Genomic DNA, 57,435 nt, shown 5'->3' on the forward strand with positions numbered 1-57,435 from the left:
ACTTTGTGCCCTAGTTCCAAGCTGGAGGAAATCAGAGATTTAGATCCTGACGATAGAAAGCGGGCGCATTTAATTGAAGCTGTTTGGGAGAATGGCATTCAGCGTCAATATGATAGTTCGGTCAAAGGTTTGGGGCGGCGGTTTAGTTGGCGAGAAATTAATACCTTGTCAAATCTTGAAGAGGTGGCGATCGCATCAGTTCAAGAATCGCGTAACTGTCATTGTATTGATTAACCACAGGCTAAAAAAATGACAAGGCTACTAATTTGTGTTTACAACTTTTTATCAAGTTTTAGGTTATTTCGCAGAATGAGAAGGGGTAACTGGTATTTAATTTACAAAAACAGCACGTTTTATGAGTCAGATTCACATAGCAAAATCTGGGTTGACCAAAATACTTATGATGTTGCGAGTGATTTTTTTCCTTTGGAAAAAGAAAGCTATTAATGCGCTACTGCACAGATTAGTGGGTTTCAGGAAGTCAGAAAACTTTCTAACCCATTACTCATTACTCATTACCCAAGACTTAATACTTAACCAAATGAAAATCAAAGAACGCCTTAATAAACTTGCAGGAAAATTTTATGAGGTCTTTGGGTACAAAGCCAAGGACGGGTTTGATTTTAGCCAATCACGGCACCCTATAGAAAAAGCTATGTACCAGATGGCTGAATTAGCTTATGAAGAATTTATGGGTGATACTCCTGACTATGCAGAAGATGAAGAGTGACTAGACATTGAGCTTAACTTCAACGACCTGACCATCACGAATAACAACAGCTTCTACCAATTCCCGGTAAACGCGCTTTTTATCCTCATCGCTGGCATTCTTCCAAAGTTCAGGATCGGAAAAAGCCCAGAGTAACACTTCATGAGAAACAGTATTTGCCTGCCGATTCTGGGATAACGAATAGCGTAACTGTGTTATTTGGTTTTCAATTTGGGCGATCGCTCCTTGAATTGCAGGATTTGGGCTGATTGAATTTGCCTGTTGAAGTTGAAGCATTTGCGATCGCAGCTTCTGAATTTCCGGTGTTTCCGGTTCGGCTAAAGATTCTGAAGTTTGGGCAATATTAGCAATTTGTGCTGCTTTTTTAACTAAGGTATCAATCACAGCAGCTTCCACAACTTCCATGCGAATTATGGTTTTTTGATTACAGGCTCTTGAACCCCAGTTTTTGCACTGAAAGTAGTAATTTCGCTCAATCGCAATATCTAATCTTTTTGCCTTGTGATAATTTTTTGCTCCGTTTAGCGAATAGCAAGCACCACGGCACTCAGCGCAAAACACCAAACCAGAGCAAGGGTATTTGAGCGCTGTGGAACCATACCCCCTAACTTTTTTATTGTGAGCTAAGATACTTTCGATTTCTTTAAATTCACCATCAGAGATTAGACGGTGTTTTGGATGGGTGTCAAGGTGGATTTGGGAGCGATCGCCATCTCTCCTTAAGTAAGGCAGATGTCCCTGAAGCACAGGATTTGTCAGCCAGTTACTCAAACCCCCAACGCTAAATCTAAAAATGCCTTGAGCAACACGTCCGCCCTTCTTCTCGCCGATTTTATTGCCATGAGCGAAAGTTTGAATTCCATAGCGTTCGTTAATTTCTCTGAGAGCTAGTCTCAAACTACGCTTTTTAAGAAATGCTTCAACGATTTCACGGGCTATTACTGCCTTGGACATTTCGTGCTGGCCAAGAATGAGGCAGAGAAATGGAGCATGGTCTAGCTCATGTTGGTTGTTAACTTTGCAGTAGCCGAAGGGTGAGTTCATTGCCACTTTGCGATCGCGAAGGTGTTCCCAGCCATGTCTAACCCGTTCGCTAAGTCGGTCAACCTCCATCTCGGCAAGTGCGCCCAACATATTTAGATGAAATTTCCCTGCTGCGGTCTTTAAGTCAATGCTGTCATCTAGGGCGCGGAGATTACAGTTATGTTTCTGTAAACCGTCAATAGTTTTTCTCAGGGTTGGAAGGCTACGGGTTAAACGGTCAAGTCTTGTAACAACAATTTCCTTGGCCTGACCTTTTTTCACCAAACCCATCAAGTTGTTGAATTGCTTGCGGTCATCTCGTGATCCCGATTCAACATCTACAAAAAGTTCTTCAGCACCAGCAGAACGGATGCGATCACACTGCTGCTCTAAAGCGTGGGTATTTTCTGCTTGTTCGCGACTGGAAACTCGGCAGTATCCATAAACTTTTGCCATTTTTAGCTATTATCACTCGGTAATGTTAGTGCATTTATGGATGAGTTGACAGAATTCAAAAGAGATGTATTGGAATTTCTGCGTCAACCTTTGGAAGATGGATATGTGACGATTTCCCGGACTAGACAATCGGTGATGTTTCCGGCTCAGTTTACATTGGTGGCGAGTACCAATCCCTGTCCTTGCGGTTATTATGGCGATACGATTCAACAGTGTACCTGTTCACCGCGCCAACGGGAGCAATATTGGGCAAAGTTATCTGGGCCGTTGATGGATCGGATTGATTTGCAAGTGGCGGTAAATCGCTTAAAACCAGAGGAAATTACCCAACAACCGACGGGGGAAACATCAACATCAGTCAGGGAAAGAGTGCAAAAAGCACGCGATCGCGCAATTACCCGTTTTCAAGCAGAAACAAATCTGCGTTGCAATGCCCAAATCCAGAGTCGTCATCTCCAGAAATGGTGCAAGCTAGATGATGCCAGCCGGAATTTATTAGAAACTGCAATTAGAAAATTAGGGTTATCAGCCAGAGCAAGCGATCGCATTCTTAAAGTAGCCCGAACTATTGCAGATTTGGCGGGAGATGATGATCTCAAACCCCAGCACGTAGCAGAAGCAATTCAGTATCGCACAATCGACAGAATGCAATAGGTAATAGGTAATAGGTAATGGGTAATGGGTAATGGGTAATAGGGTTTTAGCTATGTTCGGATATGTTGACATAGTGATCTTACTTTGCGTTTTTATACTTACAATTGCTGACTACTGCTGGTAAATCACCTCTAATAACTCACTAGCTTGTTCTAGGGATAGCAAAATTCGGTAAGCAAAATTTTTTATTTCCGGAGATGGCTGTTCTATATCTGGAACCATAATAGTACGCATTCCAGCTTTAAAAGCTGCTTCCACACCTACACATGAATCTTCAAAAACCACACATTGGGGAGGCATGACATTAATTCTGTGACTGACTTCCAGAAAAATATCTGGGGCGGGTTTGCCTACAGCAACATCTTCGCTGGTGACAATTGTCGTGAAATATTGGTCAATACCAGCATTAGTTAAACGGCGGATTGTTCTGACGCGAGATGTCCCAGTTGCCAATCCCATAACTACCCCCAAATCACTCAGTCGCTTGAGTAAATCTAAAACACCTGCTTTTATGGGTAGACCTGCTTGTATTTCTCGCTGATCACCAATTTTAATGCGTTGGGCTGTCACAGACTCAAAAGGAAAGTTGTCTCCATATATTTTTTTGAATATTTTTTCCCGCGAAGATAAGTCTCTACCAACGAACTGTTTGTATAAATCATCGCTAAACTCATAACCATGACTTTCTACGGCCTGTTTCCAAGCCCACCGAGCAATGCTTTCCGTATCAAAAAGCAGACCATCCATATCAAAAATTGCGGCTTGGTTAGCTGGCGACACATTAAGTCCTTCGATTAACGCTTGACAACATTTAAATATATCAGTAAAGACGAAAATTCCCGCCTAGAGAATTTAAGATTCTGTTAAAATCATGGCTCACAAATCTACGACTGGTAAACCCTTCTATCACATTGGCTTTGGGCTAGAGGATCTGGGTTCACCACCTCCCCGCATTGCTTTATTATCTGGTGATCCGCAACGGGCCTGTTTAATTGCCCAAACCTATTTGCAGAATGTGCGGTTGTTGTCGGAGAACCGGGGACTCAATAGCTATGTAGGCGATTTACCCAATGGTCGCCGGATTTTATCTGCTACTAGTGGCATGGGTGCGCCTTCTCTGAGTATTGTGGTGAATGAGTTGGTACAAGTGGGCATCCGACAAATTATTCGTATTGGGACTTGTGGCTCGATTCAACCTTATGTGCCAGTTGGCAGCATTGTGATTAGTAGTGGGGCATTGTGTCGCCAAGGTGCAGCCTTAGATATTGCCCCTGTTGAGTATCCAGCTGCTGCCGATCCGTTTCTCACCGTGGCTTTAGTGAAAGCAGCACGAGAATTAGCCGTTGAACATTATCTGGGGATTACGGCGTCCGTAGATACATTTTATGAAGGACAGGAACGCACTGATTCAGCGAATCCGAATTTAATGAGATCCCTTTGTGGCATCACCGAAGAATATCGGCGGTTGAATATTTTGAATTATGAAATGGAATGCGGAACGCTGTTTAAAATGGCGAGTGTATATAATTTTGCCGCTGCTGCTGTTTGCGGGGTGGTAGCTCAACGCACCCTTGCAGAAGATGTCATCTTACCTCAGAAGGATATTGCTATTAAAAATGCGATAATCACTGCTATAAATGCCACAAGAGATTTAGAATAGCTGCAAAATTGCCTGATTATTAATTTAATATTTCTTGGCAATGTTGATTTATTGGGAATAGTTTTATCCTGTCTTTACTTAATCTTTAAAATATCAATATTTTATTAGTGGTAATATGTCTTAGATTGGATTTGGTCTGATATTGTGAGGATAAGTCAAGACCAGACAACAAGTATAAAAAGTACCAAATAGTAATCCTGAATGCATTTGAAAGATGATTGTTAAGGTAGGCAATAATTAATCTTTACTTTGGCAAGCATTGAATACACGGATTGTGAATTTGGGATTTTCTATAGTTGAAACTGCTAGGGCTGTTGTACCATTTTTAGATTTTAGGTTTTTTCTTCTTAATGCAAAATATAAAATCTAAAATTCAGTTAGGGGCATCTAGTAATTAACTTATTTAGGACAATTTGGAGAAGTAGTTAACATGAAGGATGCCTTGAGGCGCTGGATGATGACCAGTAACTTAGTTTTGATGGCAGTGGTACCAACGCTGACCTTTTTATCATTGTCGCATCAAGTCAGGGCTAAAGATCCAGGAGTATGTTTCATGGTGACATCCTCTGGTAAAATGGTGAATCTGAATACGCTTTGCGGTGTAACTATCCCCAAGGATGAAATTGCTCAGATTCCTCAGAGTGCAACCATCCCCAAGGATGAAATTGCTCGGATTCCTCAGAGTGCAACCATCCCCAACGGTGAAATTGCTCGGATTCCCATCAAACGCCGCATTGGGAATACTCCCGTGATTGAAGTTACCTTTAATAATAAACAAAGCTTTGAGATGATTTTAGATACAGGCGCTAACGGCACTCTGATCACTCGCAAAATGGCGAATACTCTCAAAGTCAAGGCTACAGGTACGATGGAAGTCGAAATTGCTGATGGTAGTGAGGTCAAATTTCTCACTGGACAGGTTAAATCGATGGCCGTTGGTGGTGTTGTCGCCAAAAATTTGCAAGTGGCGATCGCCCCAAAAGCAGGTATTGGATTATTGGGACACGATTTTTTTGGTAACTACGATATCAAGCTTTTGGCAAAAGAAGTGCAATTTCAGCGCCGCTAGCCCAGAAATGTCTCTAAAGCAGGTACCTCTACCCAACTTGCTGTTTGATGGGATTGATGGGATAAATCCATCAACAACTGAGAATAAACCCCTTCACGCAGGGATGGTGTAATTTCCTGCTGAGTTTCAATTCCTTGCACCCATTGATCTACAACGCGAATAAATGCAGAAATTCGTCCGTCAGCATAACTTTGCGAAAATAGTAACTCTTGGGGGATTTCAATTTCCGTCAGGGGTTTACCAGGTTGGGAACCCCAAACCCGAAATCCATGTATGTAATCTTTTTGATTTTCACTGCCTAAAATTAACGTACCGAGATCGCCATACACTTCTACCCAATGAGTTCTAGATGCGTACACCGCTGCACTAATAGCAACTTGGCAAGGTGTCCCATCTAGCAATTCCAGCGATAATATACAGGTGTCGTCTGTCTCTACTGGCGTTAATTCCCCGGTAGCTGGGTTAATTCTCTCTGGAATGGCGGTACTCATCAGGGCGTTTAATCTGCGTACTGGGCCAAATAGCCAGTGAATATAATCGAAAGCGTGAGAACCCAAAGATCCCAATGCACCGCCCCCTTTCTCTTTAGAAGAATACCAATTCCAAGGGCGATTGGGATCAGCACGAGATGAACCAAACCAATCAATTTTAATTAAGCGTAATCGGCCTACATAACCTGTTGACAACAGTTGAGAAAACAACTGCCATCCTGGCACAAAGCGAAATTCAAAATCTACAGCAGCAACGACGCCTTGATTTTTGGCTAACTGATAAAGTTCTTTGGACTCAGTTGCATTTAAGGCTGTGGGTTTTTCGAGTAATAAATGTTTCCCAGCTTGCAGCAGTGTTTTTGCCATTTCATAGTGCAAAAATGGCGGTGTAGAGATGCTGACTGCCTGCACTGCTGGCAAAGCGACAATATCCTCAAGGCGATCGCAGGCGTGGGGGATATTATGGCTGGTGGCGATCGCTTTAGCTTGATTAATATCTCGGTGATAAACGGCAACTACCTCAGTGTGAGGATGTGCTTGAAATCCGGGAATGTGTACTTTTTGACCAAATCCAGTGCCGACAATTGCCACCCCAATCATAGTTATCCCCGTCTATCTACTTAATTTAACTTTTACCGCAAAACTCGAATTGTCAAAGGATAGCGATAATGCTCTCCATTGTATGCTTTGATGCCGGCAAAGGTGACTAAAAATAATTGTCCTGACAGAATGAATAACATAAAAGTCATGAACACAATTAGTAAACTATCCAATGTTATATGTACTTGATTTATCGCCCCATTTGTAGTAGCTGCCAGACCAAAGCTAGTTAGCATAAACAACAAGGATATTATGATGATAACCAAAGTATAAAATGTCAGAGATATTTGAAAATTTAAAGCTTCTTTACCTTGAAGATCAATCCAGGGATATTGTGTCTTTTTGAATTGCCAAATCGTCAATGGTGCTAAAAGATTCAGTGGCAAATACAACGGCAAACCAAAAAAAACTAAACAGCACAAAAGTATCCATGCCAAAAGCGCTGAAAAATGACATAACATCGCCCAGATACGCATTTGTAGTTTTGGTTTTTTTCCTGGCATGACTTTTTATTTTTCCGGGTATTTAGAGAGCAATTCTCTATTTTACTATCAAGAATCGCTCAGAGTAAGGGGAAGACTGGCATCCTCGTGATCATAACCGCCTTACCGGGGCAGAATTTACTCGTCTAACGAGTAGATTTTTTACAAGTTTTTCGGTAAGCGTAAAGCTCAGACACGAAGAGTGCTGAGATATAAGCGACTCGTGCGATTTTAATCGCCTAATTCATTGTGAATATGATAATGTTATAATTGAATCTAAAAATTAAGTATAACTAAGCAACGTAAAAACTTGACTAGATTGGTTGAGTGCGTAGTCACACCTAACAGAATTTTGTATCCCTTACGGGAGCCGTAGGCTCTATTTGGCATTTTGAATTCAAAAAAGGTCAAAATGCCAGGGAAATCTGTTATCTATAATCTTGACTTTGAATACTCCGCAGACGGGCAGCATCACGTATGCCATAGTCAGCACGGGTAAAGCGATTTAGCTGAGACTCAAAAAATTCTCGATTAGCTTGTAAATGTTTTGGATTTGGGTCATCTAAAGGATATAAAAGTGCAGTTCTCAAAGCTTGAATCACCGCAGAAGTCACATTGTACATTGACCGTTGGAAACTAACACCCAATTGAATCAACATATCTTCTTCACCACGGCAATGTTTGCTGTAGTAATCAACAAGATATGGGGGCAAAAAATGCAACATATCTTGCATTAATAATGTAGGCGGAATACCAGCAGTACCTACGGGGAATACATCCGCATAGAGAATGCCGTAGTGGAAGTCTTTTTGATCCGCAGGCACTTGATTTGCTTGAGCATTATAAGACTTTGTGCCTCGGAAGGGAGCAGTGCGGTAAAAAACCGCTTCTACATAGGGTAAAGCTGCTTCGTATAGCCAAGTGAAACCCTTAGATTTGGGGATAATTTCATAGCATTCGCCACGAATATAAACATGATGGTAAATCGGGCGACCTGCGATCGCAAATATCCCATTGACTAAGAAATTCATGGCATCGGGGACACCTTTAAATCCACCTTCATCATAAATATCCGACATTTCAAAGAACACCGGCGCCATGACTTCCCAGAATAAGCCCAAATTAGAGTAGTAAGACATCTGGCGGCACTGTTCTAAAAACATTTCTGGAAACAGCTTATGCAGCGCCAACATTGCGGGATTACCTCGGAAGTAAGCCTTGATTGCCCTATCAGCATTAGCTTTATATTCGTCAGAATCTAGGTAGGCATCAAATTGGTTGATTGGCGCGTACATATGACGATGCCAAAGCATTGCTTGCATACAAGCTTCAGCAAATTCCATATTAATGCGATCATGGAACAAATGATGCAACAACTTCGGCATTTTGAAGGTTTCACCTTTCTCCATAAATGCCAAAAGTTCTGGATGTGCTGTGGCTACGCCGCGCCAAATTCGTAAATCTGCATCATCACCAGCGTAATGATTATGCCTATCTAAATATTCTTGAGATAAGAAGTATTTAAAGAATGGAAGCGGGTTGAGAAATTCGCGTTCAGCAATATAAAGAAGGTCACGCCAGTAAAAATCCATTGGCACAGCATAAGCTTTATATAAGCCGATAATTTGCATCAAGTTTTCTGGGGTATCTGGCAACATTGATCCCCCTGCTTCTAGGCGATGAATTACTTCAGCAAATTCATGGTGGGAAGGAGGTAATTTAGTTGCAGGCTTTTCTGGAGTTTGTACCATTTTGATTCCTTGGTATGATTAATTACGGGTTTTTGTATGGGAATCTTATCTGAGTTGTGTAGGTATAAAATACTCTTTTAAACGTAGACGCAGAGAGGCGTGCCGTAGGCTACCGCAAAGGGCGCGGAGCGTGGCGTTAGCCATAGCGTCTCGAAGAGAAGGGCGCGAAGAAGGAGAAGAGGAGAAAGAATTTCATGAATGTTTAGGATTGCTATATGAGAATTTGAGCCGCTGAACTAGTACAGCAGGGTGTAAATAAAGGTGTCTTGGTGGTTAAAAAATCAACTTTTTTACCACCAAAGCACTAAGAAATACTACTTCACAGCTAGTTGAGAAATGACGGTTTTATCGATAGGTAGAATAGCAGAAACCATCTCTGTAGCTGTGGGTTCACTCCAACGGACTAACCAAGTTGGTTGTACTCCTAAAAAGATGATGAGGACTGCCAAAATTAGGGCGGGTGCTTTCTCAGACCATAGAACTTGAGGATAGTAGGCTAGGCTGTCGAGTCTGCCGAAACAGGTGCGGTTGAGGAGGATGACAAAATATACTGCGGTGAAGCCTGAGGTAACCACACACAACAGTGTTGGTATGGGAAAAGCTGAGTAACTGCCCTGAAATACGATAAATTCAGCGATGAATCCTGTTAAACCGGGAATACCGGCGCTAGCCATCCCGCTTAAAACTAGGAGGGCGCTAATTAAAGGTAAACCGCGGATGGGACTCATCAGACCATTGAGTTTATCTAACTCGCGAGTACCAACTTTTGCTTCTACGACTCCCACTAAATGGAAGAGAATAGCTAGGATAAGACCATGGCTAAACATTTGAGCCACTGCACCGACGAGTGCTAAGGAAGTGCTGGCGGCGGCGGCCAATAACACATAGCCCATGTGACCGATGGAACTGTATGCGACCATCCGTTTGATGTCTTTTTGCGCGATCGCAATTAATGCCCCGTAAATAGCACTAATTGCACCCCAAATTGCCAAAGTCGGGGCGATAATACTCCAAGCGTTGGGAAACATCCCTAAGCCAAATCGTAACAGTCCATAGGTTCCCAACTTGGCCAACACACCACCCAGAAGAATGGCAATTGGTGCTGAAGCCTCAACGTAAGCATCAGGTAGCCAGGTATGGAAGGGAACTAAAGGAATTTTGATGCCAAAACCTATGACTATCCCTACTAGTAAGAGGAGTTGCTTTGCTGTTGACAACTTTTCGGTAGAGACTGCATCAAAAGAAAAATTAGTAGAACCAGTCAACCACACCATACCCAAGAAGGTGGCTAAAATTAAGGCTCCCGAAACAGCAGTATAAATTAGAAACTTAATCCCTGCATAAGCTCTTTTTTCTCCGCCCCAAATGGAAATTAACAAATAGAAGGGGATTAATTCTAGTTCGTAAAACAGGAAGAATAACAGCAAATTCTCTGCTAAAAAAGCACCTGCTACTCCACCACTTATTAATAAAATCATGGAGTAGAAAAGCCGGGGGCGTTCAGTCTGTTTGCTACTACTATAAATAGCAATCCAGGTGAGGAGGCTGTTTAACACCAGCATCAAAATTGATAGCCCATCAGCCCCTAATTGATAATTTAAACCAAGGGTTTCATTCCAGGGAAGATATTCTTGAAACTGCATCCCTGGATTAGTGATATCAAATTTGAACAGGATGAAAAGATTCCAGAGAAGAACTAGCCCAGACAGAGTGAGGGCTGATAAACGAACGCGATTTGCTGTGATAGTGCCACTAGGCCAAAACCCGATAATTGCCGCGCCTAAAATTGGTATCCAGATTAAAACACTTAACATATAAATTGGGATCAGGATTAGAGGATTAGAAGATTAACAGGATTTATTTGAGAATGATTCATATTCATCCTCATCTTAATTGGGATCAGGATTAGAGGATTAGAGGATTAACAGGATTTATTTGAGAATGATTAATATTCATCTTCATCATCCTTTCATCCTTAAATCCTGCTCAGGATTAGAAGATTAACAGGATTTATTTGAGAATGATTAATATTCATCTTCATCATCCTTTAATCCTTAAATCCTGCTCAGGATTAGAGGATTAACAGGATTTATTTGAGAATGATTAATTTAATCCTCATCATCCTTTAATCCTTAAATCCTGATTGGTAATGGGGAATTTTTTATTGCCCCATTAACTATTAGTTGAATTCAGAAAATCAAGTTTAAAAACTGCACTCCCCAGAATGGCCAGGCTACCCACATTCCTAAGACACCTACTCCTACGAGTACGGTGAAGGCGTAAAATTGGGTTTGTCCTGAGGTGCTGTATTTTAAACCTTCTCCACCTAATAGGGAAAACAAACCAACCAGATTCACGATGCCATCGACTACGAAACGGTCGATCATATCAGCAAACTTAGAAATTTGGGCAACGCCAAGAATAATGGTCATCCGATAGATTTTCGGGGTGTAAAAGTCATAAGCTAGCAAGTCTTGCAGACCTTTCCAAGGCAGGCGAATCGGTTTGGGAATATTGCCTAGATAAATTATGCCGCTAATACTACACCCGAAAATACTTGACCAAATTAAAAGTAGTGCGACATCTTTATTCAGAGTTGCCCAATCTGGTAGCAGTGATAAACTTTGTAATACTAGGGGAAGATGTAGAACAAAGCCCAGTAAAATTACCATTGGTAGAATCATTGGCCAGTGAACTTCAGGCGATCGCTCACTCATTTGTTTGGGTTTACCGCCAAAAATCAAACCAAATTCTCTGGTTAAGCTAAATGCTGTCAAAGCGTTTACAGCTATGACTATTGCTACTAACCAAGGTTGAGCTTCCCACAGTGCATCTGCTAATTTGAACAAGGCCCAAAAGCTGCCTAGTGGTGGAAAACCAATTAAGCCTAAAATACCGACGATGAAGGCTATTCCAGAGATGGGACGGCGTGACCACAGTCCACCTAGTTGGGTTACGTCTTGGGTGACGCTGTTCCAGATAATTCCCCCGGTACTCATTACTAATAGGGCTGATGCTAAGGCGTGGGTGAGTACTAATAACAGTGCGGCTTCATCTTGTCGCACTCCCACGGCGATGAACACCAAACCCATGTAGGAACTGACGGAATAAGATAGACAGCGTTTGACATCAATTTGGGCGATCGCAATTAAGGAACCACCAATTGCTGTCACTGCACCAATGGCCACGATAAAAGAGGAAACTATGGGCGACAGAGTTAAAACAGGTTGCAGTTTAATTAGTATCCATGCACCACTGGCAACTACTACCGAGTTCCGCAAAATTGTGCTAGGAACTGGGCCTTCCATCGCTTCATCCAACCATAAATGCAGGGGGAATTGGGCACATTTACCCATTGGCCCAGCAACTAATGCTAAACCCACTAATGCAATTACTGTAGGATCGACTTTAGCAGTAGTCGCCCATTGGGCTAGTTCGGGAAAATTCCAAGTTCCAGCTAGGGGCCATAGTGCTAATACCCCCATCAGCAAAAATAAGTCTCCCACCCGCTTGGTTAAAAAAGCATCCCTTGCACCTGAGACTACCAACGGCTGACTAAACCATAAGCCAACTAATAGATAAGTTCCCAGAGTCAGGATTTCCAAAATCACATAGCTGAAAAACAAGTTATTACATAAAACCAAGGCACATAGTCCGGCTTCAAATAATCCCAACAGGGAATAAAAGCGCCCCCAGCCCCAATCCATTTCCATGTAGCCCACAGCAAAAATCTGGGCTAGGAAATTCAACCCGGTAATTACCAGCATTGCGCCGACACTCACCGAGGAAATTTCTATAGCAATAGTGAGGTTTAAACCAGCAGTAGATAACCAAGGGATAAATACTTCTTGGGGTGCTTGGTTCCAGGTTGCTTGCAATGCGATCGCATTATGAACAAACGCCAAAAATGTCATTACTAAGTTGACGTAACCTGCTGGTCTCGGCCCAGTTTTCCGAATGATCCCCGGCGACCAAGGTACAGCCAACAACCCACCTATTAAGGCATAGCACGGAACTAGCCAAACAGTCTCCAGTAGAAACTGAGCCATCAACTTACCTCTAAATTTGCAGCAAACATTAGGATTTTTGAGTCAACCGGCGTTGATACCGATTTACTCACATACTTCTGATTAGGCGGATTTATCGTTGCTTAATATTGTTAAATATAGCTTACCGTTATCTGTCACAAAAGGGAATTGATCAATTTAAATAAATTGACGATATTTACTCTAATTAATTCTTATATGTTAAACTATTGAATTAATAAATAATAATCATTGGGTTCTATCTATGAATCAACCCAACCAAAAAATTACCTTTGGTGCAACTCAGCTAAATTTGATTTATAATTGAGAAATTTTGTCAATTGGCAAATTTACTTTCAACAGCAAGAAGGCTCACATTGATGAAACGGCAAATTTGGTCTTTAGCTCAAAAGTTAATTATTAGTGGTCTAGTAACACTATATTGGATGACTCCTGTATTTGCTGTACAAGACGAGCAGCTAACCCGCGCTGAAGTTTACAAGCTGATTAAGATAGTTGAACTGTTGCTGCAAAATCAAACCCAGCGTCCAGCAAAACAAAAAGATGTAATAGTTCCGCGAGATGCAGTTAGGACGGGTGTCAGTTCTGAAGCTCAATTGTTTTTCAACGATAAATCTCTGATTCGAGTAGATCAAAGTAGCACATTCCGATTTGAACCGGGTGTACGTCGCTTTCAACTGCCAAATCGGATAGCCCTTCGGGAAATGATCTTTAAGTTGGAAAATGGCACTACCTTAATTTTGAGTCCACCGGGTAGTGTTGGCACGGAAGTTGAAACGCCAGAAAGTAAAATTAGTATTTTGGCAGTTCTTCCTACTTCTAATAGTAGTGAATTAAGGCAAAATAGCGGTGTTGCTGTGCCAGTATCATCAACTATAACCCCTCTATTTCTACCAGCAGATAAAGCTAGTGCAGTAATGGTGATTCACGATTCTGCACGCAACAGCACACAAGTTTTTGCTCTGACTGATGGAGATATTAAAATCTCTGACCAGCAAAACAAAAAAACTGTTGCTTTAAAAGGTGGTCAGACAGTAGCAGTTAGAAATGGAGTAGTGGGAAAAGTCCAGGAGTTTGATTTACAGGGATTTTATAAATTAATTACTTTGACTGGTGGTATCGGGCCAGGACAAGAAAATTTAGTTGCCCAAGAATCTCCCCAGGTTCAAGAAACACTCAAAGCTGTGAGAATTCAAACTTTGGCAGCATTGAGAAATCAGGCAAAAAGAATAGAGGGTTTTACTAAAACTTTCCTCGCAGATGCTTTAGATGGTACCGAGGGAGATTTGAATCCTCGTCCACGGGCTTCTGTGAGAATTATTAATCCGCAAGTTACTACTGGTACTTTTTTTAGAAGAGAAGGAAATGTTGCCACGTTTATTCCTGATAATAATCCCAACTCTCCAAAGCGAATTTCTGTAGATTTTGATAAAGGTACTGTGACTATTGACGGCAAAACAGGTGTAAGTAATAAAGCTGGTCTTAGTGGTAATAATGCCAGTGGTTCAGTGATCGATGCTAATGGTCAAATAACCCAAATTAATGTTTTTGGGGTCAATGGTGATCAACCCCAAGAGGGGATTCCTTATCGTGGGAGTTTGACAACTGGGGTGGCACGCGATCGCTAATTTGTCTAGATATTTATCTGTGATGGGTGATGATGATCTACAAAAACTTATTATTCCTATCTGGAACAGCAGTATTTTGTTTAGTTTCCCCAGTCCTGGCAATTAATCCAAATGAAGAAAATATTCACAATTTATCTTCAAGCCAGCCTAATAGTTTACAAGTAATTGAGCCAAAAGAATCGGGAAAGTTAGACAATATCTCTCAGAATCATGAAGATTCTAATAACAGCGATCAACGGTTGAACTCAGTATCACAATTATCTGATATTCAACCTACTGATTGGGCTTTTACGGCATTGCAATCTTTAGTTGAACGTTACGACGTAATTGCTGGTTATGCTGATGGCACATTTAAAGGCAAACGTCCCTTAACACGCTATGAATTTGCCGCAGGTTTGCAAGCAGTTTTGGATAAAATTAATCAATTAGTTGCCGCTGGTTTAACTGAGAAAATTAAAAAAGCAGACTTAGAAACATTACAAAAACTCCAAACGGAATTTGCAACTGAATTAACAAATTTAACGGGGAGAATTGACAATTTAGAAGCGCGTAATGCCAATTTAACAGCCCAACAGTTTTCGACTACTGTTGGTTTGGGTGGACAAGTAATCTTGGGTTTAGCAACTGGTTCTGGAGGTAAGCCCCCAGGTAAAGGAGAAGCTAACACAATTCTGACTCAACTCACACAGCTGCAACTGGTGTCTTCTTTCAATGGTAAAGACCGTTTTCGTATTGGGTTGGTGACAGGGAATAGTGCGGGGGATAGCTTTGGCAATCCTGAAGCTTTTAACACTAACATGGCTAGGCTAGCTTGGCAGGCAGATTACGACAATCAGGTAAGATTGGATTCTTTAGAATATCGAGTTGCTGGATTAGGCGATGGGCTACGCCCCGCTGGAAGCGATCGCATTGTTTTCACCTTCAAACCCGTAGGATTCAGTCTAGGCAGTGTTCTCAGCGTTAACTCACCCTACGCTGACGCTGGAAGGGGCGCTATTTCCCTTTTTGCTGGTTCAACTCCCATTTTTAAAATTGGCAGTCTTGACGCTGGTTTAGGCTTTGATTGGTTGCTTTCTGATAAAACCCGCTTACAATTTGCCTATGGTACTAGAAATACTAATGATAGTAACCAAGGTTTATTTAGTAAAGATCATAGTGCTTTGGGAGTGCAGTTATTATATAAGCCAACTGCTTCTTTAATTACTGGTTTGGCTTATATCAATGCCTATGCTAAAGATGGTCAGTTAGACACTGGTACAGGCAGCGGTAATGCTGATACCTCTGGGGGATTGAATGAACCTGCTCAGATTCATGCTGTTAACGCTAGTATGAAATGGCAATTAACTAATCAGGTGGTTTTTAGCCTTTGGGGGGGTGCAGTAATCACTGATTCTGTTAAATCAGATGCTGTTGCCCTGAGTACGACTTATCAAGCATCTTTAGGTTTATATGACCCTTTTGGCAGAAAGGGTGATTTATTTGGCTTGATAATAGGTCAACCGCTAAAGTTGAATAATGGATATTTAATTGCCAACATAGACCGAGGCAATTCTACACATTATGAGGTTTTTTATCGCTATTTAGTAAATGACAATATTGCGATTACTCCGGGATTTTTTATTGTCACTGACCCTGGACATATTTCGCGGAATAATGATATTTTTGTCGGGGCAATTCGGACTACTTTTAGTTTTTAGGCTTTTTAAACTTATTGACATTTTTTGAATTCAAAAAATGTCAAAAAATACAGCGCAGCCTCACAAAGAAATGGTATAAGTAAGCTATATAATATATAAATTATGCTGCAAATTTCTAACAAAATCATTATCGCCGATGGCGAAATCGAAATTAGTGCGATTCGCTCTCAAGGTGCAGGAGGCCAAAACGTTAATAAGGTTTCTACTGCCATCCACCTACGATTTGACATTCAGGCTTCATCATTACCCGCTTTCTATAAAGAACAGCTTTTGAAGTTAAATGACCGACGCATTACCCTTGAAGGGGTCGTTGTGATTAAAGCCCAAGAACATCGAAGCCAGGAAAAAAACCGGGAGGAAGCTTTGAAACGACTCAAAGACCTCGTTAAAAGCGCAGTCATAATGCCCGAAAGACGCAAACCCACTAAACCAACTCGCAGTTCTCACAAAAAACGTCTTGACAGTAAAACTAAGCGAGGACAGATTAAGTCTACCAGAAGGCAAGTAATTGATTAAAATGCAATGCATTCTAGTGTAGCTATACCTTGGATGAAAATATGGTATATACAAGGTTTCTTAAACATCAAGAAGGCTAATAATGATGATTGGAGTTTGGATATTAGGCGACCAGCTTTCAGTTAAACAAGCGGCTTTACAAAGTTGTGGTCATCAGGACAATGTGCCTGTAATTTTGATTGAGTCGCTGCGCCATATTCAAGTAAGACCCTACCATCAGCAAAAGCTAGTTTTGGTTTGGTCGGCTATGCGGCATTTTGCCCAGGAACTGCGACAACTGAAGTATTCGGTTACATACAAAATGGCTGATAGCTTGAGTGGTGTAGCTAGAGATTTTGAAACAGCACTTCAAGAATGGATTAAAGCCAATCGAATTACAGAGTTGCGGGTGATGATGCCAAATGACCGACCATTCACCCAGATGATTCAAAATTTAGAACTTCCTTGCCAAATTACTTTAATTCCTAACAATCATTTTTTATGGAGTACAGAAGAATTTAATAATTGGGCGTCATGTCGTAAGCGTCTGTTAATGGAAGACTTTTATCGAGAAGGAAGACGAAGGTTGCAAATTTTAATGGAGGAAAATAAACCAATCGGGGGACAATGGAATTTGGATCAAGAAAATCGGCAACCACCGAAAGGTAAGTTGAATACACCCCCTGCACAGTGGTTTGAACCAGATGAAATTACACTTGATGTTATTGCCAAAGTTAATTCTCTATCTTGCCAAACTTATGGGGAAGTAGCACCTTTTCGCTGGGGGGTAAATCGCCAGCAAGCACTTCAGGTATTAGACTGGTTTATTCAACATCGTCTAGCAGATTTTGGGCCATACCAAGATGCAATGGTAACGGGAGAAGAAACAATGTGGCACGCATTACTTTCTCCTTACCTAAATATTGGGTTACTCCAACCATTGGAGGTAATTCAAGCAGCCGAAGCAGCATATAAAGAACACCAACTGCCTTTAAATAGCGTCGAAGGTTTCATTCGTCAGGTATTGGGTTGGCGAGAATATATGCATGGTATCTATTACTATGTTGAGGCAGAATATTCAGATAAAAATTGGTTTAACCACACACAACCGCTACCAGAATTTTTCTGGACTGGTAAAACCAAAATGAATTGTTTACACCAGGTTATTACACAAGTGCAACGCACTGGTTACGCTCATCATATCCAGCGGTTGATGGTGTTGAGTAATTTTGCTTTGATTGCGGGAATTTCGCCACAATCTGTAGAGAACTGGTTTCACGCTGCATTTATTGATGGTTATGACTGGGTGATGCAGACAAATGTTATTGGTATGGGTTTATTTGCGGATGGAGGAGTTTTGGCATCTAAGCCTTATGCTGCTTCTGCTAATTATATAAATAAGATGAGTGACTATTGCAAAGGTTGTGTTTATAACCATAAGGAACGTATAGGTCAAAATGCTTGTCCGTTCAATTTCTTCTATTGGAATTTTCTTGACCAACACCGTGAGAAACTACAATCTCAAGGACGAATGAGCTTTATTTTAAAACATCTGGATAAAATGCCTCCTGAAGAATTACAGTCTATCCGTCAACAGGCTCAAGACTGGCACGGTGATTTACAGCTATCTTCAGGTAAATGAACCGCAGTTTAGAAATTTAAACACCTGTAGAGGCGCTGTATGCCACGTCTCTAAATTGAGCATAACTACTGCCAATTTACTCCAGATAACTTAATTAATCCTCAAAATAATTATTCGGCTAAAGTCGGTTTTATTCTGGTAGTCTCAGCCTTTAGTTTGACAGAGTAATAATTTTAATTCAGCCCTTACCATATTACTTAAGTAAGATTTTTTGCGAATGGGTCTATAGGAAAATAAGTCAACAAGAACCTCGTCCTACTATTGATAATTCAAGGAGGATGGAATATGCGACGAATTGGGATAATTGGCGCAGGTCAAGCAGGTCTTTATTTAGGCATTAGTTTGTTAGAAGCAGGCTATAGGGTAACCCTGTTTTCTGAATACACGCCAGAAGCTATTTTGGCTAGTAAACCGATATCGACGACAATGTTAATGCCAGATGCATTGGAACTAGAACGTAACTTAGGACTGAATTTCTGGGATGATGATTCTCCAAGTTGTGAAGAAATTCACAGTAACATATCTGATGCAGATGGAAATTTGATTTTAGTTATGTCTAACATTCTAGAAAAGCCTTGGCAAGCTGTTGATCAACGCCTCAAATTTTCTAGATGGATGCAGGAGTTTGTTTGCAGGGGCGGTGAATTGGTTATCCAAAAAATGACGCCTTTAGAACTTGATCAATGTGCGCCGAATTATGATTTGGTGCTGGTATCTGTTGGTAAAGGTTCCCTCTCAAGTTTGTTTGAGCAAGATGTGCAAAAGTCTGATCATGACAAGCCAAAGCGGCATATAGCAGGGGGTATTTTTACGGGATTAAAGGAAGATTTTTCTGCATTTAAGGTAACTAATATATTTGGTGTTGGTGAGATAATGCTGTTTCCGTTTTACCACAAGGATAAAAAACCCGCTTTCGCTGTTGGTTTTGAAGCTTATCCTGGTGGGGTAATGGATAGGTTTTTGGGGGTGCAAAGTGGCCAGGAATTATTGGAACTGAGTAAACAAGTTATTCAGGAGTTGACGCCGTGGAATTATGAAATTGTAGAGAATATGGAATTGACTGATGATAAAGACTGGCTTTGTGGTGCAATTACACCTACTGTACGTCATGCGATCGCTCATTTGCCATCAGGTGCAACTGTCATGGGTATCGCTGATACGGTGATTTTACATGATCCCATTGCCGCACAAGGGGGAAATAATGCCCTCAAAATGGCTCATTTGGTTACGCAACGGATGATTGAGCATGGTAACCTCAAGTTTGATGAGTCATGGATGCAAGCGGTTTTCGCCGAGTTCTGGGAATATGCGCAGTACGCCAATGCTTTAGCAGATTGTTTGTTAACACCAACTCCTTTTTTACAAAATATTTTGGCGGCTATGGCTGAAAATCCAGAAATAGCTAGAGATTATTTCCAAGGATTTAATCATCCACCCAGTCTGTTTCCTTGGTTTTTTGATGCAGAAGAATGTCAGAAATATTTAGCCAGAAAAAACAGCAGGACTGTGGAAAGTAACTATGTGGCTATTCTATGATTTTTTGCAAATATGACGCTCATCTTCTTTCACGTTTGGATTATTCTGGAGGTAGTCTGCTAATCTCGCACACCCTTGCTGCATCAAGTCATCTAAATCTAAATCCCACAGCATCACCCCAGCATCTTTACCACCACTCAGCAACAATTTACCATTGGGACTAAAAATAACGCTGTTAACTTGATGCGGATGTCCCAAAAGGCTTTTGAGTAATGTGCCGGTTGCGGTGTTCCACAGTTTGATAGTATTGTCAGCGCTACCAGAAGCGAGAATTTGGCCGTCAGCAGTAAAACTCAGGCTGGTTACACCGTCGCTATGTCCAGTGAGAGTATTGATTAAGCTACCGTCAGCGATGCGCCAAAGCTTGATAGAATTGTCCCAACTGGCGGAAGCAAGGGTTTTACCGTCCGGGCTAAATTTTACGGATGCGATCGCTAAACCATGTCCAGTAAAATTCTGAAGTAACCTCCCATCTCTTTGCCAAAGTTTGACTGTATTATCAGCACTAGCAGAAGCGAGGCTTTTACCATCTGGGCTAAAACTGACACTTGTCACCTCATCAATATGTCCCGTCAGCGTTTGTAATAACTTACCATCTGCAATTTGCCACAACTTAATCGTCTTGTCAGCACTACCAGAAGCCAGAATCCGATTATCTGGACTAAAACTAATACTTGTAACTCTGTTATTATGTCCTGTAAATGTTTTAATTAACTGATAATTTTGAGTATTCCAAACTTTAATAGTTTTATCAGCACTAGCTGTTGCCAAAAATTTTCCATTTGGGCTAAAAGCCACAGCATTTATAATATCTGAATGTCCTTTAAAACTTTGTAACTTAGTAAACTTATCTCCTTGCCAAATAGTGATATTTCCATCCCAACCAGCAGAGGTAAATATTTTACCATCCCCAGTGAAATCAGTACTATTAACATTGTCTACTAGGGGTTCATGATTCGGCACCTGCCAAAATTTAATAGTTTTATCAGCACTAGCAGAAGCAATAACCTTACCATCTAGGCTAAAGCTGACATCTCTAACTTGTTCACCATGCCCTTTCAAAGTAGCCAATAAACTCCCATTTAAACGCCAAAATTTAATAGTATTATCAGCAGATGCAGAAGCTAAAATCTGACCATCCGGACTAAAACTGATGCTATTAACTTGTTCATTGTGAGATTCCAAACTTTGTAATAACTTACCATCAAAATTCCATAACTTAATAGTTTTATCACCACTAGCAGAAGCAATATATTTACCATCAGGACTAAATTTAACACGAGTAATGCGTCCCTTATGTCCCACCAGACTTGTAATTAACTTACCATTTGATACCTGCCAAAGCTTCACCACATTATCTTCACCACCAGAAGCGATAACCTTACCATCAGGACTAAAGCAAACAGTATTTACCCAACCATCATCAGCATTCCATACTTTAATTAAACCGCCATCAACGCGCCATAACCTTACAGACTTATCCAAACTACTAGAAGCAATCACCTTACCATCAGGACTAAAACTGATATCCGTAACAATATCAGAATGTCCAGAAAAAGACTTCCTTAACCTACTATTAATTTTAAAATTTCCTCCTCTTTTATTCTCTTGGCGTTCTTGGCGTTCTTGGCGGTTAGTTAAAAAAAACTTCTTACCCAATCCGACATCATTAATAAAAACTTTAATAATATTATCAGCACTAACAGCGACAAACCTCCCATTAGGACTAAAAACTACAGATGTAACTCGGCTTTTAAATCCCGTCAAACTTCTAATTAATCGCCCATCTAAACTCCAAAACCTTACCGTTTTATCATCACCAGCAGAAGCGAGAAACTTACCATCAGGACTAAAACTGATAGCATTAACTTGTTGACTGTGACCTAGCAACCGATTTAATTCTTGAGTTTGAGTAACAGCTTGCTGAAAACTCGCCGTAGTTGCAAATTCGATATTTTTTGGTGGAGCAAAAACCTGCTTAAGTTCTCGCCCAGCTTTTACACTTGCAATTAAAGCTTCCAATTGCTGATTAGATAATAACAAAGCAGCCGAAGAAGCATTCAAAGCCGCAACTTCTCGCAGTTGAGCCGATTGCTTTTGGAAGTAAGCCAAACCCCCGAAAGCACTAGCAGCAATACCCAAAATACTAATAACTGCAACAGCCCGTTGCGCTTGTCTGAGTCTCTTTTTTTGCTCAAATTGCTGTCGCCCTCTAGCTTCTAAACAAGCAAAAATAAAGTGTTGGACATCTTGAGATAATTCATCTGTATATTTAATAAAAATTTCTTCAGCTTCCCCTAGACGAATACCTGACAGCAAAAAATCAGCTTGTTCATCGTGATGTTTCCATAAAGCAGCTGCTTGCTCAACTTGCCGTTGCGATCGCAGTCTACTACGATTTTCCTCCAACCACCAGCGCAAAGTTGACCAATAACGGATAAGGATTTCATGAACTACTTCTATCGTCACCACCGAAGAAGAAGCGATGAGAGACACTTCCTCACCTTGCACACTCCCCACCACCACCAACTTTCCAGCAGTTAAAGCTTGCAGAGTTCTGTCCACCAACAAAACCGGATATCTTTGCACAACCAACTCAGACTTAAAAATCCGCCGCCGAGTATCTTCCGTACCCTCCCCTAATTGCGTTAGTGAAAGAAAAATCCAGCGCGTGCAATCTTGAGCCTGACCATCTAAACCCTCATAAACCCCCTGGGCCTTCCGTTCCAACGCACCTTTAATCCCACCTACCTGCTGTTGATAAGCGAACAGCGTCAACACACCCCCTTGACGGAACTCCCACAACTGTTCAAGCACAAATTCCAACAGCGGTAAATCTCCCGCCGAGTGGTTTAACTCCTGTAACAAAACTTCCACCAGTCCCGGTTCTACCTTTAAACCCACTTGTTCCGCTGGGTTAACAATTACACGGCGATAGTCATCATCACCCAGATTTGGCGGTACCAAAACACTCGACTGCTGCAACCACCTAGCCATTGCAGGAACTTCCAGACAAGCAGCGATAAAATCAGCCCGTAAAGTAATTACCAATTTAAACTTATCAGGCGCATACTCTACCGCCCCCAACACCAACTCTAAAAAGCGCTGTCTATCTTCACTCGGCGCCAGAGTGAATAATTCCTCAAACTGGTCAATTACCAAAACCACCATTGGTTCCTGTCGGCTACGCACCCAGTAGACAAAGCCTTCCACCCCCTGGTATAGCATTCCCTCTAATAAAAGATGGGGCGGTGGCTGTAAGCTTTCCCCTCTCGCCTCCCCACTAAGTCTGCGTGCTAAAGCTTCCAAAGGACATGTACCCGGACACAAGCTTTTTATCCACCAAGAATCGCTACCAGGGAGTTGTTTACCATGACGCAACTGAGCAATTAATCCCCCATGTACCACAGAAGATTTACCACTACCAGAAGCACCCACCACAGCGAGAAATGATTTGTGCGCTATTTGGCTAATTAAATGCTGAGTTAAAGTTTCTCTACCGTAAAAATATTGGGCATCTTCTTCACCAAAAGCGCGTAACCCCCGATAAGGGCAAATTTTTAAATCCAATGCTGCTGTATTGCTGCGTCCACCAGTAGTTGCAGGGATGATTTCCATCACACCCTGAGTACCTGATAGCCAAATGTGTAAATTGAAAGCACCAGCCAGGTATACTTGCAATTGGGTAATCCAGCCAGCTACTGATAAGCCAGCGGGTTTGGTAGCAGCTTGCAAAGTATCGATAAGCCCTTGAGCAAACTGTTCAGGATTAGCTTTGCCAGAGTTAGCTGCAATAATACATTGTCCCGTCTCAGAGCCAAGTTGCAAATCTTCTACCCATTCCTGTAGAGATGCGGTAAACCCTACATCAACTACAGGACAATCTAAAATAATGATTTGTTGCGCGACTTGGGAAAGACCTAACTGTTGTTTTAACCAAGAACGACCCAACCACATATCTTCTAACAAAACAAAAGCCGCTTCTCCAGTGGGGGTTTGAGCCAAGCGTCCCCGCAGATATAACAAAACTGTAACTGGTTCTTCAAGTCTCTGTCGCTGTTTTTGACTGAGTGAACCCAGGCAATCTTGAATTGCGGCACGGATATCTTCAATCGTTGTGGTTCCAGAACGAGGTAAATACTCCAACTCAAAAGCAGCAGCACTAGCCAAAACTTTACTAAAATCTAGCGTCTTCTGAGAACCGCTAATTCCTTCTATTACCAGTGCTGTTCTTGGAGGACGGGATTCAGGAATTGCCGGAATTGCCCCTAAAATGAGTTCTCCGACTCCTTCGACAATTCGCTTCGGTGTTTGTAGCGGGTATTCGCTAAAAAGATGAGTATCTCCTTTACCTCTTTTTTGTTGATTAATTAATCTTAACTGTTGATTTGTTTTATCTATATATTGCAAGGTTTGGTGATAAACATAGCGATAAAGTCCATCAGCAGAAATTGCCCCTTGAGCATCTGCGGCGTCGCCTTGTAAACCCCGCATTAAATAATAAGTAAATACCCCATGACCCAGTTCCGGAAATTCCCAAGATTGTTGATTTGTATCGCAAGAAAGTAAAGCATAAAAACCTTTACTTTTCGTGGCACGTTGATGTAATAATTCCACTAATTGCGGTGTGGGATTCGTCCCCCTCAGTGTCATTCCCCCACTATGACAAGCATCTAGCCATACTAACTGATTCTGTGCCTTACTATTACCTAATAGCTGCAACAATTCCTGTACAGCTAAAGCTGTATTTGGTAAATCATCTTTTTGTGTATCTGCTAAACATAAAAATGCTTGCTCATTTTGGGGATGAAGCATTCCGTGTCCAGAAAAATAAAAGAGAATTGTATCCAGTGGTGCAGCAGCAGCACTTATTCGCTGTAAATTTGTCTTAACCGTTGCTAACAGTGATAATTCCTGAGCAAAATCATGATAAATCTTTACTTCTCTTTGCGGAAATTGCTCCTTTGTTGCACCTACTAAAGCTTCTGCTAATATCTGACAATCTACTGCTGAGTAGCGTAATGATGGGAGTTGTTTATCTTGATATTCGTTGACTCCCACCAGCAACAACCACAGTTTAGAGGTAATTGTTTGTTTACCTGGAGTTGATTGACTGGTAGCAACACTGCGTGGACACATTTTTTTAATTAGAAATTAAAAATTAAGAATTCAAAATTTTGCCATTAGGTAAAACCAGAGTAATATTATGGCTAGTTTTACAGGTATTTTTAGGTAAATGAACTACAAGTTGAAAATTAAAAACCCTGTAGAGACAAGTCATGCTTAGTCTCTACACTGTGGTCTAAATAAATGAAAACTACTGTAAGTTGCTTTACTCTATAGGTTGACTGTTATTGTTTTATGCAAGTTTAGTAATTACTCCTAGGTAGTAAGTAAACATACTTAAGGTAACTCAATTACTTGAATAAAAGAGTACACTATTCTCAATCAAACCCACAAAATTCATAACGGAGGAACTACTAGCAAAATGGCTGATAACCAAGATCATAACGTCGTTGACTCACAAAAGCCTAAAACTTTTCCTCTTAGTTTAGCTTTAGTATTCATCATGGGTCTTTGCATCATCAATTTAAGAGATACTCAGCCAATAATCCCGATTTTTGGATTTCATGGAATTACTAATCATAAAAATTCTAATTTGCCATCTCAACAAGAAGATATGGACTACCCTCAACAAGATTTAGAGAAACTATTAAACTATTTAATTGTTCATGATTATTGGTTTCTCAGTACGCAAGATTTGTATGATTTCTATTTAACAAAATCAAAAGAAATCCCTGCTACACATCGCTACAAAAAGCCAATTATGCTTACTTTTGATGATGGATATAAAACAATATCCACAAATTTACTACCTCTGTTGTCGAAGCTGGAAAAAAAATATAAGCAAAAAGTAAAAGTTGTTTTATTTATCAATCCTGGTACTTTAGCTAGTGACAAGAGTGTTGCTTCAACTCACTTAGGATGTCGGGAATTAAGAGAAGGATTGCAAAAGGAATTTTTTGATATTCAATCTCATGGTTTAAATCATAAAAATTTAACAGAAATTTCTCGTCCCCAGCTAGTTAATGAATTATTACGAGCAAGGATTGAACTGAGAAAATGTACCCAAGATTTAGACCCAGACCAAAGAGTAGCATCTCATCTGGCTTATCCTTATGGGGCTTACAATAAACAAGTAGAATCCTATGTTTTTAAATATTATTTATCGAGCTATCTATATAATAATGAAATTCTAGATTCTAGTTGTTTAACCAACTACTATAAAATTCCTCGGTTAATGGTTAACCGCCACAATTCAAACAAGGAACTAATAAAGATGGCTGAAAATTTTAAACTAAATCAAAAGACTTCAAAACCTAAAATCAAATGTTGATATGCTTTAAATGCCTCATCTTTTAAGTATATTTAATCTCAAATTATCTACACCTGCCTGATAGATTTTTTGCTTGTACTAATTTTATATGAGGCTGGGCTTTATGCACTTTGGGGTAATTTATCAATTGTCCCAGAGCGCATATATCTTTGGGTGAACCCTATAAGCATATTTTAAAAAATAAATGTATTAGAGTTAAATTATTTTATGTATTGCTACCAAGCTACCCTTTGTTATGATATATTTAACTTTGCTATTAGTTCTAATCATTTTTGCAAACGTAGTTGGTAAATAGCTGAAGTTTCAAAGTCTTGAATTATCATTACAGGAGGTGCATCAATGCCAAGTATTTTGAAAATAAAAGATAATGTTGGCACTACTACTTTCAAGCAAAGCTCGCAACAAGTCAAAGACCTCAAAAAGGCTGATCCCACTTATGTAGCTAAAGCAGGTACGCTATTTTTTGTCTCATCTATTGATCGTGGTTCTAGTGATTCTAAAAGTTCTAGTTATTACGGTGGTGATCACTGGAAAGTGACTTTTAAGGACAAGCTTAAACCTCAAGAGGGCAGTGATCCTTTACAAACTTGGTTTGTTTATAGAGATCATGTAGAAGAATATAGGCTTATACCTTAATTCTAACCAGATAATTTTGGATCTGCTAGTTACATGGTTTTAAATAAGAGGCTTGTAACTAGCTCTATTAATTTATTGAAAATTAAAATTTTGCATCGGTAGTTTGTTACTTGTCATAGCGTTTTTTTTATGAAGATGCGCTTTTTTCGTCACTGTAGAGACGTTATATGTAACGTCTCTAGGACTTATGAATTGACAAAAAATCGTAAATAGGACTTAGAGGATGTTTGAAAAGTCTAATTTATTACTTAAATGGGCGATTGAAAATCGCGCGCCACTTGCTTCAAGTCGGCGGAGCCGAAGGCAGTCGCTTTATGCAGGCGTTCCCGTCCACCGCGCTGCCTCCCCAACGCAGTGGCTTGGCTACACTCCTACTTTACCCACCGACCTGGGTTTGAAAACCTTGATGTTTCATTAGTCCGCGCAGGCGGACTTTGTTTGTGTAGTAGCGAATTGTATTCGCCTAAAACTGATGCATCCTACCTGTAGTGTGCGTTTCCTAGCGCACAATCTATAGAACTTTCAATCAATAAAACTGATGTTCATATTTACTAGGACTTACTTCCTTTGGAAATTCATCCTAATTTTGGGCTTTTTTAAAGGTGTTCGGATGCGTCTCTTTACGCATCCTACCCGTAGCGTGCGTTCCCTAATGCATGGATTAAGATTTTCAATGAATAATAACAGCCTACATATTTAGCATTTTTTGTCAATGTGTAAGTCCTAGGCCAATTCAACGGACATCATATAAATAATCTGATGGAATTTGACGGTGATAATTATTATTTTTCCCAACTCCAACCAAGGACAGTAGCTACTTGACTAGCTAATTCTAGGGGTTGGAAAGGTTTGGCGATCGCAGTCTTTATCCCCATTTGGGCATAGCGCTGACGATCAGAAGCCTGAATTTTAGCAGTTAACAAAATCACCGGAATCGCTTTCGTAGCTGGATTTGCTTGTAGTTTCTCAAAGGTGGTCAGCCCATCCATATCTGGCATCATCACATCCAGCAAAATTGCATCTGGTTGGTAAGTCTCAGCTTGAATTATGCCCTCTTTGCCAGAACTTGCCGTTAATACTTCCCAGCCTGCAAGAGTTTCTAAGCAAATCTTGGCAACTTCTTGAATATACTGCTCGTTATCAACCACTAGAATCCGTTTTACTGTCATGATTCCCCTTCCCCTTGTTGGTTTTGAGTAATTCGCCCCAGCAAATCCATCACCCGTTGTTCAAATTGTTGGATTGTGACTCGCCCTTTAGTCAAAAATTCTGTATGTCCTAATTTAAGTCGCTGGCGTTCCGACTCGTCTAGATCCTTAGCTGAGTAAACGAATACTGGGATACTACAAAGCTGATTGTGCTGCTGTAGCCAATCTACTACTGTAAACCCATCGCTCTCCGGTAGAATCAGATCGAGAATCAGAACATCGGGATTAACTCTTTGACTCAGACGGATAGCCTCCCTTCCAGTTTTGGCCAGGAAAGTTTCAATCTCATGTCTCTCAAACAAAGTAACCAGCAAATCTGCTAAATCATCATCGTCCTCGACAATCAGAATTCGCACTCGCTTTGAGGGTTCAGCGATCAATTGTCTGAGAGACTGTAACAGGCAGCTCTCTTCAACTGGCTTACTCAACCAATCCACAAAGTCTGCACTAGGTTGATTCTTTTGGCAAGGTTTGTAGACACTACAAATCATAATCGGTATGTCTTTAGTCTCTTCCCGTTCTTTTAATACTGCCATTGTTTCCCAACCATTCATCCCCGGCATGAGCAAATCTAGCAAAATTACGTCTGGATTTTGATCCACTGCTTGAGCGATCGCTTCCTCACCAGTAGCAACTGCGACCACCCGATATCCCCTTTGTTGCAGTAGAGTTTGTAAATCCGTACGAATTACCAAATCATCATCACAGACTAACACCAGAGGTGAGTCCTGAGTTATCCGCTCTAAGTCCTGAATATCGGAGTTTTCTAATTCAGCACTTTCGGGAGGCTCTATAATAGGTATTGTAAAGTAAAAATTACTACCCTTGCCCAAAGCACTCTCCACCCAAATACGTCCCTCATGTTGTTGGACAATGCTCTTGGAAATTGCCAAGCCCAAACCAGTACCTTCATGGTTGCGTGAATCTGAAGAATCAACCTGTTGAAACCGTGCAAAAATACTATCGAGTTTGTCAGCTGGGATGCCACGTCCAGTGTCTTTGATAGATAACAAAATTTCATTACCTTGTTGTTCCGCTATCAGCCAAACCGTAGATCCAGACGCCGAAAATTTAATGGCATTACTTAGCAAGTTAGTCAGGGTTTGGACAATGCGATCTGGGTCAGCCCATAGCTGAAGGGATAAACTGGAAATTGATAGAGTCACTCCTGCTTTGTCGGCGAGGGGCTGCAAGACATTCACCGCTGACCCAATGAGGTCAAGTAGATTGCAGGATTCCCGTTCCATTTTCACCTCACCCGACTCAATCCGCTCAATGTCTAAAATATCGTTAATCAGGCGGACTAAGCGCTCGGTGCTATCAGTGGCAATTTGTAACAAGCGTTTTCCCTGCTCCGAGTCTGTGGGCAGCAAACCACTGGCTAACATTCCCAAAGAGCCGTGAATCGAAGTTAGAGGCGTGCGGAGTTCATGACTCACCACAGAGACAAACTCATCTTTCATCCGCTCAATTTGCCTGCGTTCCGTTATATCACGTAAAATTACCGTATAAACAGATTCATTTTCTAATCCTAATTTAGAGATAGAAGCCTCAGCAGGAAATTCTGTACCATCTTTGCGGCGACCAAATATCTCCCGCCTTTCCCCCATTCTGCGAGCCGGATTTGGGGATTTATCAAAATCAACTATATGTTGACGATGGGCGGCGGAAAATCGCCCTGGTAACAGTAAGTCAAGGTTTTGTCCAATAACTTCTTCGGCAGAGTAGCCAAAAATTTTTTCTGCACCTTTGTTAAATAAAGTGATGCACTGACTGCTATCAATAGAAATAATCGCATCATCGGCAATACTTAAAATCCCTTCAAACCGAGATCGAGAAATTCGCAATGCCGACTGTACCCGCTGGCGCTCATCAAGTTCTGACTGCAACTTTTGATTAACGCTAATTAACTCACAAGTGCGCTCTGCTACTCTTAATTCCAGTTCGTTTTTAGCATTATGGATATCTGCCTCCATCTGTTTGCGTTGAGAAATGTCGCGGGCAACGACTTGAACCGCTGGTTTAGACTGGTAAACAAAGGGAGCTGCCACTACCTCTAGTTCCATCACCGTTTTATCCAGCCTGATCCACATTTCTTCCAATAATGAAACTGGCTGTTGGACTTCTCTCAGGTATGTAATCCGCTCCTGTACCGCTGCTTGAGAGATGGGATGTACAAAGTCAAGTACCGATTTGCCTAGTAGTTCTTCGGCTTGTGTTGCACCAAGCAGCTTGATGGCGGCACTGTTTAAAAAGACAAATTTGTCTTCGCTTTGGATAAAAATTGCTTCCGGGCAGAGTTCTACTAACTGTTGATAGCTGGACTCGGTCTGCTTGAGTGTGGCCACTGCCTGTTGGCTAGAGCCTCTGTTGGGGTGTAGCCTATGGTAAGGATTTTCCACTTCGGCTACGGGAGTTTTTGGGGTTTGGGCCATGCGCCGTAGCAGTTTCACTCGCTCCAAGCGGTTGATGATGCGGGTAACTAGTTCTGGGCCAATGATCGGCTTGCTGACAAAGTCATCAGCACCAATGCTAAATACCTGATTCACAATCTCGGCATCATTATGAACAGTGAGAAACAAAATCGGCAACTCACTCCAGCGCGGATCATTGCGTACCACCTGGCAAAGTTCAATCCCATTGACATAAGGCATTTCTACATCCAGAATCAGCATATCTGGGGTCACGGCTTCCAAGGTTTCCCAGAACTTCCGCGGGTCATTGAGAGCGATCGCATTCAGTCCCCAAGGACTGAGTAAGGTTTGCAACAATGCCAGAATTTGCGGATCATCGTCTACAACCAAGATTTTTGCTTCCCCATGGGGGGCATTTTGCAGCACTTGTGTCTCTGCTTCTAGCACCTCGGCTGTGAACATTGGCTTGGGGGTTACTTCCAGGGGATTGGTAAAATCAGTTTGGTCTGTTGGCAACTGTCTCCCTAAAATACCATCGCCCTCAACCACCAACACCAAGGGAGGTTCATCGGCGGTGGGCGGCGATAATACCGCTTTCTCGTCGTTACCCTCAATTTCTTGACGCATTAGCTTGACCCAAATTTGCAGGTGGCTGCTCTCAGATGGACTCAAGGTTTTACCAGATTTCAACAGCAGTTCAATTTTCCGTGCTAGCTCTGAAGCCCAAGTCAAGCCAAAAGTGCCTAATGATCCCACCAAGCTATGAGCCTCTTGGGCTGCTGACGATCGCAATTCTGGATTGAAATACTCAAAGTTGCAAGTTTCGGCAGCTTGCTCCAACACCCTCATCTGTTCGTCCACCCGTCCGCGAAATTGCTGCCAAATTCCCGCAATTGCTGCCAGTGTTTTCTGCTGTTTAGATAAGTCTGATTCTGGTTGTTTTGTCTCTGGCAATTTGGAATGAGCGCTTTTTCCCCCCTCCAATTCCTGGGGCTTTAGGCGATAACCAATCCCATAAACTGTTTCAATCAAATCACCAGGTGCTCCCACAGATTTTAGTTTCTGCCGTAACCCTTTAATATGGGTGCGAACGGCTTCTTCACCCGGTGTGTCTTCATAAGACCAAAGATGCTCTAAAATCATGCCGCAGCTAAACACCCGGCGGCTGTTTCGCAAAAATAGCTCTAATAGAGCATACTCTTTTGGCGTCAGGGAGAGTAGATCATCGGCATAGGTGGCTTCACAACTACTAGGGTCTAACCGTAAACTGCTCCATTCCAGAATAGGTTGAGAAGTTACCCCACCCCGGCGCAATAGCGCCCTGACACGAGCTACTAACTCTTCTTGCTCAAAGGGTTTAACTACATAGTCATCGGCACCAGCATCTAGCCCAATCGCTTTTTCGTGACTACTATCGCACCCTGTTAATAACAAAATTGGTACTTGCCGACCACTAGACCGGATTTTCCGACACAGGCTAATGCCATCTAGTTTCGGCAGCATCACATCTAGCAGTATTAAATCATAATTGTAAGTTTCAATTAAATCCCAAGCTGCATCTCCATCAGAGGCAACTTCAACAGCATAGTTTTGGTCAGTGAGAACGGCAGTGAGTGCATAAGCATTTAACTCGTCATCCTCTACTACTAAAATCTTCATATTAAAAGCTTTTTTGAGGGTAATGGTTTGAACAAATGATTATGAGGAAAAACCGGAAATTGAAAAATTTCTCAATTACAATAGTGAGTTTTGAAGATATCTTCTAGGATTAATCTTAATTAATAAAATTCAACTCTTCGCGGCGAGAAGTCCCCCACGATATGTTGCTAGCAGCGAACTGAGTCATCATCGGCAATGCAGACAGATCAACTTTTTTATACTTATAAAGGCAAATACTCTCTGGGTATTTTGACTGGGAATTAGTCTGTGCCTTAATTACAAGTATAGGGTATTGAGTCAATTGTTTTTGGCTATCCTCACAAGTTCCTCAACTTTTTCTCCGATAATTAGCTGATAAATACAACAAGTTTATAACTGAGTCACCCAGCAGATTTGCCAAAACACTAATTGAAAACTTTAGGGTTCTACGCCCAATTAATGTAAAAGTAATATTTTATACTAATTAAGCGTCTAGGAGCTAGAACCTGCCATTACCAATTAGAAAAAAACGGAGGTCTATATGTTTAACAAGATTCTCGTTGCATTGGATCGCTCAGAAATGGGCCAGCAGATTTTTGAGCAAGGGTTGGCTTTAGCAAAGGTAACAGCAGCTAGCTTAATATTAGTGCATATCCTATCTCCCGAAGAAGAAGGTAGTCCTGATCTACCTATATTGTCTAATTTTGACTACTATCCAGGATTGACTGCTCAAACTTTCGAGTTATATCAACAGAACTGGGAAGCGTTTAAAACAAAAAGTTTGCAGATGTTGCAATTTTGGGCCGCCCAAGCCAACACAGCAGGTATCAATACGGAATTTAGACAAAGCTATGGTAGTCCTGGGCGGATTATTTGTGACATAGCCCGGAGTTCGGGTGCTGACTTAATTGTCATGGGGCGTCGGGGACGCACTGGGCTAGCAGAAATATTTCTCGGTAGCGTAAGTAACTATGTTTTGCACCATGCTCCTTGTTCAGTGCATATTGTCCATATACCAGTTAGTGCGACTGCCAATGAAGTCGTCAAAGAAGATACAATCAATCCTGGTGCTGCTTAAATATAAACACTTAGTTTAGGGCGATCGCCTACTCATCCCTTTTGAAGCCTGTGCTGCCACTGGCAATAATAAATATTGAATAGAAATTTACCCTCTTTTTAGGCTTTTTTGATGGTGGGCAGCAATCCTACTTCTAGGGTGCGTTCCCTAACGCACAAACCATGATTTTTATTGACACAAACCATACCCCATATTTGCTATTTTCTGTCCGTTAAGTCCTATATTCCTAACAACCAAGCATGTAAAGACTTACGGTGAACAGATTCTTGGCGCTCAATTCCCAGTTTAAACAATCAAAAATCAACCTGCTAGTGCCCAAAATGGATGCAACATTAACATAATTTTGTCAAAATGCTGCCTTTCCTCACAAGTTCCTCAAGTTTTTGTCCTAATTTAAAACATAGAGTCATCAGCAGCCATATAACAACTACAAAGGAGGGCAGAATTATGTCATCCCTGAATTTATTAGCTGTTTTCAATCCCTCGAATTACTGGCGAGGTGGTCATATTTCTATACCCTGGCAAGGGATTGCCCAAAAATTTCAAATCTCACCAGAAGAAGTGGTGTTAAGCGATCTGCGGGATCTTTCACATACACCGATACCTGCTCAAATTGACCGGGTTGACCCTGATGATTCCGCCGGCGATACTCTGGTTTTTTCCCTACCAAAGCTGATGCCCCCAAGTTCAGAAGATGATGTACTAGCTTCAGGTTTCATCAGAGTAGACCGAGGTCAGTCCATGCCTCAAGGGCTAGGTGAGCCATACCTAGAAGTGGTTTACGGGTCGGATGGGCGGGAGCGTGGGGTGAGACTTGTTAATAAACGTCTGATTGTCTGGTTTAATTTGATTCCTGCACCTGAAGACAATGGGCGGAACTGGTTTTCTGGTTCAGCTACAAGTGTGCAGCTTGACCATTTAGAAATTCTCGATCCTTTCCGCTCGGTAAAGGGTGAATGGCTGGGCCAAGACCCGGAGAAGCGTTGTATGCAAGTGAGTACTCTGCAACTACCAGGTCCTTCTCATCCTAAATCGCCTTACTATCAAGTTTCTCTGTTTAATCATGCTTATCGGCTGATATCCCAATCTAGTGGCCCTGTACGCGCCACCATCACCATTGCTTCAGAACCGTTTGACTATATGGGTGCAGATCCGGTTACAGGTCATAACCGTCATTTAGTATGCGAACTCTATCGGGTGATCAGTTTGTATGCTGGTGCAGACTACCTGATTGAAGAACTGTTTGTCAAAGGGAAGCCCAAGGCTAAAGAAGATTTGATTGTAGACGGGCCAGAATTAGTTCATCTTCCCTTTGGGCTGCACTATTTTACTCACATGAATCTGGGAAAAACCCAAGATATTGAGCAAGTATTCCCTGTACCTGATTGGGTTGCTGTGGGTTCTACTGCTCCCCCTTATGCGGCTTACGGCTTGGCGACAAATTTGCATATAGAATCAATGACACACCCCCACGAGGGTAAACAAAGTTGTTTCTCTTGGCAGTTGTTACCTGGGAAGTCTGCAAAGTGTTTGCACATGTTCATGCGCGGTCAACCAGAAGGATTTGATGCTAAGGTTGGTCATTCTTGGTATGAATCAATCTACAAGCCCCTAACGGCAGAAGTCTACCAGGATATTGAGGTAGCAAGCCAAAAAATGGCAAATGAACGATTAGTTAATGTTTGAGGCAACAAGTTAGGGTTGTGGCGATCGCTATGGGGGTGCTGTTGCCCAACCATCCTACAAGGGCGATGGGCTACGCCGCGCCAAGGGCGATCTCACACCCTCGGCTGCCAATTTTGTGTGTTAAATATAGTACATCAGCTCTCTTCGTTCTTTAGATGCTCGCCGTTCACAAAGGTCTTGGAGTGTATATTTTTGTAAAATGGCATTAGCCGCTTGACGTGCTTCTTGCCAAACATCCTGAATCACCTCACCTTCTACTGTTTGGTGATGGTAATCGAAACTCGATACAACTGGATCTAAACCTTCCATACAGTTCAAAGCTTCTAGTAGGGTAATTTTTCCCGGTTCCCGCGCTAGAACATAGCCACCTTTAGCGCCACGTATGCTCTTAATTAGACCTTTACGCCTTAAAGTTGCCAGCAGTTGTTCTAAATAGCGACTTGGTATATTTTGTAGTACCGCTATCTCTCGTATTTGGAGATGTTCTCCTTTAGAGTAGCAGGTAGCTAATTCTAACAGGGCGAGAAGTGCGTATTCGGTTTTATTAGAGAGTTCCACAGGCTTAATGCTATAAATTGCCACCTAAAGCGGCAAAATCGTTGATTTTCTGCTCTTAGCAGAAGCTGAGAGAAAATTACAACTCAACTTTTGCTAACAGGTTGTCTATATTTTAAAGGTTAACAACCATAGAAGCAAACAGTTTGCTTTGTCATCAGGATAAATAAAAATGCTGGATTAACCTGAATTTAACCTGGAGAGTTCGTTCAAGCCCTTCCCTACGGGACGCCAAAGGCGAATGGGGAGTTAAAAATTCAAAATTCAAAATTCAAAATTCAAAATTAACATCCCCATAAATAAATTTAGTTGCTCTGAAGCCAGGACGCCGTATTTCTCGTGCGGCGCGTCTGGTAAATACATTTTTTCTTCTTTTCCATAAATGAATTCATTGGCTCTGTATGCTTTTTTTATTTTGTGCCTCTTCCTCCAGGAGCTACGAAGACAGCGGAGCGTGCCGTAGGCTCTATTTTTCATTTTTAATTGGAGCGTAAGTGCAAAGCGCAGGCTCCGCCAACGCGCGGCGTCTCCTAGAGGAGTGACGGTCATGTTAATAGGGTAACAGTTAACCGCGTCGTAGCAGTTAAGTGTGGGATGATGTTAGCGGTTGTTGCAAATTGCCACCCCGGAATGGTTGTCGCATCCATTGAAAGGCGACAAAGTTTAATAACAAGCCAATCAAAAATAACAGCACCATCAAGGTAATTTGATACCAAATAACCTGTGGGAGCAGCAAGTCCATAACCAGATGAATTAAATTCATGACGCTATAAAACACAGTCAGTCCAAAATGTATCACTCGATAGGGTTTGGAATGACTGAAACAAGTAGCAATTATTGCCAACATTGGTAGGACAAAAAAGCCTAACATCAACCACATAATTCCCGAAATATCACTGAGTGATGTGGCTCTTTGAGATTCAATCACAGGTAATCCGTGGAAAAGTGGCATTAAACTTAGTTGGGTATGAAACAGCATTCCGAATAAAAAAACTGTCCATAGAGCAATAATTTTTTCCTGATTATTAATTGTCATATTCCCCGGCTAATACCATTTTGGATTTTGGATTTTAGATTTTGGATTGGAAACAACTTGGTGTATCTGGGTTTTCTCTGTCCATCCGCCGCCATCATTTTTCTTTCTTGGGATAACTCCTTTTTTAGGCGAAAATAAAAAAATGGATTTGCGCCAAAATAAGGTTACAACCTTCAGGAATTTGGATTGCAACTGATTTTAGTGATATTTTTTCTCACCTTTGCTGAGGCAACTTGATTTAATTTGGCTTGTATATCTGCCCACTTAATGCCTGCTAAACTAGGCAATACAACATGAGCAGCGCCTACTCTCTCAGGTGGGCCAAGTCCTACAGCCCACATACCAGCAGCTAAAGCCGCCTCAATACCTGCGGCGGCATCTTCGACGACTACACATTGATTTGGTGGGAGTCCTAGCTGTTTGGCGGCGTAGAGAAATAGGTCAGGTGCTGGTTTGGGTAGCTGTACACTATAACCATCGGCGATCGCATCTACCTGATCACCAATCCCCAAAAGCGAAATCACCTCATGGGCATTTTTGCTGGCTGAACCGATAGCAATTTTAATTTTATTTTGCCGCAGATCATCTAAAAGAGCGATCGCACCTGGTAACAAATCTTTTGGTGTGATGTTTTGGATAGACTCTAGATAGTAACGATTTTTGCGCTCCATCATTTCCTGAATTTGCGCTTCTGAATATTGCCTTTCCCCGATCATCCGCATCAATGAAGCCCGACGAGAAACACCCCGCAAGGCTTCGTTATCTTCTCGACTAAAAGGTATACCCTCTTCATCTGCTAACTTTTGCCAAGCTAGATAGTGAAACTCTGCTGTATCTGTTAAAACCCCATCTAAATCAAAGATAACGCCCCGAATATCGACAAAGTTGGGACGCAAATCAAACTCATGCCATGCACCGCGCCAGTGTAGCTTAAACTTGAGGCGTGTCCAGCCAAGAGGCAGATGGGGATTGGCTATGGGGCCATTTTCGGTTAATTGGATACCACCAAAACCCAAAACTACAGCCTGCCATACACCCCCAGCACTAGCCCCGTGAATCCCTTCATTGGTGTTACCTCGGCGATCTTCGAGATCCACCATTGCTGCTTGCATAAACCGTTGATATGCTTCGATCATTTTACCCAAATCTGAGGCTAAGATGGCATGAATTGCCGGGCCTAAAGAGGAACCATAGGTAATATCTGTGCGCGGTGCGTAGTAGTCCCAATTTACCGATAATGTTTGCAGATTGTAGGGGAATTCTGCTGATTCTCGCATTAGATAAAGCAACATCAACACATCTGGCTGCTTTAGTACCTGGTGCTTATTGGCTCCCTCAATGCCCAGAATCACTTGCATTGAGCGATCGCGTGGTTCATAATCTGCCAAGTTGATATCTGCTAATTGAAAAAATCCCTCAAACTGCTCAATTAATAACGTTGCGGGGTCATAAAGAAGCAAAATTTTGGCGATAATATCTTGCCAGTGTCTTCGCATTTCTGAAGTAATTTGCAGTTTATCCTCTAAGTCAGCAGCTCGTTGGGGAAAAGTATGGCGCAGCCAATCATCAATTAAAAGTGCTTTTTGCAGATGCCATTGCACCATCCGGTTAGTGAAGGCGTTATTGTGGACAAACTCGTGATATTCATCCGCACCTATCACCCCACGCAGCTCATACTGTCCAGATTCAGGATTACACTCAACCCGACTCCCCCAAAAAATAGCGGTATCGAGAATCATTTCTGCGCCACAGTCTCTCATCCACTGATCATCACCAGTTACTTGCCAGTAGTACCAAACAGCGTAGGCAATATTTGCATTGTTGTGAATTTCGCGATCGCGACACCAAATCCGCACATCTTCACCATAAAAATCGCTAGGGAGTGACCACCGCGGTGTCACCTCATCCCCCGTATCAGCGCTTTCCCAGGCAAACATCGCCCCTTGATACCCAGAATGAGCAGCTTTGCGCCTAGCTCCATTTAAAGTATTGTAGCGGTAATTGAGCAAATTGCGGGCTATGGCTGGTTGGGTAAAAATAAAAAATGGCAGGATAAAAATTTCTGTATCCCAAAATATATGCCCGCGATAGCCAAACCCCGAAAGAGTTTTTGCGGGAATACTCACTTGATCATCGTGTCTAGGAGCAGCAATCAGCAGTTGAAATAGATTGTAGCGAACAGCAAAAGCAGCTGTACTATCTCCCTCAATTAAGATATCGCTGTTTTGCCAAACCTCATCCCATGCTTGTTTATGGCCATTGAGTAGGGTTGTGTAGTCGGGTAGTTGGGCGAGTTTTTCTCTGGCTGCTGTGACTGGAGACTCAATATCCCGCGAGGTAAAAACTGTGACTACCTTCTCCACCGTCACTGTTTGAGGGGATGGGCTAGGGCCCCCAGGATGCGATTGCACCTTAAAGGTAGCGCTCAAGGTAGGATAACCGGGTACAGTGGTGACTTGCAAGGATGCCTCAGTTCCTAATATTGTCATCCTTGCAGCCATGCCAATATCAATCCGGGAGTTGCGGGTACGGCTGTGCAACCATATCCCGTGGTCAGTTTTACCTTGGTCTATTTCTTCCCAATGATTGAAACCCTGATTTTCTGGATAGCCGTTGATGCTGGCTTGAACTTCAATTGAGCCATCAAAATTTATCGGTGTTAGTTGGCAGCGTTGTCCTAAGACATGCTCATCTTGTAAACTGGCAAAGCGTTCAAAATAGATATCTATAATATGGCCCTTGGGGCTTCGCCAACGTAAGGAACGGCTGAGAATGCCATGACGCAAATCAAGCTGTCGCTGATACTGTAATATTTCCCCCAAATCGAGACGAAACCGCTCGGCTTCTCTCCGAGACGCTCCGCGAACGCGCACTGCCTCTAAAGGAGATTCACTATTAATTGTTACGACCAATGGTAACCAGTCAGGACAGTTAGCCAGTTCCGTGTACACCACAGGCACTTCATCATAGACGCCGTTGATCAAAGTAGCTGGTAATGACCGAGTATAGCCTTCCTCAAAGCTGCCCCTGGTGGACAAATAGCCATTACCAATGGTGAAAATAGTTTCTCTAGAATGTGACTGTCTTGGGTCAAACTGGTTTTCGATTAATATCCAGTCTGTATAATTAAAAGAGCGAGAATGATCTGTTATATCCATCTTCATAGTTCCAAATAAATTCAAAAAAATATTTATTTTTGAACTTTGTGTTTTTTATTTTGATGTGCCATCAAAACCTGTTCTGACCTAGGTTTATAAATCAGATGAAATAAAACTTCCATATAGCGATCCCTGGCTTCGTTATTTTCTGGGCATACAAAATTCCAGAAACTAAACATTTTCGCTAGCAATAACAACTGATTGGTGTGTAACTCCCAGTTGTACTTGTGACGAATTCGCTGAATCATCCATTCTGAAATTTCCAGCCAGTATTCAGGATGAGCATCGCATTTATCCAGAAAATCCAAAAGTTTCTTCGCCGTTCCTTCTAAATCCGTTGGATTGAGGTGAAATCCATTATCTCGATCTTCGATAATTTCTAAGGAGCCACCAAATTGAGTAGCAAAAGTTGGCAAGCCAGAAATCATCGCTTCCAAAATACTCCTACCAAAAGATTCAAAGCGGGCAAAGTGGATAAAAATTCCCCGACAATCGGCAACAACTCGGTAAGCTTCGCCCATTTCTCTGCTAGGGAGGCGCATCCCTAACCAGCGGATATTTCCGTAGAGGTGATAATTATGAATAATGTCATGGAGTTTTTGAATTTCTTCTGCTTCTCCTGAATTTGTGGCCTCAGATGGATGCAGTTTACTCGTTAAAAGAATCAGATTACAGCGCTCTTGCAATGCCTGACTTTTACCAAAGCATTCAGCCAAACCTGTAAGATTTTTGATAGCGTTAATCGGAGAAACAGCCAATATTGGTCTTTTGTTGGGGTTATTTAAGTAACCAAGAATTTGAGGATTTTCTGTTTTAAAAAGTAAGTCGTGAAATCGTTGACTGAGGTTGGAATCTCGGTCTGCTGTTTGGCTGTAGGGGAAGAAGATATGCTCACTTACTCCTGGTGGCACTACGTTGAATTTAGGACTAAACAAATTAATCCCATCAACGACGTGATACAACTGAGGCATGGTAAAACACTTATAGGATTCATACTGTCCCACAGTGTCAGGTGTGCCAACAATTTCTTGGTAAGTGGAAGTGATGATAAAATCAGCAGCATTCATGCTGATTAAATCGGCAGTAAATTGAGCCGAGAAGTGGTATTGATCTTCTAAGTCTTGCCAATATAGGCTGCTAAAAAGATATTTAGGCTTTTCTAGGGAGTGGGCAATGTTGCATTGAGTGACTTTCAGGCTACGGGACAGAAGAAATGCCACTAAATTTCCGTCGCTGTAGTTACCCACAATTAGATTAGGCTTGCCTTTAAATTGAGCTAGTAGTTGTTCTTCGGCGTCAATGGCAAATCTTTCTAGATATGGCCAAACCTCAAATTTAGAAATCCAGTTATTGGTAACTTCTGGATTAGCTCCAGTAAAGGGAACGCGCAAAATCCAAGCATTTTCTGTACCTTGGACTTTTTCTAGGGGTAGGTTACAAAATGTCCCTTCGCAGTTAGGAATTAATCGGGTGAGAATAATGACTTGGGGTTGAATGCCTAATAAGTCAAGTCCCGCAAGTTTAATGTCTGCACGCAGTTTGTTTTCTAAGCTGCGAGCTTGTTCGAGGACATAGATAACTTGACCGAGTGTTTCATCTCGTCCTAAAACATCCTCTTGAGCTACCCAGCCATGTATAGAAATGAGGACGACGCGAAAGATGACGGGGACGCGGGCCACAAAGGCTTCAAGTATGGCAGGTTGTGGGCTGTCAATCAGTCTGTCCAGGAGTTGAAGGGTTTCGCTGACTCGTGCCACAGTGTTACCCCAACCTGGTTCTAAGCCGAGTTGTTGCAGGTCAAAGCGAAATTTTTCGTAGGGTTCGTTAGGGGGGCGTTGGCTAAGGAATTTCAGCGCTTGGTGAATTTGTTGGGCTAGCTGGATACCTGATTTAATGCGATTGTTGAGCAGTAGGCGAATGCCGTCGTGACGCAACCCATGTATTGCTTGAAACAATATTTCTAACCAATACTGGGGGTCAGTTAACAATTGATTGCACAGATAGTGGTTGAGGAAGGCTAGACCTTGACCAATGTTTCTCGGATCGCTGATTGTGGGGGAATTTTCGTAAAAGGGATGGAGGTCTATTTCTAGAATGTGCGGTTGGTAGCCGTTGATGAGGCGATGGGCTTCTCTCCGAGACGCTTCGCGAACGCCGCGCTGGAAGCGATGGGCTTCTCTCCGAGACGCTTCGCGAACGCCGCGCTGAAAGCGATCGCGCACATCTAATAATGCCTGGGGTGTCATCATCTCAAAACTAGTCAAATCCTCTTTAATTCGCCAAACCTCTTGGCTAGCAATCCGAGGACGAATCACAAACCAAGTACTTTCCTCGTCTAAAATTATTTCATGGGTATACTCTATGAGTTTGCCAATAGAAGAAGAGTGGTAAAAATAAGCAGGCTTTTGGAATTGGTGACAGTAGTCAGCAAACGCTAGCAGAATCTCATTTCTCAAAAGGTAACGCTTACCTGTAGCAGTTAAGGTAAATATTAACTGTCGCAGTGCTGTTTTTTCATCACTGTCTAAGACAGATTGAATCAGTTTATACATAATTAATTCTCAAAATCTAGCTAGGTCACGACCTCTTTATCTCCTCAACTACCGTGGTTATAGATCACGGGTTTTTGAGGTACATTCCCTACTGCATATAGTAAATTCTCAGAAAAATCCTCGCTTCTAGCTCTGGTATGAACCCTTGGGGGGATTTCCTAGTGATGGAACTATTCAATTAGTACTAATCACGACGATGCTATATCCAGGTTGGGAAATTTTTACTATTTATAGTGCGTGACTTTGTCAACTTCTAATGTGTCACTTTATTAAATGGCTAAATATTTATAAGACATGATTTTGTCAACTTCTAATGTGTCACTTTATTAAATGGCTAAATATTTATAGGACATAATTTTGTCAACTTCTAATGTGTCACTTTATTAAATGGCTAAAATATTTAATAGTGCATAGTTTTGTCAATTTCTAATATGTCAGTTTATTAAATGGCTAAATATTTATAGTGCGTGATTTTGTCAACTTCTAATGTGTCACTTCTTCATCTGTTTGCTTTGACATATTTTTTCAACCTATTTATTTCATTAAGAAAATGCCAATTTGGCTACAGTTTTCAGTAAACAATAGTATTCTGCTAAATATGTATGATAGAATCCTTAGTGTTCAATGTGTTCGGGTCAAACAATTGACATTAAAAGCTAAGGTAATTAGAACTTACCTAGACTTTTAATGAGGGTAATGGGTAATATGCAAAGTAAGAGTTATCAACGCTTAAATGTCTGCTAACAAACCTCAAAAATCCCCAAGCAAAAATTCTGAAAATCACTAGATGATAACTACATTCAAAAATCGACATTGTACGATTACGGTCTAGCCTTCCAGCAAAATCTGCACTGCAACTTATCTATTTAAGGTAGCTAATCAAGACAAAGCAACCATGAAGTTAATAGTATTGTGTTTCCTATTTTGAATGTCTGTCGATATTTAAAAGACAATTTCTGGCTTTGCTAAATTGTAGCTACTAACTAGTGCAGCATGGCGAAAATAACTAGCCATTCAAAAAAGATTCATCCATCTGATAAAAACCTGCAATATCCCTTCTGACTCCTGCCGAATTGCGCTAGCTAATGTACCTCAGGTACAAACAAATTTCAATTTTTGTTTTTTGTTAATTTGCTAGTTGTAAAAAAGTTTTACTTGATTCGTATTTAGAAAATGTATTCTATGGGTTTCAATTTTATTCCATAGAACTCAATTTCAACTCTGAGGTTTAAGGCTGGTTAGACAGCTACCTTGGAAATCATCAGCACTGCCTCAATACAGATTTTCTGCTATTAGGCAACTCTAAGAATGTGGGATCAATTTATCAACTTCCAATTAGGCAAATTATATCTAAGCTACCCATGAATTACCAACTTTCTTCTTCTCCAAACAATTTACTTGGTTCTATTACACCAGAACAATTGAATCAAGTTATCGAAGCTATAACTGAGGGTAGATATTCCTGGGCTTGTGTATTGATTTTGCGGTTCATTGGTTATAATCCACTCCACTACATTCCCCAAAGAACTTACAGTCGTTTAATCAAAGAAAACAGACAAGTTATGAATCCACCTGCATCTACAAAACAGAAATTAGCAGTAAACATGAAATCCTCGATGAATAGCTCTATTCACAGAGATTCATCTAAGGTTTTAAGCAAAATTAATTAATCTGGTTCTTGAGAATCTGCTGATAAAAAACTGCTTAGTACTCAATGCTGAGTACTAAGCACAAAAAATAATTTTGTTGGACAAATTCTTGACATTTGTGAACACAAAGATACCCGACTTCTCTAAGAAGTCGGGTATCTGAGTCACTTTATGTTCACAAATCAAATAGGATCGCTATATGATAGAGAAAATAGTTTGTGTTTTATTTACAATAAATTAAATTAGAATTCACAAGCTTATAACTAAAATATGCCAAATTTGATAGTTTTTTGTAATGATTTTTCAAAGTCCATTCCCTGTTGGTTGGCGATAAATAATAATGCTATTGCTGCTGAACGCATGGAATTATCACAATGTATAAGTATTGGTTTCGGTAGTTCACTAATTACCTGGAATAACCGGAGTGCAAATTGATAATCTATTTCTTTAAGTTTGCAAGGGAGATTAGAATAGCACAATCCTAAAAACTCAGTTTTCTCCTGTTCAATTTTCCACCAACCATTTTCATCTGGGAAGCGTAGGTTAAGCACAGACTTGTAACCATGATCAGCTATTTGTTGTAACTGTTCTGGTGTAATTTGTCCAGCGATTGTTAATTCATTATTAATCTTCCTAACAATATTCATTGTACTTATTTTTTTAGTGAGAAGTGATGAGTTAGACAAGATTTGTAGCTAACTCAAAACTCAAGTATGGGGTTAAGAGAAACTTCAGATATCTTTTTTATTCACAGACACGTATTCAAAAACTTTAACTTTTACCATTGGGTAGTTATTATCGCCAGAAGCTAAAATGTAGTTGACTACTTGTTGAAGAACTTCTTTCATTGATTGCAGAATTTGGTGTAATTTTGTATAGTCAGACATAACTTGGGTTCCTTGATAAAAAACATATCAGTTGCGGCTAAATAGTCTACTTGCTGACTAGCAACAAGTGTGATGTTTAGCCAAGGGGGATGAAAAATTGCTTATGTTAGCTCTAAACTCAATTTAGAAAAACAATTTGAGGAACTTGTGAGGGAATGTCCAATTGGGGCAAAATGAGCGATATCCGCTTTTAATCTCTTGCCGATATCTGATCTGTCCAAAGTTGTTGCATTGAATTGAAAAAATATTTAATTAATTAGGATTTACATATTGACAAAAAATGCTAAATATGAATATTAGTTTTATTCGTTGAAATTCCTATAGATTGTGCGTTAGGAAAGGCTAGGGATAGGATGGGTAAAGAGATGGATAATTTTGAATTGGAGTGTAAGTAGGACTTGACGGACAGAAAATAGCAAATATGGGGTATGGTTTGTGTCGTTAAAAATCATGATTCGTGCATTAGGGAACGCACCCTACAGGTAGGATGGGTAAAGAGGCGCATCAAAAAAACCTGAAAAGACGGTAAATTTGTAAAGGAAAGTAAGTCCTATGTAAGGGCAAAGTACGCCCTAAGCTATAAGCTCAGGGTTTTGTAGAGAAGTGACAGTTAATTTTTAATTGTTTAACTATTTTTTATTGCTCAGTACATGATTTATATTTTGCAATAATTCCTTGGCTGTGAAGGGTTTTGATAAATATGTTTGCACTTGAGTACTCGCAGGTTGGGTAAAGACCTCTGTTGGATTTAGTCCACTAAAAGCAATAATTTGCACCTTTGGGTTCATTTTTTGCAAAGTCCGGATGGCAGTGTTTCCATCCATTTCTGGCATCATCATATCCATTAAGACTACGCTGATTTCATGCTTGTGTTGGGCGTAGAGTGCGATCGCTTCGATGCCATTACTAGCAGTAAGAGTTTGGTAGTTGTTGTTTTCGAGAATGATTGTAGCAATTTCGCGAATTTGGGTTTCATCATCTACAATTAAAATCAATTCTCCCTGTCCTTGAGGCACTTCTATGTCATCTATACCTAAGACTTGGGTGGCTTCTACGGATGGCAAATACAACTTAAACTGAGTGCCTCTACTAATTTGGCTAGAGACATTAACAAAACCGTTATGGCTTTTAATAATTCCCAGGACAGTTGACAAGCCCAAGCCCGTACCGGTGCCGACTTCTTTTGTGGTGAAAAATGGCTCAAAAATTCGATCTAATATTTCTGGCGCCATCCCAATTCCTGTATCCGCCACACTAATCACAATGTAATGTCCAACTTTAGCATCAAGATTCATTTGGGCATAGGCTTGATCAATAAACATATTTTCTGTAGAAATGCTGATCATTCCGCCCTCTGGCATGGCATCACGGGCATTTACTACCAGATTCATCAGTACTTGATGCAGTTGTGTGGCGTCTCCAGAAACAGCCGAGAGGTCTTCCGGTATCTGTGTGGTCAATTCAATAGATTTGGGAAAAGTCTGCCTGGCAATTTGAATAATTTCCGCAATCAGGTGCTTGACTTGGACTATAGTGCGCTCACCTTTAAATCCACGGGCAAAGGATAATACTTGTTTGACTAAACCTGCCCCGCGTTTAGAGTTACTTTCGATGATCGTTAGCAGCTGGTGATAGCGCTCATCATTCTGGGTATATCTCATCTTCAGCAATTGCGCTGCTGCCATAATTGGCGTCAATATATTATTCAAGTCGTGGGCAATGCCACCTGCAAGAGTACCGAGGCTTTCCAGTCGCTGGGCGCGGAAGAACTGCCCCTGAAGTTGTTTTTTTTCTGTAATGTCGGTGTCAACAGTGAGGATGGATTTTGGTTGCCCTGTATCATCATGCATCAGTGTCCAGCGGCTTTCAACGATTATTTCCTGACGCAATTTGGTAAGTTTAGATAACTCACCCTGCCATGAGCCAAACTCCATTACGGCTTTCAGAGATGCGCTCTCTTGTTGCCACGAAGTTTCTGAGTAGAATAGCTCGTTGGGATTCTTGCCGAGGGCCTCATGAGCTTGCCAACCATATAACCGCTCTGCGCCTCGATTCCAGAATAAAATTTGGGTTTGTAAATCTCGCACAAAAATCGCGTCTGTGGCGATATCAAGTAGCGCCGCTTGCTCACGGATTTTCTGTTCTGCTTGCTGGCGTTCGCCCAGGGCAGCTTGCTGTTCAGTGATGTCAGTAAAGGAAATAACTACCCCATAAAGGGTAGGAGGGTCGTTTTGGTGAAACAGCGGTTGGGAATTCATCGAAACCCAGTTTAATTGTCCGTTGGGTTTGTAAAATCCCATGACGACGTTGGCAAAGGATTCACCTGTTTGTAAGGTTAATGCTAGTGGATAAGTGTCACTAGGAAAGGGAGAGCCGTCTTCATGAATGCTAGGCCAATAGTATTTCCAAGGGGCGTGGCCGATCATCAAGTCGGCGGTAAGCCCAAGAATGTTTTCAGCGCTAGCATTACAGGCGACTATGTTGCCATCCGCATCCAAGAGCACAATACCCTCTCGTAAGGCTGCCACAACTGAACGATAGCGTTCTTCACTTTCTCTGAGTGCTGCTTCTGCCTGTTTGCGTTCGCTGATGTTTCTAGTTGTCCCAATCATCCGCATCGGCTGGCCTGTGTCGTTATAGTAAACCTGACCTCTGCCGTTTAACCAATGTTGGCTACCATCGGGCCAAATAGCCCGATATTCAATGAGAAATTCAATTCTTTGCTCAATGCTGCGTTTTACAGCCTGAGAAAAAGCTTCGCGGTCTTGGGGATGGATTAAATCCTGAAAGTCTTCAATGCTAGGACACAAGGTGCCGCTGGGCAGACCATAAAGTGGTCCCATATTGGGAGACCAAACTTTGTCCTGGGTGAGGAGGTTCAAGTCCCAGATCCCCATATTGGCAGCTTCTAGAGCTAAATTTAGTCGTGCTTCACTTTCTCGCAGTGACTCTTCTGCCTGCTTGCGCTCGGTGATATCTTCGGCAATGCCACCATAGGAATAAACTTTTCCTTGTTCGTTTCTCATGGCAAAGCCGCGATCCCAAATCCAGCGCACTGATCCATCAGGTCGCAAAATCCGATATTCTAAATCGGTGGACTCACCAGCGCGTTGCCGCTCCAATTTGGCAATTACGCGATCGCTATCTTCTGGATGAATTGCATCTATCCAGATCCTAGGATCGTCGCGCAAACTTTGGCGAGTGCGCCCCCAAATTTTTTCATAAGCAGGATTCACATACAGGTTATCTCCTGACTCTAGGTTGGCAATCCAAATAAGTACATGGCTATTTTCGGCAAAATGACGAAATTTCTCTTCACTTTGCCGCAGTGCTTGCTCTACCTGCTTGCGCTCAGTAATATCTTCGGCAATGCCACCATAGAAGCAAACCTTCCCTTGTTGATCAAGCTTGGCAAAACCGCGATCCCAAATCCAGCGCACTGATCCATCAGGGCGCAAAATCCGATATTCTTCATCGGTGGACTCACCAGCGGTTTGTCGCTCTAATTTGGCAAGTACGCTAGAGCGATCGTCTGGATAAACTGTGTCTAGCCAGATTTCAATGTGGTTGTGCAGATTCTGGCAAGAGCGTCCCCAAATCTTTTCGTAAGCAGGACTAGCATAGAAGACTTCCTGGATTGAATTTGGATTAGCAATCCAGATAACTGCTTGGGTATTTTCGGCAAAATGGCGAAATTTCTCTTCGGTCTCCCGCAGTGTGTCCTCCATCTGCTTGCGGTCAGTAATATCTCTGCCTACCGCTTGCAACTCAACAATCTCTTCTGTTTCATCCCTAATTGCGGCTACATTCCATTGAAAGTAGCGCATACCATTGACTGTGAAGGCACGTTGCTCACCAGTGGTCAACCGATAGGGGGGCGATGAGATCAGCGTCATATTTCCCCATATTTCCGGCAGATCATCTGGATGGAAAAATTGAAATAATGACTGACCGCGAAACTCCTCCAGTTGCAAGCCGAATGCTCGACACGCCGCAGTATTAGCAAATGTAACTCTCGACTGCAAATCAACCCGGACAATCAAGTCCGATTGGTTCTCAACAAGTTGGCGATACAGTTTCTCACTCTGCTGTAATGCTTCCTCAGCACGTTGGCGCTCAGTGATTTCTTGTTGCAACAACACGTTAGCTTGAGAAAGTTCTGCTGTGCGTTCTGCCACCCGTTTTTCTAACTCATCAGTAGCTTGGCGCAGTGATTCCTCAGCCTGTTTGCGTTCGCTAATATTGCACAGCAACCAACGCCAGCCAATTTGCTTACCTTGAGAATCATTAACAGTAGCTACCTTGATACTAGCTGGGAAAGTTTGGCCATCCCGTGGCTGAATTAAAACTTCCCAGTATTGTAAGTTCTGCAAATTATGCAGTTTAGTGATAAATGTCAGGCGATCTTCTTGAGCAATAAACACAACTAATGGTTTACCAACCAAATATTTTGGGCGCACAGAAAGCAGGTTTGCTGCTGCTAGGTTAGTTTCTTTGATAATGCCCTCTGCATCGGTGACTAAGTAACCCTCTGGCGCAAACTCAAACAAATCTTGGTAACGCTGGCGCTCTAATTCGGCGATTTCACGGGCAACTGCTAGTTCTTCGTTTTGTTGCCGCAGTTCCTCTTCCACAACTTGGAGTTCTTCTAGAGTCTGCTGAAGTTCTTGGTTAACTTCAATGAATTCAGCCGATTCTGCCTCTACCCATCGCCTTAAATTAGTTTGAGTTTGGCAGCGTACCGCCTCTATTTGTTGATTGTCTAGCTTTAATTCAACTTGTGGTTGTTGTAAATTTTGCTGCAAAGCTTCGACAACACCAGCCATTTTCATTAAATCAAAGGCTTGGAGCAAACTCGTCTCAGTCACCATTCCTACCAATTTTCCCCTATCGTCCACAATCGGTAGATGGCGAATTTGATGCTGACGCAATAGTGACAAAGCTGTGAAAATATCCTGAGTACCTGATGGGGTCAAGGTGATTAGTTGCTGGCTCATCACCTCGGTCATTTTTATCCTGGAGAAGTCCATTCCAGAAGCTGTAAACCTAACTATATCTCGCTCTGTGAGTATGCCTAATAACTGTTCTTTTTCTACTACCAAAACATAGCTAGTTTTTTGCTGACTCCAGAGGCTGGAGTGAAATGATGGAAAGCTATTGCTTCGTTCCTGATTCATCAAGGAAATAGCGTCCATTACATTACTATCAGGGCTAATCGTCAAGGGAGAACGATCAATAACATGATATAAAGTAGGCAAATCAATCAGCTGATCGTTGAATTGCATAGCTAGTTAGTCAAATTTAATTATCTTATTGACATCAGAAGAATTTAGCGAAACTTATAATGAGAATAGTGATGTAAATCCTCATTTATTGAGGTCAAATAACTTATTTTTCCAATTTATGCGTGAATTCTGCCATCCTCATCTTACAAATCTGTATGTACGGGCTATGTCTAAAATTAGTAACTCAGGTAGGACGTCAAGGAAATTTTGTAGTGGTCAAACTCATTCTATTGTCAAATTAGGGATAGATGAGCTGTTATCTTATAGAGGTTACTCTAATTAATGGTTTTGGTAGTCCTGGGGGATTGAATGGATGAATCCAGATAGGTTAAAGAAGTGCATTCGCTGCCAGTGCGGGCAATTTGCCCTAGCTCTTAACTACCCCCATTTATGTTTATTTTCTTGGGCGTCATCATGGGCTGCCTATTCCCAAGCATAGCAGCAATGCCACGGATATCCTACTCTTCTAAATAACGGGTAACTCTTAAGTTGCGATTATTACAGGTGGCGAGTTTTAGTGGAAGGAGTCCCATCTTCTAATAGGACTTATCTTTCGCGCCTTAATTCTTGTGAAATTACAGTCTGGTAATGTAGCAGACAACTAACAGTGTCTCGAACAGATTTAAATTACATCTTCACTTCTAGGAGTCAGCCAGGGCTATTTTGTTCTAGACATAACCCGCCCTGAACTCCAGTTCTGGGCCAATAACTCAAATTCCGTTAAAACGGACTAGAAATTTCTTTTAGTCGTCTTTAAATGAATGAGTGCTATTAGAGTCAGTATTCATTGTCAGGCGGTTGTTGAGAATGAAATAGCGCTGAGGAGTCAGCTATGGGGAATAAAACTAGCGAGATACTAACCTACCACTTTCATAACCAAATTTTATGGAAATTCAATATATTATTTTTTTAATCTTAAATATTGATCTGGTTTTGGTATCTAAAAAATGTCATATTTGATGCTAAGTGTAAATAGGCAGAATTAAATACAAGAGATCATTGCGAGGATAACGAAACGGAAGCTACTTGAGGCGTTGTATCTTGAACTGTCAAGACTGAGCAAGTTGTGTGGTGGAGTAGGTAATTACTGACGCTACCCAACAAAAACGGACTTACTCCACTTAGTCCATGACGACCGATAATAATTAAGTCAGCTTTCCAAATCTGAGCTACTTGACAAACTTGGGGACAAAAATCACCAATTTCCTGAATAAATTCAGCCTTGATACCTTTGGCGATCGCCTTATTAGTGAGTGATGTGAGTAATTCAACTCCCTTTTGCTTAAGCAATTCCCAGTATCCTAAAAAATAGTCTAAATCTCTAGTTTGGGAAATGGTATATGTACCATCTTTTTGCTGCCTTGGAGGATTTTTGTAACGTTCATCAAAAGGCGAGAGGACTTGCAGTAAAATCAATTCGGCATTATTTGCTGTTGCTAAAGATAGGGCTTGATCGAAAATATGCCCATCGATTGTAGTATCATTAAGTACAACTAAAAGTTTTTGTAACATTTTGAAAAAGTATTAATTCAAAGGTCGTTAGTTAAAAGTCATTAGTCTTTTACAGGAGTGCAAAAAACTAATGACGGATAAATTAATGATTACCTGCTTCAGCGGCGGCAATTTCTAATAGAGTCTTGAGTACTGAGTCAGGGTTGAGGCTGATGGAATCAATACCTTCTTCTACTAGGAAGCGGGCAAATTCTGGGTAATCGCTAGGTGCTTGGCCGCAGATACCGATTTTGCGTCCGTGCTGTTTGACAGTGGCGATCGCCTTAACAATCATCCGCTTCACCGCTGCATTACGTTCATCAAACAAATGTGCCACTAAAGCTGAATCCCGATCTAGTCCCAGCGTTAATTGTGTTAGGTCATTTGAACCAATGGAAAAACCATCAAATACTTGACTAAATTCATCTGCTAGCATCACATTACTGGGTAACTCACACATCACATAAACTTGTAAGCCATTTTCTTCTCTTACCAAGCCATGTTTTGCCATTTCTGCCAGCACGCGCTGTCCTTCTTCAGGAGTACGGCAGAAGGGTACCATTAAAATCATGTTGGTTAAACCCATCTCATCCCTGACTCGCTTCATCGCCTGACACTCTAGGGCAAAACCTTCGCGATAACGTTGATCGTAGTAACGAGAAGCACCACGCCAGCCCAGCATCGGGTTTTCTTCCTTGGGTTCAAATTGTTTACCTCCCAAGAGATTGGCGTATTCGTTACTTTTAAAGTCAGATAAGCGGACAATTACAGGCTTGGGATAAAAAGCTGCGGCGATTGTCCCAATTCCTTGGGCTAATTTATCGACAAAGAACAAAGCTTTATTTTCATATTGGGCAGTTAATTCGGCAATTTTATATCTAGCAAGCTCGTCTTCTAACTGATCAAAGTGCAGCAATGCTAGGGGGTGGATTTTGATGTGGTTAGCAATAATAAATTCCATCCGTGCTAACCCTACCCCATCATTAGGAATAGCTGTTAAACCAAATGCTTCTTCTGGATTGCCCACATTCATCATGATTTTGGTGCGAGTGCGGGGCAAATTTTCTAGGGGTATTTGTTGGACTTGATATGGCAATAAACCCTGGTAAACTTTACCTGTTTCGCCTTCAGCACAACTCACAGTGATTTCTTGCCCAGTTGTTAACACAGTGGTGGCATTACCACAGCCAACTAAGGCGGGAATTCCCATTTCTCTAGCAATAATTGCCGCGTGACAGGTTCTGCCTCCAGAGTCAGTGACGATCGCACTGGCACGTTTCATAATTGGTTCCCAGTCGGGATCAGTGCGATTTGTGACTAGCACTTCCCCTGGTTGGAATTGGTGAATTTGCGGTACATCGAAAATAACTCTGGCTTTACCTTGGCCAATCATTTCACCGACGCTACGACCTGTAAGCAGCACTTGACTTTTTTCTTGAAGATGGTAATTGCTGAGGACATTTTTCACCTTCTGGGACTGTACTGTTTCTGGACGGGCTTGGACAATAAATAATTCATGGGTTAAACCGTCTTTTGCCCATTCAATATCCATCGGGCTATCAATTTCATGAACTTGGGTATAGTGTTCTTCAATCACACAAGCCCATTGCGCTAGTTGTAAAATTTCTTGATCATTCAGGGCATATTGGCTGCGTTCAGATGGGGGGACGGAGACGTTTTTGGTCAGTTTCATCCCTTCCAAGTCATAAACCATCTTAATTTCTTTGCTACCCAAGCTCTTTTTAATAATTGGGCGATATCCCTGCTTTAAGGTAGGCTTAAATACTAAATATTCATCTGGGTTAACTGCTCCCTGAACGACGGTTTCACCTAACCCATAAGCAGCAGTAATCAAAGCAGCATCTTTAAAACCTGTTTCTGTGTCAATGGAGAACATCACACCAGAAGCAGCCAAGTCAGAACGTACCATTTTTTGCACCCCTACCGAGAGGGCAATATTTAAGTGGTCGAAGCCTCTATTTTGTCGGTAGGAAATGGCACGGTCGGTAAAGATTGAGGCAAAACATTTGTGGCAAGATTCTAGTAAAGATTTAATCCCGTGGACGTTTAAATAGGTTTCTTGCTGTCCAGCAAAGCTAGCATCGGGTAAGTCTTCAGCGGTGGCACTAGAACGAACTGCGACATCGGTATCATTACCATATTCTTGGCAGAGGGCTTGGTAAGATTGGGCGATCGCTTGCTGTAATTCTAGAGGGAATGCTGTTTCTAGCATCAAATATCTGGCTTTTTTACCCCGCAGTCGCAGATTATTCACATCTTCCACGTCTAAATCTGCAAAAATCTTTCTCAGCTTTGGTTCCAAACCCGCTTTAGCAATAAAGTAGCGATAAGCATAAGCAGTGGTAGCAAACCCGGTGGGAACTTTGACTCCTTTGGGACTAAGTTGCTGAATCATCTCTCCCAAAGAAGCGTTTTTGCCACCAACCAAGGAAATATCTGCAATTCCTACGGCATTGAATGGCAAAACTAGAGCCTGTTCTTTTGGGACTGGGCGATCGCTTTCTTGATTAAGTAATGTTTCTAACATATTTTAGATTCCCTTACACCAACTGATATTTAAGCAGTGTGTACTAAATTAATCTGTTCCTCATCCGCGCACTTCTGTTTATAGGTTGATAATTTGAGGATCTTGTGAGGATACAGATGTTGCAGCTATTTCTAGGCAGATAATTGGCGCATATTGTGAAGATATAGCTTCGATTAACTTCTATCTAATAGTTTGGCAATTATGTATAAATATTAAGAAATTATATACATATATTAATTAATCACATTAATACCTTAAGTTTCCTCACAAGTTCCTCATATTTATAAATTAAAGTCAAAATATAGGTGAACAGATTAGTTTTAGTTTGACTGGGCTTGTCAACAGGCTGCCCTAACTTAATTAGAAATAACAAATTTATTAACAGGATTTTACAAAATATGAATTACTGTCCTTGCTGTACCAGCTTGCTTTTACAACATATACGTACTTCGGGAACCTACTGGTTTTGCCGTAGCTGCTGGCAAGAAATGCCAGTGTTTCTTGGTAAGAGTTCAAGTTCTTTATCAGAGTCTATCTTAGAGCAAATGCCTAAAAAGGCTCGAAAGAAGCACACAGTAAAAATCCTGATTACTTAAGTAATTAGCCTTAGATAACTAGCTGAGTAATAGAAAAAAATTACCTACCCAAATAATACTAATTAGCAACATACATATTAAATTTTTCTGGCCAGGATATTTAATCTCTATTTTGTTTAAAACCCCCGAATGCATTCGAGGGCTTGATATTTTGAGATATTAGTGGTTAATTTTGAATTTATTTGGGGTGCTGCTGATCTGTTGCGACTTCTAGGTGCAGCTTCAATCTTCTTCCCAGTCTTCACGACCAATGAGATCAATAATTCTATCTCTGAGCAAATATTCGTTCTCTTCTAGCTCATGCTCAAAATAAGCCCAGTCACGTTCCGGGATGTATTTGCTAAGAGTATAAATTGGCTGTTGACGGTTAACAAGTCCCTTTCTTGCAAGTTGAAGAGCTTCTTCCTTAATAACTTCAATGTCATATTTAATGGCAGTATCCATCACTACTTCCCTCTTTTTTGATCAAGGAATTAAAAATCTGGGCAATAACTTCTTGCCTCTACTTTAAAGTTATCAAATAATTGGCAAAAATGCCTGAAAAAGAAAAATATTAATCCTTAGTATAGCCAGATGCATTGTATGAGTCCACAAGTATACCCCCTCTAGAGAGATTCTCCTATAGCAATCCTATTTGATTTGTGAACATAAAGTGAGTCAGATACCCGACTTCTCTAAGAAGTCGGGTATCTTTGTGTTCACAAATGATTTAGGACTGCTATATCTCCGAATAAGTAGACTGCCATCATCAACTGTCAATTCACATCTTGTCTTGCACCAATTGCTAAAAGCCGTGAACTAAAGTTCTGGCTGAAAGCAGAAACCAGTTAAAACTGGTTAAGACCTGAGCTTAGTTAGCTGTCTTCTAACTTCAGCTTTCAGCCCTAAATTTATTTACAGCAGTTTTCATATATTCAGACCACACCATCAATTAATATCTTTCTTCCTTTGCGTGAAACTTAAGAATATAGTTCATTTGCACCGAAATGGCTATAAGGGCTAATTGACAATAGTGCACGAGATAAGTCTAGAACTTACGCATTGACAGAAAATTCTAAATATCAATGCTAGTTTTATTGATTGAAAATCTTAATCCGTGCGTTAGGGAACGCACTCTACGGGTAGGATGCGTAAAGAGACGCATCAGAACACCATTAAAAAAGCCCAAAATTAGGATGAATTTCTACGGGGTGCGTAAGTCATAAAGTCAACAAAACTGGATGTAGATTCTCACACTTTTGCCTTGCCAAAAGGTAAGCTAGGGGAGTAGTTCACTTCATCCCTAATTACCCAGAGGAGTTATCCGATGTTTCTCAATATTGACAAAGTTCGTGAATATTTTCCGGCTTTAGCTGGTGAATGGATTTTTTTTGATAATGCTGGTGGGTCACAAACCCTAAAAAAAGTAGTAGATAGAATTAGCGAGTATCTGCTAACTTCTGATGTCCAATTGGGTGCTTCTTATGCTGTCTCTCAACTGGCAGGAGAACGGGTATCCTTGGCTGCTAGGGGAATGGCTACTTTAATTAATGCCAGTTCTCCTCAAGAAGTGGTTATGGGATCATCAACGACAATGATGTTAAAAATACTCGCCCTTTGTCTGGGTCAAACCTTTGCACCTGGTGATGAGATTATTGTTACTAATTGTGACCATGAGGCAAATATCGGTGCTTGGGTTGCTTTAGCGGCACAAGGAATAAAAGTTAAATTTTGGCAAGTTCGCCCAGATAGTTTAGAACTTAATTTAGCAGATTTAGAGCTATTGATGAGTCGGCGCACAAGACTGGTAGCCTTAACTCATGCGTCTAATGTTCTCGGCACTATCAACCCAATTAAAGAAATTGCTGCCTTTGTACACCAGCGAAAAGCAATGATTTGTGTCGATGGTGTAGCTTATGCACCACATAGATTAATCGATGTCCAAGATTTAGATGTAGATTTCTATGTTTTGAGTCTTTATAAAGTCTATGGGCCACATTATGCTTTACTTTATGGCAAGGAAGAACATTTATTAACAATGCCTGGCTTAAATCATTATTTTATTGAGCAGAAGGATATTCCTTATAAATTTCAGCTAGGCAATGTTAATTTTGAATTGAGTTATGGAATGTTAGGCTTATGCGATTACCTGAGGGAATTGGCACAGCTGCACTATGGTGATCAAACAGCATCTGATTTGCGATCGCAAATGGTGCAAGCATTTGACTTAATCAACACCCATGAAGAAAAAATTTGCGATCGCTTACTCAATTATCTCAACAACAAGCCTCTAGTGCGAGTAATTGGTCAGTCACAAGCTAACCATCAGTCTCGTGTTCCTACTATATCTTTTGTGGTAGATGGACTTCATAGCTCGATTATCCCTCTCAAAGTTGACCCACATTACATCGGAATTCGCTACGGAGATTTTTATGCTAAACGACTAATTGAATATTTGGGGTTAGCCTCCCAAGGGGGAGTTGTGCGGGTGAGTATGGTACATTACAACACACTCTTTGAAGTAGACCAGCTAATTGCCGCTTTTGAACAAATATTTTAACAAGAATACGTGACATACTCCTACACTGACTCTAAGAGTACAGTGTAGGCTTCCAAGACAATCCGGCTATTGCTTAGGAGACTCTTGGCTTTAAGAACGGGATGCCCCGCCGCTCTGTTTTT

At 41.3% G+C, this 57,435-nt stretch carries 35 protein-coding genes and 1 pseudogene (1 of these 36 only partly in view); 16 read left to right on the forward strand and 20 right to left on the reverse strand.

All coding sequences use genetic code 11. From position 1 onward, the window contains the following. Positions 1-234: the 3' portion of a hypothetical protein gene (locus H6G32_RS11580; protein ID WP_190458259.1), read on the forward strand. Its footprint begins 951 nt before the window's first position; 234 of the gene's 1,185 nt are visible here — the last part of the coding sequence; the start codon falls outside the window, past its left edge; it ends in the stop codon at positions 232-234. 121 nt (positions 235-355) lie between these two features. Further along, positions 356-730: a hypothetical protein gene (locus tag H6G32_RS26535; RefSeq protein WP_206757966.1), complete on the forward strand. Its 375-nt coding sequence runs from the start codon at positions 356-358 to the stop codon at positions 728-730. On the opposite strand, the gene xisF is transcribed toward H6G32_RS26535, so the two are convergent. Next, positions 731-2,209, reverse strand: a complete 1,479-nt coding sequence (gene xisF, locus H6G32_RS11590; protein WP_190458263.1) for a fdxN element excision recombinase XisF — start codon at positions 2,207-2,209, stop codon at positions 731-733. It abuts the gene before it with no gap. A gap of 33 nt (positions 2,210-2,242) precedes the next feature. On the opposite strand from xisF, the pseudogene H6G32_RS11595 reads away from it, so the two are divergent. Continuing rightward, positions 2,243-2,863 (forward strand): annotated as a pseudogene (locus tag H6G32_RS11595) (ATP-binding protein); the annotation flags it as partial. A 111-nt stretch (positions 2,864-2,974) separates the two neighbouring features. Here H6G32_RS11595 and H6G32_RS11600 read toward each other — a convergent pair. Further along, positions 2,975-3,643 (reverse strand): HAD family hydrolase, encoded by a 669-nt coding sequence (locus tag H6G32_RS11600; RefSeq protein WP_309232582.1) that lies wholly within the window; start codon positions 3,641-3,643, stop codon positions 2,975-2,977. Between the two features lie 91 nt (positions 3,644-3,734). Here H6G32_RS11600 and H6G32_RS11605 point away from each other — a divergent pair, with 91 nt between their 5' ends. Together H6G32_RS11605 and H6G32_RS11610 are read left to right on the forward strand one after the other, a co-directional pair. Further along, entirely contained in the window at positions 3,735-4,523 is a 789-nt protein-coding gene (locus H6G32_RS11605; RefSeq protein ID WP_190458264.1) for a nucleoside phosphorylase, read from the forward strand. 430 nt (positions 4,524-4,953) lie between these two features. Then, positions 4,954-5,592 carry a retropepsin-like aspartic protease family protein gene (locus H6G32_RS11610; protein ID WP_190458267.1) on the forward strand — a complete coding sequence of 213 codons (639 nt, stop codon included), beginning with the start codon at positions 4,954-4,956 and terminating at the stop codon, positions 5,590-5,592. Here the strand turns inward: H6G32_RS11610 and H6G32_RS11615 are convergent. From H6G32_RS11615 to H6G32_RS11635, 5 genes are all read right to left on the reverse strand, one after another. Beyond that, a complete protein-coding gene (locus H6G32_RS11615) occupies positions 5,589-6,683 on the reverse strand; it encodes a Gfo/Idh/MocA family protein (protein ID WP_190458269.1) in 1,095 nt (364 codons plus the stop codon). The genes H6G32_RS11610 and H6G32_RS11615 overlap by 4 nt on opposite strands. Before the next feature lie 32 nt (positions 6,684-6,715). Then, complete coding sequence (locus H6G32_RS11620) at positions 6,716-7,186, reverse strand: DUF4870 domain-containing protein (protein ID WP_190458271.1); 471 nt, start codon at positions 7,184-7,186, stop codon at positions 6,716-6,718. Positions 7,187-7,593: 407 nt separating this feature from the next. Continuing rightward, a complete protein-coding gene (locus H6G32_RS11625; RefSeq protein WP_190458273.1) occupies positions 7,594-8,916 on the reverse strand; it encodes a CO2 hydration protein in 1,323 nt (440 codons plus the stop codon). Positions 8,917-9,230: 314 nt separating this feature from the next. Then, positions 9,231-10,730, reverse strand: a complete 1,500-nt coding sequence (locus H6G32_RS11630; protein WP_190458275.1) for an NADH-quinone oxidoreductase subunit M — start codon at positions 10,728-10,730, stop codon at positions 9,231-9,233. A gap of 375 nt (positions 10,731-11,105) precedes the next feature. Further along, positions 11,106-12,965: an NAD(P)H-quinone oxidoreductase subunit F gene (locus tag H6G32_RS11635; RefSeq protein WP_190458277.1), complete on the reverse strand. Its 1,860-nt coding sequence runs from the start codon at positions 12,963-12,965 to the stop codon at positions 11,106-11,108. A gap of 356 nt (positions 12,966-13,321) precedes the next feature. Between H6G32_RS11635 and H6G32_RS11640 the strand changes: the two genes are divergently transcribed. The 5 genes from H6G32_RS11640 (at position 13,322) to H6G32_RS11660 (ending at position 19,960) form a co-directional block, all read left to right on the forward strand. Beyond that, positions 13,322-14,590: a hypothetical protein gene (locus H6G32_RS11640; RefSeq protein WP_190458279.1), complete on the forward strand. Its 1,269-nt coding sequence runs from the start codon at positions 13,322-13,324 to the stop codon at positions 14,588-14,590. A 29-nt stretch (positions 14,591-14,619) separates the two neighbouring features. After that, the gene (locus tag H6G32_RS11645; RefSeq protein WP_190458281.1) at positions 14,620-16,287 is read left to right on the forward strand and encodes an iron uptake porin; all 1,668 of its coding nucleotides are present in this window, start codon (positions 14,620-14,622) and stop codon (positions 16,285-16,287) included. A gap of 102 nt (positions 16,288-16,389) precedes the next feature. Next, positions 16,390-16,803, forward strand: a complete 414-nt coding sequence (arfB, locus tag H6G32_RS11650) for an alternative ribosome rescue aminoacyl-tRNA hydrolase ArfB (RefSeq protein WP_190458283.1) — start codon at positions 16,390-16,392, stop codon at positions 16,801-16,803. An 82-nt stretch (positions 16,804-16,885) separates the two neighbouring features. Next, positions 16,886-18,424 (forward strand): cryptochrome/photolyase family protein, encoded by a 1,539-nt coding sequence (locus H6G32_RS11655; RefSeq protein WP_190458285.1) that lies wholly within the window; start codon positions 16,886-16,888, stop codon positions 18,422-18,424. Between the two features lie 285 nt (positions 18,425-18,709). Beyond that, positions 18,710-19,960: a styrene monooxygenase/indole monooxygenase family protein gene (locus H6G32_RS11660; protein ID WP_190458287.1), complete on the forward strand. Its 1,251-nt coding sequence runs from the start codon at positions 18,710-18,712 to the stop codon at positions 19,958-19,960. Here H6G32_RS11660 and H6G32_RS11665 read toward each other — a convergent pair. Beyond that, positions 19,955-25,099: an nSTAND1 domain-containing NTPase gene (locus H6G32_RS11665; protein ID WP_190458290.1), complete on the reverse strand. Its 5,145-nt coding sequence runs from the start codon at positions 25,097-25,099 to the stop codon at positions 19,955-19,957. The genes H6G32_RS11660 and H6G32_RS11665 overlap by 6 nt on opposite strands. A gap of 349 nt (positions 25,100-25,448) precedes the next feature. Here H6G32_RS11665 and H6G32_RS11670 point away from each other — a divergent pair, with 349 nt between their 5' ends. Continuing rightward, entirely contained in the window at positions 25,449-26,357 is a 909-nt protein-coding gene (locus H6G32_RS11670; protein WP_190458292.1) for a polysaccharide deacetylase family protein, read from the forward strand. 339 nt (positions 26,358-26,696) lie between these two features. Beyond that, positions 26,697-26,993 (forward strand): hypothetical protein, encoded by a 297-nt coding sequence (locus H6G32_RS11675; RefSeq protein ID WP_190458295.1) that lies wholly within the window; start codon positions 26,697-26,699, stop codon positions 26,991-26,993. Positions 26,994-27,775: 782 nt separating this feature from the next. Here H6G32_RS11675 and H6G32_RS11680 read toward each other — a convergent pair. Together H6G32_RS11680 and H6G32_RS11685 are read right to left on the reverse strand one after the other, a co-directional pair. Beyond that, positions 27,776-28,162, reverse strand: coding sequence for a response regulator (locus H6G32_RS11680; protein ID WP_190458297.1), 387 nt, complete (start codon positions 28,160-28,162; stop codon positions 27,776-27,778). Further along, entirely contained in the window at positions 28,159-32,274 is a 4,116-nt protein-coding gene (locus H6G32_RS11685; protein WP_190458299.1) for a response regulator, read from the reverse strand. The genes H6G32_RS11680 and H6G32_RS11685 overlap by 4 nt, the downstream gene beginning before the upstream one ends. Before the next feature lie 520 nt (positions 32,275-32,794). Here H6G32_RS11685 and H6G32_RS11690 point away from each other — a divergent pair. Both H6G32_RS11690 and H6G32_RS11695 read left to right on the forward strand, forming a co-directional pair. Continuing rightward, positions 32,795-33,331, forward strand: coding sequence for a universal stress protein (locus tag H6G32_RS11690; RefSeq protein WP_190458301.1), 537 nt, complete (start codon positions 32,795-32,797; stop codon positions 33,329-33,331). Positions 33,332-33,778: 447 nt separating this feature from the next. Further along, on the forward strand, positions 33,779-35,017 hold the full coding sequence (locus tag H6G32_RS11695) for a hypothetical protein (protein ID WP_190458302.1): 1,239 nt from the start codon (positions 33,779-33,781) through the stop codon (positions 35,015-35,017). A gap of 120 nt (positions 35,018-35,137) precedes the next feature. Here H6G32_RS11695 and H6G32_RS11700 read toward each other — a convergent pair whose 3' ends face one another. The 4 genes from H6G32_RS11700 to H6G32_RS11715 all read right to left on the reverse strand — a co-directional run bounded on the left by H6G32_RS11700 (position 35,138) and on the right by H6G32_RS11715 (position 42,318). Further along, entirely contained in the window at positions 35,138-35,575 is a 438-nt protein-coding gene (locus tag H6G32_RS11700) for an RrF2 family transcriptional regulator (protein ID WP_190458334.1), read from the reverse strand. A gap of 580 nt (positions 35,576-36,155) precedes the next feature. After that, positions 36,156-36,608 (reverse strand): hypothetical protein, encoded by a 453-nt coding sequence (locus H6G32_RS11705; protein WP_190458304.1) that lies wholly within the window; start codon positions 36,606-36,608, stop codon positions 36,156-36,158. Positions 36,609-36,781: 173 nt separating this feature from the next. Next, positions 36,782-39,766, reverse strand: coding sequence for a beta-phosphoglucomutase (gene pgmB, locus H6G32_RS11710; protein ID WP_190458306.1), 2,985 nt, complete (start codon positions 39,764-39,766; stop codon positions 36,782-36,784). A 32-nt stretch (positions 39,767-39,798) separates the two neighbouring features. After that, entirely contained in the window at positions 39,799-42,318 is a 2,520-nt protein-coding gene (locus H6G32_RS11715; protein WP_190458308.1) for a sucrose synthase, read from the reverse strand. Positions 42,319-43,679: 1,361 nt separating this feature from the next. Here H6G32_RS11715 and H6G32_RS11720 point away from each other — a divergent pair. Then, positions 43,680-43,988 (forward strand): HetP family heterocyst commitment protein, encoded by a 309-nt coding sequence (locus tag H6G32_RS11720; protein ID WP_190458310.1) that lies wholly within the window; start codon positions 43,680-43,682, stop codon positions 43,986-43,988. 242 nt (positions 43,989-44,230) lie between these two features. On the opposite strand, the gene H6G32_RS11725 is transcribed toward H6G32_RS11720, so the two are convergent. The 6 genes from H6G32_RS11725 to H6G32_RS11750 all read right to left on the reverse strand — a co-directional run bounded on the left by H6G32_RS11725 (position 44,231) and on the right by H6G32_RS11750 (position 55,218). After that, complete coding sequence (locus tag H6G32_RS11725; RefSeq protein WP_190458312.1) at positions 44,231-44,614, reverse strand: beta-lactamase hydrolase domain-containing protein; 384 nt, start codon at positions 44,612-44,614, stop codon at positions 44,231-44,233. An 84-nt stretch (positions 44,615-44,698) separates the two neighbouring features. Further along, positions 44,699-44,854 (reverse strand): hypothetical protein, encoded by a 156-nt coding sequence (locus H6G32_RS11730; RefSeq protein WP_190458314.1) that lies wholly within the window; start codon positions 44,852-44,854, stop codon positions 44,699-44,701. A 629-nt stretch (positions 44,855-45,483) separates the two neighbouring features. Further along, complete coding sequence (locus tag H6G32_RS11735) at positions 45,484-50,139, reverse strand: PAS domain S-box protein (RefSeq protein ID WP_190458316.1); 4,656 nt, start codon at positions 50,137-50,139, stop codon at positions 45,484-45,486. Positions 50,140-51,135: 996 nt separating this feature from the next. Continuing rightward, the gene (locus H6G32_RS11740; RefSeq protein ID WP_190458318.1) at positions 51,136-51,651 is read right to left on the reverse strand and encodes a universal stress protein; all 516 of its coding nucleotides are present in this window, start codon (positions 51,649-51,651) and stop codon (positions 51,136-51,138) included. A gap of 82 nt (positions 51,652-51,733) precedes the next feature. Then, complete coding sequence (gene ppsA / locus H6G32_RS11745; protein WP_190458320.1) at positions 51,734-54,178, reverse strand: phosphoenolpyruvate synthase; 2,445 nt, start codon at positions 54,176-54,178, stop codon at positions 51,734-51,736. Positions 54,179-54,996: 818 nt separating this feature from the next. Continuing rightward, a complete protein-coding gene (locus H6G32_RS11750) occupies positions 54,997-55,218 on the reverse strand; it encodes a DUF4327 family protein (protein ID WP_190458322.1) in 222 nt (73 codons plus the stop codon). Positions 55,219-56,080: 862 nt separating this feature from the next. Between H6G32_RS11750 and H6G32_RS11755 the strand changes: the two genes are divergently transcribed. Continuing rightward, a complete protein-coding gene (locus H6G32_RS11755; protein ID WP_190458324.1) occupies positions 56,081-57,313 on the forward strand; it encodes a cysteine desulfurase-like protein in 1,233 nt (410 codons plus the stop codon). The last annotated feature ends 122 nt before the right edge of the window (positions 57,314-57,435 follow it).

Source organism: Cylindrospermum sp. FACHB-282, assembly GCF_014697195.1.
Taxonomy (GTDB): domain Bacteria; phylum Cyanobacteriota; class Cyanobacteriia; order Cyanobacteriales; family Nostocaceae; genus Cylindrospermum.

What these genes read in the sequence shown, in the direction of transcription:
- H6G32_RS26535 (WP_206757966.1), top strand. Translation starts at nt 356, where the DNA reads ATGAGTCAGATTCACATAGCAAAATCTGGGTTGACCAAAATACTTATG.
- xisF (WP_190458263.1), bottom strand. Translation starts at nt 2,209, where the DNA reads ATGGCAAAAGTTTATGGATACTGCCGAGTTTCCAGTCGCGAACAAGCA.
- H6G32_RS11605 (WP_190458264.1), top strand. Translation starts at nt 3,735, where the DNA reads ATGGCTCACAAATCTACGACTGGTAAACCCTTCTATCACATTGGCTTT.
- H6G32_RS11610 (WP_190458267.1), top strand. Translation starts at nt 4,954, where the DNA reads ATGAAGGATGCCTTGAGGCGCTGGATGATGACCAGTAACTTAGTTTTG.
- H6G32_RS11615 (WP_190458269.1), bottom strand. Translation starts at nt 6,683, where the DNA reads ATGATTGGGGTGGCAATTGTCGGCACTGGATTTGGTCAAAAAGTACAC.
- H6G32_RS11620 (WP_190458271.1), bottom strand. Translation starts at nt 7,186, where the DNA reads ATGCCAGGAAAAAAACCAAAACTACAAATGCGTATCTGGGCGATGTTA.
- H6G32_RS11625 (WP_190458273.1), bottom strand. Translation starts at nt 8,916, where the DNA reads ATGGTACAAACTCCAGAAAAGCCTGCAACTAAATTACCTCCTTCCCAC.
- H6G32_RS11630 (WP_190458275.1), bottom strand. Translation starts at nt 10,730, where the DNA reads ATGTTAAGTGTTTTAATCTGGATACCAATTTTAGGCGCGGCAATTATC.
- H6G32_RS11635 (WP_190458277.1), bottom strand. Translation starts at nt 12,965, where the DNA reads ATGGCTCAGTTTCTACTGGAGACTGTTTGGCTAGTTCCGTGCTATGCC.
- H6G32_RS11640 (WP_190458279.1), top strand. Translation starts at nt 13,322, where the DNA reads ATGAAACGGCAAATTTGGTCTTTAGCTCAAAAGTTAATTATTAGTGGT.
- H6G32_RS11645 (WP_190458281.1), top strand. Translation starts at nt 14,620, where the DNA reads ATGATGATCTACAAAAACTTATTATTCCTATCTGGAACAGCAGTATTT.
- arfB (WP_190458283.1), top strand. Translation starts at nt 16,390, where the DNA reads ATGCTGCAAATTTCTAACAAAATCATTATCGCCGATGGCGAAATCGAA.
- H6G32_RS11655 (WP_190458285.1), top strand. Translation starts at nt 16,886, where the DNA reads ATGATGATTGGAGTTTGGATATTAGGCGACCAGCTTTCAGTTAAACAA.
- H6G32_RS11660 (WP_190458287.1), top strand. Translation starts at nt 18,710, where the DNA reads ATGCGACGAATTGGGATAATTGGCGCAGGTCAAGCAGGTCTTTATTTA.
- H6G32_RS11665 (WP_190458290.1), bottom strand. Translation starts at nt 25,099, where the DNA reads ATGTGTCCACGCAGTGTTGCTACCAGTCAATCAACTCCAGGTAAACAA.
- H6G32_RS11670 (WP_190458292.1), top strand. Translation starts at nt 25,449, where the DNA reads ATGGCTGATAACCAAGATCATAACGTCGTTGACTCACAAAAGCCTAAA.
- H6G32_RS11675 (WP_190458295.1), top strand. Translation starts at nt 26,697, where the DNA reads ATGCCAAGTATTTTGAAAATAAAAGATAATGTTGGCACTACTACTTTC.
- H6G32_RS11680 (WP_190458297.1), bottom strand. Translation starts at nt 28,162, where the DNA reads ATGACAGTAAAACGGATTCTAGTGGTTGATAACGAGCAGTATATTCAA.
- H6G32_RS11685 (WP_190458299.1), bottom strand. Translation starts at nt 32,274, where the DNA reads ATGAAGATTTTAGTAGTAGAGGATGACGAGTTAAATGCTTATGCACTC.
- H6G32_RS11690 (WP_190458301.1), top strand. Translation starts at nt 32,795, where the DNA reads ATGTTTAACAAGATTCTCGTTGCATTGGATCGCTCAGAAATGGGCCAG.
- H6G32_RS11695 (WP_190458302.1), top strand. Translation starts at nt 33,779, where the DNA reads ATGTCATCCCTGAATTTATTAGCTGTTTTCAATCCCTCGAATTACTGG.
- H6G32_RS11705 (WP_190458304.1), bottom strand. Translation starts at nt 36,608, where the DNA reads ATGACAATTAATAATCAGGAAAAAATTATTGCTCTATGGACAGTTTTT.
- pgmB (WP_190458306.1), bottom strand. Translation starts at nt 39,766, where the DNA reads ATGGATATAACAGATCATTCTCGCTCTTTTAATTATACAGACTGGATA.
- H6G32_RS11715 (WP_190458308.1), bottom strand. Translation starts at nt 42,318, where the DNA reads ATGTATAAACTGATTCAATCTGTCTTAGACAGTGATGAAAAAACAGCA.
- H6G32_RS11720 (WP_190458310.1), top strand. Translation starts at nt 43,680, where the DNA reads ATGAATTACCAACTTTCTTCTTCTCCAAACAATTTACTTGGTTCTATT.
- H6G32_RS11725 (WP_190458312.1), bottom strand. Translation starts at nt 44,614, where the DNA reads ATGAATATTGTTAGGAAGATTAATAATGAATTAACAATCGCTGGACAA.
- H6G32_RS11730 (WP_190458314.1), bottom strand. Translation starts at nt 44,854, where the DNA reads ATGTCTGACTATACAAAATTACACCAAATTCTGCAATCAATGAAAGAA.
- H6G32_RS11735 (WP_190458316.1), bottom strand. Translation starts at nt 50,139, where the DNA reads ATGCAATTCAACGATCAGCTGATTGATTTGCCTACTTTATATCATGTT.
- H6G32_RS11740 (WP_190458318.1), bottom strand. Translation starts at nt 51,651, where the DNA reads ATGTTACAAAAACTTTTAGTTGTACTTAATGATACTACAATCGATGGG.
- ppsA (WP_190458320.1), bottom strand. Translation starts at nt 54,178, where the DNA reads ATGTTAGAAACATTACTTAATCAAGAAAGCGATCGCCCAGTCCCAAAA.
- H6G32_RS11750 (WP_190458322.1), bottom strand. Translation starts at nt 55,218, where the DNA reads ATGGATACTGCCATTAAATATGACATTGAAGTTATTAAGGAAGAAGCT.
- H6G32_RS11755 (WP_190458324.1), top strand. Translation starts at nt 56,081, where the DNA reads ATGTTTCTCAATATTGACAAAGTTCGTGAATATTTTCCGGCTTTAGCT.